The organism is Rothia sp. HMSC066G02 (assembly GCF_001813145.1).
Taxonomy (GTDB): Bacteria; Actinomycetota; Actinomycetes; order Actinomycetales; family Micrococcaceae; genus Rothia.
The window spans coordinates 308,239-357,308 of sequence record NZ_KV811593.1; the positions used below are offsets into that span (position 1 = coordinate 308,239).

Below are 49,070 nucleotides of genomic sequence, written 5' to 3' on the forward strand. Positions count from 1 at the left end.
TGAGGGTGTCGGTGTTGGGGCGACGACCGGTTGCCACGAGCACAGCGTCTGCCGGGATTTCGAGCAGTTCTTCACCGTTCTCGGTAGTGTGCTTAGCTACGACGGTCACACTGCCGTCGGCGTTCTCACGGATTTCGGAGAGGGACGCATCCTTGACGATGTTCCACTGCTTGCTTGCGGCTTCTTCGAAGCGTGCCACGACCTCTTCGTCCACGCCACGTAGCAGGCGGGAGGAGCGGTTCAGCTGGGTTACTTCGGTACCGAATGCGGAGAAAACGTGGGAGAATTCTGCCGCAATCACGCCGCCGCCGATGACGACCATACGGGCGGGCAGCTCGTCCATGCGCATGACGTTGTCATTGGTGTAGACCTTGGAGGAGTCGATACCGGGTACGGGAGGCAGCACGGCGCGTGAACCTGCCGCAACAACAATCTGGCGGCCCTGCAGGCGGGTGCCGTCGGTCAGCTCGACGGTGTGGGAGCCGACGAAGCGCGCGTACTGGTCGTAGAAGTCGACGTTGGGCAGACCGGCACGCCAGTTGCGGCCGCCTTCAACAATCTGGTCAATGCGGGAGGCAAAGATACGGTCACGAATCTGCGCCCAGTGCACGGCGTCTACGTGTGCGTCGACGCCCAGGTGCTTGACCTCGCGGGTCTTCTGCGCGATGGTCGCCGGGTAGACGTACATTTTGGTGGGGATGCAGCCAACGTTCAGGCAGGTGCCGCCGAAGATACCGCCGTCGATGAGGGCGACCTTCTTGTCGTCCCATTCGGGGCCGATGAGGGTGTTGCCGGATCCGGAGCCGATGACGATGAGGTCGTACTGTGCTACGCCGTCAATGCGTTCTACGTTCTCGATGCTCATGTGGTCCTCTCGTTGATGATGTTGAGGCTGGGCTCGTTCCCAGCGTGCCCCTCGATGGCGGGGTTATTTCTGTTACTGCCACTATAACGCGTGGAAGCTTCCGGCTATTCCCACTTCTGGTGTCAATGTTGACGGATATGCGAAAATGCGCCGTCCTAAAGAACACAGCACTGAGAACACAGCGCTGAGAACACAGCGGTTCTTTGAGAAGACGCACTCAAGCGTTGAGAACTATTCGAGCCCGCGGATTAGTGACGCGTATATGTCTGCGCTAAGAGGTCAGCGATTAGATGTCTGCCATAAGCCCAGCCAGCAGACGGGTGAAGTCAATGGCGGGATCAACCGATTCTTCGTCGGGCCAAAAATGAATCGGGTACGCCGCACCCTGGGCGCGTTGCAGCACGGGGCTTTCAGCGAGCACCGGCTCTGCGACAAGATCGCCGAAAAGGGAGCGCATTTCGTCGCGTCGGTAGCGGTGTTCGCTGTCGTTGGGGCGCATCTTGTTGATAACTACTCCCGCACCGTCAATGCTGATGCCGCTTTCCTGCTGAAAGCGCACGATGGCGCGCAGGGTTCGTTCGGTGCCCGCCACGGAGAAAAGGGAAGGCTCTGCGACCGAAAGGATGCGCTCGCTCACTGCCCAGCCCATTGAAGACAGGGTTCCGAGGAACGGCGGGCAGTCAATCAGGATGACGTCGTAGGCGTCCGCAGCCGCCTCCACCATGCGCTTGAATCGGCGGATGAACGGCGCGGCTTCCTGCCGGTCCACGAGGGTGGAACGAGCCGAACCGCGCGCCACCTTCACGCTACCGGTGGTCACGGGGTTATTGGTCAGCAGGGTGGGTTTGCCGACGAGCGAGTTCCAAGAGGAGCTACCGGCTTCCTCCGCGAAGGCACGCTCATTGGAGCTGGCAATCAGGGAGGCAACGTCGGGGATGGTTTCATCCACCGCCAGACCGGTGCTGGCGTCGCCGTGGGGGTCGAGGTCAATAACGAGTGTGGAGAGTCCGCTGTGTAAAGCTGCGGACGCGAGCCCCAAAGTGATGGACGTTTTGCCGACGCCACCTTTGAGGCTGCTGATACTGACGATGCGGGGCATGCAGGTCCCTTTTTTGAGCGAGGTGTAATGCCCCTTTATTTTAGCGAATCTTCGCTTTTCTTCTGGCTCTGACAGGGGTGTATCTTGAGTTTTTTCTCAAGTGAGCATTGAATGTTCCCTCGGGTTTAAAACTTCTGCCCGCGCTCGCCACCGGGTAGGTAGTGAGCGCGGGCAGATTCAAGATGCGTGGTTTAGGCCTGTGCTTTATGCCTGTGCGCGGCGGGCACGGCGGGCGGCGAGTTCGTCGCCTTCGAAGTTTTCGTGCATCTCTTCGCCGGGCTGGCCGTTGAGGTTCATTTCGATTTCGCGCCAGACGCGACCGATAGCGATGCCGAAGACGCCCTGACCTGCCTGAACCAGGTCAATGACCTCGCTCGGGGAGGTGCATTCGTAGACGGTGGTGCCGTCACTCATGAGGGTGATGTTCGCCAGGTCGTCAATGCCGCGGGTACGCAGATGCTCGATGGAGGTACGGATCTGCTGCAGGGACACGCCGGTGTCGAGCAGTCGCTTCACAATCTTGAGCACGAGCACGTCGCGGAAGCTATAGAGGCGCTGGGTACCGGATCCGGAGGCTCCACGCACGGTGGGTACGACCAGGTCGGTGCGTGCCCAGTAGTCGAGCTGGCGGTAGGTGATGCCGGCTGCCTTGCAGGCGATGGCGCCGCGGTAGCCGAGGTTTTCCTCGACGACAGAGACCGGGTCGGTAAAGAGTACGCCCTGTTCACCACGCGGAGGCGGCGCTACGGGGAAGAGGGTGTCGAAGCCATCCAGGGGCTGGTCGAAGCCCTGGGGTGCCTCATGGGTGCCTGCGGCCTCGCCTGCATTTTCGGCTACCTGCTGCTCTAGCACGGTCCCTCCTTTTCGTTAACCCGTTTAATGCGATTCACCGCGCCCTATCAAATGTGGTCGACTTCGTTCCGGTGTAGCCCCGATTTTCGGGGTGAGATTCTAGGGCTAGGCCTTAGAATCTGCATCTATGATTCGCGTGGCTTCCCTCTGCGAGGTTAGCTACGCGGTTTTCAATACTACACATTGGCTCGACTATTCGGTTCGTAGAACACGATTCGATAGTGCGACCGATGCGCGATAGGCGCGGTTGTTCAATCTATTTTAACTGATAGAGGGCTCTACTTAAAATTGAACCCACCGAAGCGAATGATCTTTTCAGATTCATTCGTACCTCTTTAACGCCCTGTGGGGGTGCTCCTCCCCCGCTATTCTCCTCGCTTTTTCTGGGTATCCATCCCACAGGGGAGTTTAAAAAGTAAATGCGTACGGAGCAGTCCGTACGCATTTACAGCTGAGTTGAGTGAACAGCCTTGGCAGGCCGGGAGCCCCCTGGTGAGAAAGCTCTTCGTGTTGGACGAAGGGGTAGAAATTCCGAGCGTGCCAGCGTCGGCTTCGTCCAAGTCTAGAGGCCGCTACCCGTTGGTAAGGGGTAGGGACTATAGAGGGAATCACCGTGGTCAGTGGTGTTTCCCGAGGGAAATCCCCGTTTGGGGTGTGGTAGAACCGCTGAGGGTTTACGAGCGGCAGACTGTCCGGTAGTCTGCGTCTTCGTGCGCCTACTCGTAGGTAGGCATCGCCGATTCGACCAGAGTTGCGTGCAGCTGCAAGCACAACTTGCGGATCTTGTCGGCTCGTTCCTGCGCCTGAGCCTGAGAGGCTGCGTCGCGGCGTGATGCCAGCGGAGCCACCGCAATTTCCACGAGGGAAATTTCGCGGTCTGCCGCTGACTTGAATGCGCGCAGGTGACGAGGCTGAATGCCGTGCTGGGTCAGTTCTGCACTAACGCGGGCAATCAGCACATCGTAATCGGTGTACTCCACATCCGACCCGTCTTCGAGCAGTCCAAAGTCAATCAGCTCGCGAATCAGTTCGGGGGTGGTGTTAGCGTATTCTGCCAGCTCGCGGAGAGTGTAGGTGCGACCTTCCTGCTCGTTCGGGCCAAGGACGGTGTCTAGCACGTCTTCGCTTACGGTGGCAGGCATGGAGTTCAGTACGCGACCGGCTTCCATGTCCTCCAGGTGCTGACGGATTACCTTGAGCGGCATGTAGTGGTCGCGCTGCATGGTGAGGATGTAGCGCAGGCGCTCAATATCCGTCTGGGAGTACTTGCGGTAACCGGTTTCGGTACGGCTGGGGTGCACGAGACCGCGCTCCTCCAGGAAGCGGATCTTGGATGCACTAATTCCGGGGAACTCCAGGTCAAGCTGGCTAAGAACCTGACCAATGGTCCGGCTCTTAACGTCACGCGGGTTACGGTCAGAGCCGCCGTTCTCCACGTCCTCTAGTTGAACCTCAGCGTTAGTGAGGTTCTCATCGATGCGTGAGGTCATCTATGTCTTTCGGGTACTTGTTCAGACGATGTCGATACGAGCCGAAATTTGAGTGAGTGGCTCGTTCCCCCGGTCGGGGGTCTCGCTCCGTGCCGAACATCTTTGCTTAGTGTTGAGAGTGTGATAGATAAGTTTAGTTGTTTATCACGAAATGATAAACCGCAAACCTTCGAGACAATCTTATAGCCTCACAAGGCATTTTGCTATTTAGTTCGCCCTTTTCAGGGGCTTTTTGAACCCAAAAATAGCCACACAATCAAACATTAATCAGTAGAGACAGTACCAATTTTAGCAAAATTCCAATACTTCGAACACATATATCTCATATTGGACTGCTTTACGAGGAAAATTTTATCTTCTCGCGATAGTTGAAGTTTTCATCACATTTAACTTGAAAGAGGCTCCCACTAGGGGTTTAGTCATCCTTCAAGCCCCTTTAGTGAATTCCTACACCTTCAAGACGAACCTTAAATGCGCCCAACTATTTGCGTTTGTGTGCATTTTAAAAGAAAAACGGCGAGACCAATCGGTCTCGCCGTTTCATCAGTACGTACCTCTTAACACGAGGGACGCCAGAGCTATAGAGTCTATCGAGCTAGACTATCGACTTAGAGCTTAGCCAGCTCAGCCTTGTACGCCTCTGCATCCAGCAGGTTAGCCAGGTCATCAGCGTTCTCGGGGCGAATCTCAATGATCCAACCCTCGCCGTAGGGATCGGAGTTGACCAGTGCGGGGTCATCCTCCAGTCCCTCGTTCACTGCGACAATCTCGCCAGCGATGGGAGCAAAGAGATCGGAGACAGACTTGGTGGACTCAATCTCACCGAAGCTATCCTCAGCAGCTACAGAATCGCCGACAGAGGGAAGGTCGACGTAGACGACGTCACCCAGTGCATCCTGAGCGTGGTCGGTAATACCAACACGTACGGTGCCCTCGGCGGTGAGAGCGGAAACCCACTCGTGCTCAGAAGTGTACGAGAGTTCTGCGGGAACGTTGCTCATAGCAGCGGTGTCCTTTCAGTGTGTTCTTGCGTAGCGCGGATCGTCCCGCGCACGGTGTCGTTCCGTATGTGGGATGACGGAACGTCCTACACCAATTATCACATAAGAAGTAACGCGGGGCACGTCCAAACACCCCCGTACCACTTCTAAGACACTATATTTTCCTTATCCTATCTAGCCGCTCAACAATCACCCCTTCCCAAGGCCCTAGAAGCACCCCTATTACTCACCTCCAGCAGACAGCCATTCAGACACACCAAAAGGCTCAGGGCCCCACACCATGAAAGGTGCAGGGCCCTGAGCCTAAAGACTAGAGAGCTAAACTCTCATAGCGTCTTAGCGGGAAGAAATGACGCGCTCGGAGAAGCGGTTCGGGTTACCGAAACGGTGTGCGGTAATCGAAACAGCCTGCTCGCGGAGGAAGGGCAGCATCTCGATACGGCCAGCCTCGGTGACCGGTGCGAAGTACACTGCAACATCCGGGCGACCACCCAGTGCCGAGTAGATGGACTTCACGTCGTTACCGATGTAGCGGATACGGGTGCCTTCCAGCGGAGTACCAGCCAGTGCGCGAACCGGGGTCTTAGCGTTCGAAGCCAGGTACTCGCGGAACTGAGCGTCCGACTTGACTTCGTACTTGATGCCCTTGTTCTCGAGGACGCCACGGACGTCGACCGGCAGGTCCTTACCGACGGACAGAGCAACCGGTGCGTTAGCTGCCAGACCGGCGAGCACAACGCGCAGGGTCTCTGCTGCAGATGCGGACTCGTCTGCACGAACCAGAACCTGGGTGGGTACGTAGCGCAGGATGTTGCGCTCCACGCCCAGCTTCGAGGGATCGTGGCCGAAGCCGAACTCGGTGTCCCAAGCGTGTGCGTCAGAGGAGACACCGCGCTTGATGAATGCGAAGTCCTCGCGCTTGCCCAGCTCGGAGTTCTCGATGGTAGCCAGGGTCTCGCGGACGGTCACGGACTGGGTGACAGCGGTTGCGGTTGCCTGTGCGGGCTCCCAATCGGACAGAGCGATCAGGTAGCTGGGGCCACCAGCCTTGGTACCGGAGCCAACGGTGGACTTCTTCCAACCGCCGAAGGGCTGACGCTGAACGATTGCACCGGTAATTGCACGGTTGACGTACAGGTTACCTGCCTGGACCTTGGAGAGCCACAGCTCGAGCTCGTCAGCATCCAGCGAGTGCAGACCTGCGGTCAGGCCGTAATCGGGTGCGTTCTGCAGCTCGATTGCCTCTTCCAGGGTGTCAGCGGTCATGATGCCCAGGATGGGGCCGAAGTATTCGGTCATGTGGTACTCGGAACCGGGCTTGACGCCTTCGCGAACACCGGGGCTCCACAGGCGACCGGTCTCGTCCAGTTCCTTGGGCTGGATGAGCCAGCGCTCGCCCGGGCCGAGGGTGGTCAGACCGCGCAGCAGCTTCTCTTCCGGCTTCTGAACAACGGGGCCCATCTCGGACTCGATGTCCTGCGGGTGTGCCACGTGCAGGGAGCTGACAGAGTCAATCAGCTGACGACGGAAACGCTCGGACTGTGCAACGGAGCCAACCAGGATGACGGTCGAACCAGCGGAGCACTTCTGACCTGCGTGACCGAATGCCGAGTAGACGACGTCCTTGACGGCGAGGTCGATGTCAGCGTTCGGGGTGACGATGATGGAGTTCTTACCCGAGGTCTCACCGAACAGGGGCAGGTCATCACGCCAGGAGCGGAAGAGCTCAGCGGTCTCGTAACCACCGGTCAGGATCAGGCGGTCAACCTCGGGGTGCGAGATGAGCAGCTTACCTGCAGCGCGGTCAACAACCTTGACGAGCTTCAGAACTTCCTTGGGAACGCCTGCATCCCACATGATCTCTGCGATCAGGGCACCGGTGCGAGCGGTGATGGTTGCGGGCTTGAAGATGACAGCAGAACCTGCAGCCAGACCAGCCAGAACACCACCGGCGGGAATAGCGGTCGGGAAGTTCCACGGGGGAACAACCAGGGTCAGGTCAACAGACTTGGGCTTTGCGCCGTCGATCTTCTCGAGGTCCTCAGCCAGCATTGCGTAGTAGTATGCGAAGTCGATTGCCTCGGAGACCTCGGTGTCGCCCTGCTCCAGGGTCTTGCCAGCCTCAGCTGCCATAACCTCCAGCAGGTCACCGCGGCGCAGTGCGATAGCCTTACCGACCTTGCGCAGAATCTCTGCACGCTCGTGGCCGGAGAGCTTGCCCCATGCCTTACCAGCTTCCTCAGTTTCCTTGATCAGCTTCTCAGCGTCAGCTTCGCTGGTCAGCTCGTTAGCCTTGAGGGTTTCGATGCCCAGCTTGGTGGTCTTGGAACGCTCGAGGATTGCGCGGCCCCACTCGCGGTTACCGGAGAGTGCAGGGTCGGTGTCGGGGGTGTTCTCGAAGCGGCCTGCCGGTACGAAGACGTTGTCCTCGTTCTCGGTCAGACGGTTCTGGGTGCGCTTGGATGCGGGAACCTCGTCGGTGACGGAGTTCAGCGCACGCATGAAGCGGTCCTCTTCGCGCTTGAAGATGGACTCGTCGGTTGCCAGGTCGAAGATACCGGACATGAAGTTCTCGGAGGAAGCGTTCTCCTCGAGACGACGGATCAGGTATGCGATAGCAACGTCGAATTCCTTGGGGTTCACGACGGGCACGTACAGCAGCAGGTGGCCAACGCGACGGCGGATGATCTCTGCCTGCTGCTCAGCCATACCAATCAGCATCTCGAACTCGACGCGGTCCTTCACGCCGCGGTCCTCGGACAGCAGCAGTGCGAAAGCAACGTCGAAGAGGTTGTGACCTGCAATACCGAGGCGAACGTTCTTCACGTGCTCGGGGCGCAGTGCGTAGTCCAGAACGCGCTTGTAGTTGGTGTCAGCAGCCTGCTTGGTGTCCCAGGTGGTCAGCGGCCAGCCGTGCATAACAGCTTCCACGATTTCCATGGAGAGGTTTGCACCCTTAACCAGGCGAACCTTGATGCCTGCGCCGCCAGCAGCAACGCGCTTTGCGGACCACTCCTGCAGGTGCTGCATTGCAGCCAGGGTGTCGGGCAGGTATGCCTGGAGCACGATACCGGCTTCCAGGTCCTTCAGGTGGGGCTGGTCCAGAATCTTGGTGAACACCTCAATGGTGAGGTCCAGGTCCTTGTATTCCTCCATGTCCAGGTTGATGAACTTCTTGGGGGAGGTGGATGCAGCCAGCTCGTACAGCGGGGTCAGGCGGCGAACAGCGGTCTCAACGACCTCGTCGAATGCCCAGTGCTGGTGGGGGCCGGAAACAGCGGACACCTTGATGGAGACGTAGTCAACGTCGTCACGTGCCAGCAGGCGCTTGGTCTCAGCCAGGCGGTGCTCTGCTTCCTTGTCACCCAGAACTGCCTCACCGAGCAGGTTGACGTTCAGGCGGTTACCGGTCTTGGTCAGCTCTGCAATTGCGTCGCCCAGCTTCTCCTCGGAAGCGTCGACGATCAGGTGACCAACCATCTCGCGCAGCACGCGGCGTGCAACGGGAACGGTGGGCCATGCGACCTTGCCAGCCAGCTTGCCACCGAAGCCAACAGCGGACTTCATGTACCAGGGCAGGAAGGAAGGTGCCAGGCCGGAAATGCGGGAGAGGTTGCGGCCGGAGACGTTGTCGTCTTCGGGGCGAATAACGCCATCAACAAAGCCGACGGTGAAGGGAAGACCATTGGGGTCCTTCAGAACACCGGCGAGCTGCTCAGCTGCGAAGGTGGGCTTGATCGACTGGGACTCATTTACCCACTGGCGAACAAGCTGACGAGCTTCCAGAGCCATCTTCTGGTAGTGCTCAGATGCGAAAGGATGGGTCATCCTTGACTCCTAACTATCTTACTGTGTGCGGTACACACCACGTTTGGCGATGTCTCTATTTCACCACAAAAGGGTAATAAATACCTCATTAGAAAAACTGAATGTTTTTTCCAAAATCCATTTAGTTTTTCTAAATGATTGTGCGGTGAGGTTTTCACCCCGCGCCCCCTCCGAACCTCCTGTTCGAAGAGACAAGGTGAAGTTTGTAGCGACATCGCTATCCATCTCTCTCAGGCTAGCACTTTCAGAAAGCAAATACCGAACCGATTTCGTAACAATCGAACACTTCAAAACCAGTCCCAAAAGCATCTTCGGCTCTAAGAATCATCACATTCAGCGCGAAAATACTCGCTACACAAGCCAACATGCCGGCACCCCACTTCAGTCGTCTCAAAAAGAGCCAGCCGGAAGCCCGCGCGGTACCATAGACAAGAGTCCACGATGAGAGACGCACCACGGAAGAACTCAGAGGCACAATCTGCAGAACAACCGGGCGCGCCAGGGAGGAAACACATGTCAATCTACGACATCCGACGCATGCAAATGCTCCTCGAAATCCAAGAACGCGGCACCGTCATCGCTGCCGCAGAAGCGCTCAGCCTCACCCCCTCCGCCGTCTCCCAGCAGATTGCCACCCTCGAAAAAGAAACCGGCACCCCGCTTCTGCAGCGCATCGGCAGGCGCGTACAGCTCACCAGCGCCGGACTCATCATCGTCGACAGCGCCCGCAGCATCCTGCGCGAACTCGACCGCATGCAAACCTCCGTCGCCAACCTCACCGGCGAACCCGCAGGCATGGTCCGCCTCGCAATCTTCCAGTCCGCGGCCTTCGCATTGCTACCGGAAACCCTCAGCTACCTTGCCGAACACGCACCCTCACTCACGCTGCAAGTACTGCAAATCGACCCCGAAACCGGAACCTCACTCACCCGAAGCCGCGAATACGACATGGTGCTCTCCGAAGCCTACCCGCACCACCACATCCCCGAATACCCCGAACTGCATTCCGAGCTGCTCACCGAAGACCCGCTCAGCCTCATCGTGCCCAGCACCTCCACCATCACCTCAATCGAGGAGGCGCACGCACTGCCCTGGGTTCTCGAAATGGAACAGAACACCTCCCGCAGCTGGGCGCTCAACCAGTGCCGCACCGCAGGATTCGAGCCGGTCATCCGTTACAGCGCCAATGACATGATTACGAACTCCAACCTCGTCAAAGCAGGATTCGCCGTCACCATCGTGCCCGGCTTCATCCTCTCCTCCCTCTCCACCACCGAGGGGCTACGCATCGTCGAGCTACCCGGCAAGCCCTGCCGCAAAATCTTTACCGCCGTACGCCGAGAGTCCGCCGCCAACCCCGCCATCGCCATGGTGCGCGAAGCACTGCACCACGCGGTCAAGGTAGCATTCGGCGAACACGACAGGAGCGAAACCGCATAAGAAAAATTAACTGCCAGCCACGCCAGCAGACTAGACAATGCAAAGGTCGGGGCCGTTCCCAGGAACGACTCCGACCTTTCAACATACCTTTTTGAACAGGCGCCTATATATAAGGTATAAAAACACACAACGGAGCCATTCCCCCGCCGCGCCCATCCTTCACAGGAGCCAGCTCCAGGTACCAGCGCAACCGCTAGTTCAGCGAAGCAACCACAGCCGAGCTCTGCACCTCGTAGAACGACGACGACAAACCAGCCGCCGCCATATCCAGCACAGCACTCACATGAACCTGCTTCAATGCAGAACCGGCAACACCCGAAGCCACCTGATAATTCAGCTGAACATCCAAGCGGTGACCGCGAGGAATAGCGGTGCGCAACTCCAGAACGTTCTCGCTGCCAGCACCAGCCTGACCGGTCTGTTCACTACGGCGCACCGCATCAAGATTCAGAGCATCCACAGGAGCCACCAGGGCCGAAGCACCCAGGTTACCCGAAGGCAGCACCGCCTGACCCGAGGCAACACGAAGAGTCACCGCAGGATTCAACAACAAACCAGTCTTCGGGTCCTGCGCGCGAGCACGCACCATCAGGCGAGTACCCACCGGCAGCGTCGAATTGCCCTCATTAATAATGCTCAGGCGAGTCGGCAGATTCCGGAAAGCAACAGTACGCGCCGGCTGACTCTGCAAAGACACAGCCTGCACACCAGAGACCGCCTTCAACTCCAGGCGGATGCACGACTCGTTATAACGCATCGGAACCTGCACCAGCGCAGAACTCGCCGCGCCGCCGTTCTGTCCACCACTGTGCTGTCCACCACCGTGCTGACCGCGCTGTCCACCACGCTGTCCGCCAGGACGCTGGGTCACCGGGGTCACGCGAGCGCGCTTACCGCCCGAACGAGTTGCCGCCTCCGCAGCGCTCACGCCGCCAGCCACCAGGGCAGCCGAAGCCCCAGCAACCTTCAACGCGGTACGGCGAGAAGCGTTCATCAGATTATTCTTAGTCATTTTCTACTCCCCTAAGCCTTCGCGATACGGTACACGCCGCTAATCGTGCCCTGCCACCAGGTGCCGTAACGGTCAATCGTGCCCACCATCTGCAGGGTGTCACCACCGCCAAGCAGCAGGCTCACATGCTGAGGCAGGCGCTGCTCGTGCATCGTCTTACCGGTTTCCATGTCCAGCGCGACTGCCCAGGCGTAGGCGCCATTCGCCAAACCAGCCGGGCCGCGGCGACGCTCACAGGTGTAAATCAGACCGTCAGCGGTGGAATAGCGAGGAACAGCCGAAGAGTACACGTCCTTACGGTCCCAAATCTTACGCAGACCGCGGTCGGTAATATCCCAACGCTCCATGCCGGGAGCAAAAAGCGCATTCGCAGGAACCGACGGACCGGCACCCTCCGGGTACTTCGGGTAAGGGTAGCCGTAGGTGCTTGCACCGACCATCGTGTTACCCACACCGATCATAGAATTCTCAGTGCCAGAGGTACCGGCAGTAAACAGGCCGGCGCTACCGACCTTCGCACCGTTATCGGTGCGGTACACAATGACCGACTCCTGAATATCAGAGTTATCGGTCAGCATCACGTAATCCGAACCGTTCGGGCCAAAGAACGTCGGGGAGGCACCCGAACCCCACGCGAGCTTACCGGGCTTGCGGGCGCTACCGCGGTCGTAGGCATGCCACCACTTGAGGGTGGGCGCACCGGTTGCGGTAGCGTTCAGCATATAAATAGCGTGGGAAGTCACCACGCTCACGCCCTGCGGGCACGCCGAAATCGAGTTATCAATACGCTCACCCGCAATCGACGCCTTATTCAGGCGCATCGAGCGAATCGTGCCGCGAGCAGAATCAATCACCGCAATGTAGCCGTTCTTCGTCGCAACCCAAATGCGACCGGACCAGTCGGGTACCAGACCAACCACAGCGTCATTGGCGCTCTGGGCGAGCATGCGGCTCAGGTCAATACGCTCATCAACTCGGATGCTGCGTCCGTCAGCAGAGTGGGAGAGTCGCAGCAGGCACTGAGAGCCATCCACCAGAACCATGCGGTCCTGCGCGTCAAGGTAAGCGTACACGCCACCGAGCAGTGCGCCCTTCGGGATGTCCAAGTGGGAGAGCTCGCGGCCGGTATGCGGGTCAAGGATAGAGAGCTTCGGGGTGATGAACTCGCCGTGGGCGAAGACCTGGGTGCAGAGCACCTGAATGAAGCCGTCGCGTCCGGCAAGGATTGTCGGGCAGGCGCCGCCGAGCTTCGTGCCGGTAATCTTCCAATTGCCTGCGCCGGGACCGGCAAGAGGAGTAGCATCGGAAGACTGGGCATCACCGTGCATGGTGGTAATGCCGGGTGCGCCCAGGTGCGGATTCACCTGGGCGTTATAGGTGGGGGTCATGGTTGGTTCTTTCTAACGGTGAGTGGCGCACGCCTTCAATGGAGTGCACAAATATGCGCTTTCACATGCGCAAACGTTTCACATTGTAGGGTCAGAAAGCAGTTTTTGACGACACTAAAGGGCACCTTGAAACATTGTTCAGGCGACACTTGAGAGCTTCACCAGGAAACCCCTCAGCACTACCCTTTCAGATCAAGGTGCCCCTTTAACCCATCACCACGGACCTTCATACTCACGGGCCCTCATGCCCGCGGCGATTATTTTTAGCTATTTCTCCATGAGCGCCTTTGCCAGAGCATCATCAAGAACCAAGTCAGTAATCGCACCCGTACGCAACGCACCACGCAAAGCACGCACACGGTGAGTACCGGACGCGACGCAAATACGGCGCGGAATACGAGCCAGCTCCTTCGGAGTCGGACCGGATGCACGCTTATTCAGCTCCAAATCAGCCCAGGAGCCGTCCTCACGCAGAAGAATCGTACACATATCCCCCACAACGCCCAGCTCACGCAGCTGACGCTGCTCCTGCGCCTCAAAATAGCCACCCGAATACACGTGAGAAGGGATAGGTCCACCAAAAGCACCCACGCCAAAAATAGCGAGGTCAACATTCTGCTGGGCATGCAGATTCTTCTGCACGCTACGCTCACGCCACATGGCGGTCTTGGTGTCCGCATAGTCAAAGAACGCGGGAACCGGAAAATGGATAGTCTGCGCATCATAGGCATTCACCAACTGCCCCAGCAAGGAACCCAAGTACGGAATACCCGAATGGTGCGCATTACCGGCGCCGTTCATCTGCACGACAGTCACGCCTTTCAGAGGACGACGCGGCAGATGACGAGAAATCTCAGTCATCGTTGAACCCCACGCCACACCCAGGCTCGTTCCATTATCAATCAGGGAATCAAGGAGAGCCGCCGCGGTACGGGATACCTGACTCATACGGGCAATGGGGGTAGCATCCGAACGGACATTCACGAGAGTAACGCGCACCTTATAGCGCTCACCGATGCGGCGCTCAAGCTCGCTGCGGGCACGGAAGGAATCATCTAGACGGATCTGCACCATGCCGCTTTCACGAGCACTTTTAAGCAGACGTGACACAGTGGCTCGAGAGACCCCCAGACGGGCCGCGATAGCGTCCATCGTCATGTTGTGAATGTAGTAAAGCTGCGCTGCCTCGTAGGTATGGTTAGCGCGTTCGTTCATCTGCCACAGACCCCCAGTGAAAATCCGTTCATACTGCTTGGTTATTATTTCACCATTGGGTTTTACTAAATGCAAGATGAAACCCCCACGCCGCACAAGCGGCAATACAGGAAAGAGCAGTACATGAGCTCCCAGCACATTGCACAGCAGTCTCAGCTGACCGCCGAGTCCCGCGCCAAGGCGCTCAAGAGCATGGTCAACGAAGAACTCGACATCTTGGTCGTCGGCGGCGGCATCACCGGTGCAGGCATTGCCCTCGACGCAGCAACCCGCGGTCTGCGCACCGGTATCGTCGAAGCAGGCGACTGGGCTGCAGGCACCAGCGCATGGTCCTCCAAGCTTGTTCACGGCGGCCTGCGCTACCTCTACAACCTCGACTTCAAGCTCGTGACCGAAGCACTGACCGAGCGCGGCCTGCTGCTGAACAAGATCGCACCCCACCTGGTGCACGCACAGCCCTTCCTGTGGCCCCTGAAGATGCCCGTCATCGAGCGCGCATACTCCGCAATCGGCATCGGCATGTACGACACCCTCGCATTCCTCGGTTCCCGCGGCAACAAGGGCGTCCCCTCCCAGCGTCACTTCACCAAGACCGGCACCAAGGCCGTCTTCCCCGACATCAAGGACTCCGCATTCAGCGGCGCAATCCAGTTCTACGATGCACGCGTTGACGACGCACGCCTCGTCATCGACGTCGTCCGCACCGCTGCAGGCTACGGCGCACTGGCTGCATCCCGCACCCAGGTTGTCGGCTTCACCAAGGATGCATCCGGCCGCGTCATCGGCGCAGAGCTGGCAGACTTGGAGACCGGCGAGCGCCTGAACGTACGCGCAAAGCACATCATCAACGCAACCGGTGTGTGGACCGAAGAGTCCGAGTCCCTGGCTAACCCCGATGCAGGCCTGGAGGTTCTCGCATCCAAGGGTATCCACATCGTGGTTCCTCGCGACCGCATCAACGCAACCAGCGGTATCTTCACCAAGACCGAAAAGTCTGTTCTCTTCATCATCCCCTGGCAGCGTTACTGGATCATCGGTACCACCGACACCCCCTACACCGAGGACCGCGAGCGCCCCGTCGCAACCAGCAAGGACATCGACTACGTCCTGATGCAGGCGAACAAGCTGATCGCTAACCCGCTGACCCGCGAAGACATCATCGGCACCTACACCGGCCTGCGCCCGCTGCTGCAGCCCAAGGTAAAGGACGGCGCAGCATCCACCAAGGTTTCCCGCGAGCACACCGTGACCGAGGTTGCACCCGGCATGAGCGCAATCGCAGGCGGCAAGCTCACCACCTACCGTGTCATGGCTGCCGACGCTGTCGACTTCGCGCTGGGCGAGCAGGCTAAGCAGAACCCCTCCGTGACCGCCAACATCGGCCTGGTCGGTGCAGACGGCTACCACGCAATCGCTGCTAACCGTGCACGCTACGCAGAGCGTTACGGCTGGGATGAGGACCGTATCACCCACCTGCTCGAGCGTTACGGCGCGCAGATTGAGGACCTCGGCGCTCTCATCGACGCTGACCCGTCCCTCGGTGCTCCCCTGGCTAAGGCACCCCAGTTCCTGCGTGCAGACGTCGTCTTCGCTGTCCGCTACGAAGGTGCACTGCACCTGGAGGACGTTCTGGTCCGCCGCGTACGCCTCGACCTCGAGCAGCGCGACCGCGGCCTGGCAGCAGCAGACGAAATCCTCGACATCATGCGTGCCGAGCTCGGCTGGGACGACAAGAAGGTCAAGGAAGAGCGCGACCTCTACGCCGCACGCGTGCAGGCTATCCGCGAGGCGGAGTCCACCTCCACCGACGCTGAGGCATCGGCAAAGATTGAGGCTGTCACCCCCGTGGCACCTCGTGTGAAGCTCTAATCCTTAAAGATTCCACACATACCTTTCGTAACCGATTATTTGGTACGAACCGACCGTTCACCCCTCACCGAGCATGGGTTATCTCATATTTTCGGTGAGGGGTGGACGAGAGGTTAAATAACCGTTTACGATAATCCCATGCATAAGAAGCAGCGAGCTAAATACAGGGTTAACCCACTGGTACGATCTGCTTCTCAACCAGAAACATCTATCAAATTTTCGTAGCAACCGCTACACATTTCAGCACAGCGTTGTGCCCCGATCCGCCCGTGCGGTGAGGACGCACGGGAACACGCAAGCAAAGGTTCGCTTGCCTTCCAGACGCTTCGTCTTCAAGGAGCATCAATGTCTCTTCTTGCTTCCGCAGGAACTGTACTTGCAGCCGGCTCTTCCGCTCTCGTGGATGCATCCGGCGCCCCCACCACCCTCGGAATCTTCGCTTCCGAGTTCTTCGGTACCTTCATCCTGATTCTGCTCGGTGCCGGCGTATGCGCCGCAGTGACCCTCAAGAAGTCCTACGCTAAGGACGCAGGCTGGGGTGTTATCACCTTCGGATGGGGTCTGGCAGTGTTCACCGCCGTGTACCTCTCCTTCCATTCCGGTGCACACCTGAACCCCGCAGTGACCGTCGGCCTGGCAACCGCAGGCCGCGACCTGGCAACCGGTGTTCCCGCAACCGCAGGCAACATCGCCCTGTACATCATCGCTCAGATGCTCGGCGCAATGGCCGGCGCAACCGGAGCGTACCTCACCTACAAGAAGCACTTCGATGAGGACCCGGGCGACCGCCTCGGCATCTTCGCAACCGGCCCCGCCATCAAGTCCTACGGCTGGAACTTGCTCACCGAGATTATCGGCACCTTCGTCCTGATTGGCTGGATCATCGCATCCGGTAAGACCCCCAGCGAGCTCGGCCCCCTGGCTGTTGCCCTGGTCGTTGTATCCATCAGTATGAACCTCGGTGGCGCAACCGGTTCCGCTATCAACCCCGCACGTGACCTCGGCCCCCGTATCGCCTACACCTTCCTGCCCATCCCCGGTAAGACCGGCTCCAACTGGTCTTACGCATGGGTTCCGGTTGTTGGCCCAATCATCGGCGCTATCCTCGCAGGCCTGATCGTTCCGGCAGTTCTGCCCCTCTAAACCTCTCTAATACCCCCGTTCTTTTGTTCTAAGGAAAAATCAATGACGACTTCTCTGCACTCCGCAACCCTCAACGTCGAACGCAAGTACATCCTCTCCATCGACCAGGGCACCACCAGCTCCCGCGCGATCCTGTTCAACAAGGCGGGCGAGAACGTGGCTCAGGGCCAGCTCGAGCACGAGCAGATCTTCCCCAAGGCCGGCTGGGTCGAGCACAACGCAACCGAGATTTGGCAGAACGTCCGTAAGGTCGTAGCAATGGCTATGGCAAACGGCGAAGTCAACCACCACGAAATCGCTGCAGTCGGCATCACCAACCAGCGTGAAACCACCGTCGTGTGGGACAAGAACACCGGTGAGCCCGTCTACAACGCAATCGTCTGGCAGGACACCCGCACCCAGGAAATCGTTGAAGAGCTCGCAGGCGAAGAGGGCGTTGGCAAGTACCACGACATCGTCGGCCTGAACCTCTCTACCTACTTCTCCGGCCCCAAGATCAAGTGGATCCTGGACAACGTTGAAGGCGCACGCGAGCGCGCAGAACGCGGCGACCTGCTCTTCGGCAACACCGACACCTGGCTGGTCTGGAACCTGACCGGTGGTGTTGACGGCGGCGTTCACGTCACCGACGTAACCAACGCATCCCGTACCCTGCTGATGAACATCCGCACCCTCGAATGGGATCCGCAGATCGCTGCAGACATGGGCATCCCCATGAGCATGCTGCCCGAAATCAAGTCCTCCTCCGAGGTGTACGGCTTCGGCCGCGCAACCGGTCTGCTCGCAGGCACCCCCATCGCGGGTATCCTGGGCGACCAGCAGGCTGCAACCTTCGGTCAGGCTTGCTTCGAGAAGGGCATGGCGAAGAACACCTACGGTACCGGTAACTTCATGCTCATGAACACCGGCAACGAGCCCGTCTTCTCCAACAACGGTCTGCTGACCACCGTCGCATACAAGATTGGCGACGCTGCTCCCGTCTATGCTCTGGAAGGCTCGGTCGCAATGAGCGGCTCCCTAATCCAGTGGCTGCGCGACAACCTGCGCATGATTGAGCACGCTGCAGAGTCTGAGGAACTGGCTACCTCCGTCAAGGACTCCGGTGGCTGCTACGTTGTTCCCGCATTCTCCGGCCTGTTCGCACCGCACTGGCGTTCCGACGCTCGCGGCGTCATCGTTGGTCTGACCCGCTACGTGAACCGTGCACACATCGTGCGTGCGGCACTGGAAGCAACCGCATTCCAGACCCGCGAGGTTCTGGACGCAATGAACGCTGACTCCGGTGTTGAGCTCTCCGAGTTGCGCGTGGACGGCGGCATGACCGCTAACGAGTTCCTCATGCAGTTCCAGGCTGACATCCTCGGCGTTCCCGTAATCCGCCCGAAGGTTGTTGAGACCACCGCTCTGGGCGCAGCATACGCTGCAGGTATCGCTGTTGGTTTCTGGAGCGGCAAGCAGGACGTTGTGGACAACTGGGCTGAGGACAAGCGCTGGCTGCCCTCCATGGAGCCCGCAGAGGTTGACCGCCAGTACCGCCTGTGGAAGAAGGCTGTCTCCCGCACCCTCGAGTGGGTTGACGAGGACGTTCCGACCGCCTAATCGCAGCACCCGTTGCCTGACGGCACGGCCCGCGTACTAGCGAAGCCCCGGTTGCTTCTCCCCCGCTATGGGGTTGAAGCAGCCGGGGCTTTTCGCTGTTTTATGACGCTCAATTCAGCGTTTATTGCGGCGTAATTTCTACAAAAATTAGTGCTAGGGTACCGTTGGTTTTTGTAAATTTGGTATCTTCCGCCGATCACCTGGCGCGGTGTTGTTCGTGAGGTGTCAGTACCGCACAGGACGCGTACGCGACATATTCATGCGCTGTCCTGACAGGAATTGACGGTTCGCGCTGATACTTTATTTACGTTCCCGTCCGCCACGGTGCTTCACGTACTGCGGCGGACGGACTTTTATCTCTTGTTACTGGGTTCTCTGCATTAACGATGAGTGGGGTTCGCTTTTCGTGTTGCAGTTCTCGCTGTAAAAATCACTGGTTTTATGCCCCTTGTTGAGATACCCGTTTACATGTTGTGTGGGGTTGGTCTAACAGCGTTTGTTTGCCTTTGATGTCCACTTCAAGCGCCGTATCATAGATATATAGGCTTATTGATTCTATTCTGGTCGCCGAAGATGGCGGTTGGTTATGCATCTGGCACCTTCCGGTGGTCGTGAGAACGGAGAGAGGCTCCGTTGGAAGGAGGGAGCGGGTTTCCCGCACCGATTATGGTTGATGTCCGTCGCCGCAAGCTTGCAATTATTGCTATGAACGTTTCGGTTCTTGCAGCTGCTCTCTCCTGGCTGTTGGTGCTCTTCTCTGTCATGTATTCTCCCGCAGCTGTACCGTGGGCTCTGGGCGTTGCTATCGTACTGACTGTGATTGGCGCCTACGCACTGTACCGCTACTACTCCAAGTACTCGCACGTGCTCCCGAACGAGGACCCGGATACGCACGATGTGCTCGGTCACGACCTGCACTCGACTCACCTGCCGCATCTGCACCACACGGAGGGCAACGCTGATGGAGTAGCCGCTAAGTAGCGAGCTTCTTATCCCCTAGACAGCATAAATGTGCCGCCTCACCAATACCGGTGAGGCGGCACATTTACGTTATGGTCAGGGGCAGAGGCCGGCCCTGCACTCAAGATTATTTCTCAGCGGTCGGGTCAGTACTTTGACGCGCTTCAGCTTCGGCTCTGGCTAGTTCTGCCTTTTTATTCTCCTGGACTATCAGAGCGTTATATTTCCAGCCGGGGATTCGTTCAACAAGCCACCCAACCCAGAGGAGCGCAGCGGTAATGAGAGCGACCGGAATCAGGTAAATGAGGAAGCTCGGGTTGCGGGTGTGGTCTGAGGTGCTCCCCGCGCTGAGTTCCCACAGCGCAATGATTGGTACCGCCATTATGGGCATCACTATAAAAAGGATGAGGGCATAGTAAATGCCCATCATGCTACCGGGCCTACCTCTATTTATACGAGCTTGGGTAACGGCTCTGTCCAGGCGTTTGTATTCCTCCAGAGTTTCGCCGTCTAGAAGCGAAGCGTCAGGGATTTTGGCCATGACGTACTGTACGGCTTCAAAATCTGAGGGCGAGCAAATAAAGATATGCCCCTGGGACATAACGGTGTATTCTTTCGCGATGTTGAGGCACGCCTGCGCGTAACGGTTATTGAGCTCTCGACTCTCCGGGTTTTCCTTGAGTTCCCGGCGGAGGTCTTTCAGGTCTTCCATGTTTCTCCTTGCAATTTCAGTCGTCGTTGAACCCAACGTTGGGGTACGAGAAACACAGGTCATCCCCCACCCGGTGCGGGGTGGAGAAGCCGGAGTATTGAATTGCGGTGTATCGGTGTGTACTTCACAGAATGCCAGCTCTTGGGGCTCAGACAAAATTGACCGGGCATCCTGAGATGTTTCAACGGCGGTGCATACATCTCATATATAGCGGTCAGTTATAGACAAAACCCGCTACGGGTACGGTACGGAGGTGCCCCTCCCCTATGATGGTTGAAAGGGATATTTACCTCTAATACCATCTGCAATACACGCCTACGAGCCAACGAGGAAGAGCATGACCAAAGCGACCGATTCGCCGCAGCCGCCGGAAGCGCTCGCGCGCTGGTACACTCGCTATTCGAGCCCCGTCGGCGTGCTCTACCTTGCCGCCCGTGCGGATGCGATTGTGGGCATCTGGTACGAGGATCAGGCGCATTTTCCGCTCCCCCATGAGCTCGGTGAACTAATCGAGAATCCCGTCACCTACCTACGGGAGCACGGCGCTGCAGAAGGTGAAGAGCCAGCCGATGAGTATGCTGCGGCGCAGCTGCTGTCCCGCGCTGAGGTGGAGCTCTCCGAGTACTTTGAGCGCAAGCGCACTTCTTTTACGTTGCCCCTAGATCCTGAGGGCACCGATTTTCAGCTGATTGTATGGGAGCATCTGAAGACTGTTCCTGCCGGGTACACCACCACTTACGGTGAGATTTCGCGTGCGGTTGGTCCCGGTGCTCCGGCGCAGGCGGTGGGTCAGGCGGTCGGCCGCAATAAGGTTTCTATTATGATTCCGTGTCACCGCGTTATTGGTGCTGATGGTAGTTTGACTGGCTACGCTGGCGGGGTTGAACGTAAGCAGTTCCTTCTCAATCTGGAGGAGCCGGAAGAGGTGCGGGAGGCGCGGCTCTTCTAGCGATGTCACCCGGCGGTGATTGAGACTTGTCAGAGGGCGGAGCGTGCGTCGGATGCGGGCTCCGCCCTTTGTCGTACCTATTTTCGGTTTCGTTGCTCTGCATCACGACACATAATCGAATATACTTGCGATTTACTCACGCTAGAGCTACTGTTTAAGTAGAACATGCTTCCGAAATACTCGGATGAGCTCAGCACTCTCAGAGAGGAGAAACCGTGACCTCGCAACCTACTATTCCCGCCGACCCCCTCGAAAACGCCCCGAGCTACCCCACGTGGGTGACCGATGAGCTTCTGCGCGACTACTACGACACCGAATGGGGCATGCCCGTCACCGATGAACGAGGACTCTTCGAAGCCCTGAGCCTCGAGGCTTTTCAGGTGGGGCTCTCGTGGCGCACGATTCTTGCCCGCCGAGAGGCATTCCGCCGCGTTTTCGAGGGTTTCGACCCCGAACGCGTGGCTGCGTTCACCGACCATGATGTTGCGCGGCTCCTCCAGAATGAAGACATTATCCGTAACGAGAGGAAGATTCGCGCGGTCATCTCCAATGCACGGCTGACCCTGCGGATGCGCGAGCTTGCCGCAACGCCCCGTGACGCCTCCACGGAGGATATTCGTCTTCCCCTTATCGCGCCCTCTTCTACCCCGGCCAAAGAGGATAGCAGCGAGGCGGCAGACACTCGCCGCCGTCGGGTTCGCACCCTGAGCTTCGAGGATCTGGAACGGATGCGCGAGCGCACCCTATCCGACGGCACGCATGTACCGGGTGGGCTGCCGGCGTGGCTGTGGTCCTTTGCGCCGAGCGAGACTATCGCACCGCTCACCCAGAACGATATTCCCACCGATACCCCTGAGTCCGCGCTTCTTGCCAAATCTTTTAAAACTCTAGGAGGCGTGTTCTTGGGTCCGGTGACCGCTTATGCGCTCATGTGCGCGGTCGGTATGGTGGATGCGCACCTGGTGGACTCGCATCGGCGAGGCTGTTCGGGGCTCTTTGCCTAACTCGCTTGGCGTGCTCGCCTCCAAGGGCGTAGAAAAGCCGCGTGTTACTTCGTTAAAGTAAGCACGCGGCTTCTATACGTTGAGAGGTTCCGCTCTGAATTAGATCGTCACAGGATTAGATCGTTACAAAGAGGAAAATCAGGGACAGCAGCGGCGGGGTCAGCTGGATTAGCGCGGGCTTGCGCTTTGCCGGGGAGGTGAGGAACAGGTAGATACCTGCGATTGCCATAGAGCCCAGGCCTGCGAACATGAGTGCCACGCCGACCTGCGGGGAGCCGAACCAGAAGGCAAGTAGACCGGTTGCGGCAATCCAGGCGAGCATCAGGTTGTACAGGCCCTGGTTTGCTGCCATCTCCTTGGTGGATTCGGCGAATTCTTCGGTCATGCCGAAGGTTTCGCGGCCCTTGGGCTTAGTCCAGAGGAAGGATTCGATGATCCAGATGTACACGTGAATAGCGATTGCTACGAAGGCAAAAACGGTGGTGACCGTTGCGAGTGCCTGCATTATTTCTCCTTAAGCAGTAGGTGTTCTATGAGGCACCTGCCCGTTCTTTATTCTGGAGCACAACCTGTGGTGATGTTCAGAATCATGCGGGAGCAAGCACAAGAAGTAATTCTACGCTTCTTCCGGGCTTATCGGAACTTCCCTGAATATGCGTAGAACCCCTCGATTCGTCGTCTGCAGAGAAAATTGCAGGGTTCTCATCGAGGGGTTTCTTACGCGGGGTTACGCCGAATCCGGTATTGGCCTTTAGCCCATCATGAGTGAGAGAGCAAAGGACCAGACGCAGACCAGGCCCAGCAGAATAGCGCTGTACTTAATGGACATGGAGGTAATCTTCGATTCCTCGCCGGCACTGTTCACAGCCGCCGCCGCAATCGCGATGGACTGCGGGGAGACGATCTTGCCCATCACGCCACCGGCGGTGTTTGCGGCCACGAGCAGGGTCGGGTCAACAGCAATCTGGGCTGCGGTGGTGGACTGCAGACCCGCGAAGAGCACGTTAGCGTTCGTCACGGAGCCGGTCACGAACACGCCAATCCAACCGATAATCGGGGACAGCAACGGGAAGACCGGGCCGGCTGCCGCGAGCGCGAGCGCAATGGAGGTGGTCATACCGGCATAGTTCATGACGTTTGCGACGGACATGACCAGGCAGATCATGAGGATCGGCATCTTCAGCTGGTTCCAGGTACCGCCGAGTTCTTCAAAGGCTTCGCCCCAGCTGATCTTCGAGGTCAGGATGGTGATGAGTGCCGCCACCAGAATTGCGGTGCCGGATGCGCCCAGGGTGTTCCAGGAGAACATCGCGGTCACGGTCTTGCCGGCACCGGTGGTGATGGCTTCGTGAATGCCGGGGATGGGGAACGCCAGGGTTGCGGCGCCGAGCAGGCCGTTGGTTGCGAAGATCGGCTTCAGTGCGGTGGACCAGAGCAGGATGGTTGCGGAGAGGAAGATGAAGGGGCTCCACGCCTTAACGATCTCAGCGCCGGTGTGCTTGACGCCCTGCTGCGCCTGAACTTCTTCGAGGCTGGGAGCGGTAGGTTCACGGTAAATGTGCTTGGGCTGCCAGGAACGCATGACGAGTGCCAGCGCTACCAGGGACAGCAGCGGCGGGATGATGTCGACCAGTTCGGGCGAGCCGAGCAGTATCAGGATAGCTGCCTGACCGCCGGAGAAGATCACGCCGGTCATGAGCGCTACGAGACCGACTTCGCGGATGCCGCGCATACCGTCCTGGATTGCGATCATCAGCACCGGCACGATTGCCACGAAAATCTGCAGTACCGGTACCATGCCTGCGGACAGGTGTGCGGTGTCCAGGCCGCCGACCTTAGCTGCGGTGGTCACGGGGATACCGATAGCACCGTATGCGCCGGACGCGGCGTTGGCTACCAGCGCCAGCATGGATGCCTTGAGGGGGTTGAAACCCAGAGATACCAGCAGTGCAGCAGAGATAGCGATCGGGATGCCGAAGCCTGCCGCGCCTTCGATGAAGCCGCCGAAGCAGAAGGCAATCAGCAGCACCTGGATGCGCTGGTCGTTTGAGATGGAGGAGACGGAGGAGCGCACGATATCGAAGTTACCGGCGCGCACGGCGATGCGGTAAAGCCACACAGCCATCAGCACAATCCAGCCGATGGGCCACATGCCCGAGAGGAAGCCGGAGAGGATGGAGCCGGCACCTGCGGTGATGGGCAGGCCGAAGACGGCGCAGCCGATGATGAGGGTGGTGCCGAGGGTCAGCAGTGCTGACTTGAGGCCACTGAGTTTCAGGACGGTCAGGCCCAGCAGGAAGAGGATGATGGGTACTGCTGCGACCAGTACGGAGAGCACCGGTGAGTTCAGCGGGTCGTAGGTTTGCTGCCACATAGGGCGGGTGTTCCTTTCGGTCTGTGCGTTTGTTGCGGTTGCTTCTTCCGATACGGCTCCTGTGCTGTATGGAAGCGCTAGGCCGCATAAAACCGATGGGTTCCTCCGCTATGTGGCGGAGTGACCCATCGGTGAAGCGTTATGGTCATCAGTTCCCAGGGGTTGAAGTTGTTCCCTGGTTTTAACTGAAAGAAAGCGGGATTATTCCCGCTAACTAGGTGCTCATGACTTTATCTGTCTAAGCTATCAGGTCTCCCTCATGAGTTCAGGATAGGATAACCTTAAGTGTGCACAAACGATATTTATGTGCATATTTACACTCCCCGGTATTCGCCCCTAACCGCCCCCCCTCGAGCCATCAGCTAGGCATCCCACCACATGCCCCCTAACAAGCCCAGATAACGTAAAAGCCCCCTCCTACAAAAGAAGGGGGCTTTTGCTAAACCGTGTCGCGGGTACCTCACCTTTCAGAGAAGGTAGGTTACACGCATCAGGTACTCACGCTATTTACAGGCCGACCAGGGACAGGACGTAAACCCAAACACAGGTGATAGCCAGCAGTGCTGCACTGTACTTGATCGCCATGGAGGTAATCTTGGATTCCTCGCCGGAGCTGTTCACTGCAGCAGCTGCAATTGCGATGGACTGCGGGGAAACAATCTTCGCCATCACACCACCGGCGGTGTTAGATGCAACCAGCAGGGTCTGGCTGACGCCAATCTGCTGTGCGGTGGTAGCCTGCAGGCCAGCGAAGAGGATGTTGTTGTTCACCACGGAGCCGGTCACGAACACGCCAATCCAACCGATGATCGGGGACAGCAGCGGGAAGATTGCGCCCACAGCGGCAACAGCCAGCGCGATAGAGGTAATCATACCTGCGTAGTTCATGACGTTAGCAACGGACATGACCAGGCAGATCATGAGGATCGGGGTCTGCAGCTGCTTCCAGGTGCCGCCGAGCTCCTCGATAGCCTCACCCCAGCTGATGGAGGAGGTCAGGATGGTGATGATGGTAGCCACCAGAATTGCGGTACCGGATGCGCCCACAATGTTCCAGGTGTAGGTCACGTCGATAGGCTTGGGGGTTGCAACAATCGGTGCCGCCTGCGAGATGCTCTGGTGCAGCCAGGGCAGGGGGAAGGAGATGTTGGTGAAGCCGAGCGCGCCCTTAGCAGCGAAGAGGGGCTTCAGAACGGTGGACCAGAGCAGAATCACGACGGACAGGTAGACGAAGGGGCTCCAAGCCTTGAGGATTTCGCCACCGGTGTGCTTGACGCTCTGCTGCGCCTGGACTTCTTCCAGGGAGGGAGCGGTGGGCTCGCGGAAGATGTGCTTGGGCTGCCACTTCTGCATGACCAGTGCCAGAGCGACCAGTGCCAGCAGCGGCGGGATGATGTCAACGAGCTCGGGGTTACCCAGGGTTGCGAGCAGAACGGACTGGCCGCCGGAGTAGATAACGCCAACCATGAGAGCTACCAGACCGACCTCGCGGATACCGCGGATGCCATCCTGAATAGCAACGAGCAGTACGGGGATGAGCGCTGCCATGATCTGGATAACCAGGACCATTTCGATGGACAGTGCGTGCAAGTCCACGCCACCGCGGGTTGCAGCGGTGGTCACGGGGATGCCGATAGCGCCGTATGCGCCGGAGCTCACGTTAGCAATCAGTGCGAACATTGCGGCCTTGAGCGGGTTGAAGCCCAGGGACACGAGCAACGCAGCACAGATAGCGATCGGGATACCGAAGCCTGCAGCACCTTCGAGGAAGCCACCGAAGCAGAATGCAATCAGCAGCATCTGGATGCGCTGGTCGGTAGAGATGGAGGAGATGGAGGAACGAACGATTTCGAAGCCGCCGGAACGCACGGAAATGCGGTAGAGCCACACTGCCATGAGAACGATCCAGCCGATGGGCCACATGCCCGAGAGGAAACCGTAGAGGATGGAGCCGGCACCTGCAGTGACGGGCATACCGAAGATAGCGCAACCGATGAGGAGAGCTAGAACGAGGGAGATAACGGCAGATTTAATACCGCTGAGCTTCAGGACGGTGAGGCCCAGAAGGAAGAAAATAATCGGGACTGCTGCTACAAGTGCGGAGAGCGCGCTCGAGTTCAGCGGGTCGTAGACTTGCTGCCACATGGTTTATTGCGTTCCTTTCCACGCCCACGGGGGCGGGATCGAGTTGTGCCGTAAAACCTTCCCAGCGACGCTTGTGGCGGCGTGTGTGCCGTGTGTTGCAGGTGCGTGCACCTAGCTGTTTTATGCGTTATGGGCGCTATCCTCTGGGGATATATGCCTTCACTTGGGTTCGTGTTGGTTTTGCGGCTATGAAATTCAGTGTGTATGAAGTCGTGTTTTAGTCACAGAAACCTAAATATTCCTTGATTTGTCAAGGGAAATTCAGTGCCAAAGCTAAAATTTCTGACCGCTAAAACGCGATTCCTTGTGTACCCAATGTACCACCCATCACCCACAAAATCGGGCATATTCCAACATTTAGATTCAAGCTCATAATTGCAACCTAACCTAAAGCCCACCCCGGATTGAGGGCTTACCCAACCTCCCTCCCCCGCTATTACAAGGGAACAAGGGCCCACCAAAGCCAACCAGAGCACGCAGCGCCGCGGGAACAATCAAACCGACACACCCCAGCTCCGCACCATCAATCCCCGCAAACCCCTAAACGGCATACAAAAAAGCTCCGGAAGGAAAACCTTCCGGAGCTTTATCTGTCGGGTTGACAGGATTTGAACCTGCGACCCCTTGACCCCCAGTCAAGTGCGCTACCAAGCTGCGCCACAACCCGATTCGTTATTCACGATATTGTTTTCAAGGTTTCCCCTGAACACTCGAATAACTATACCGGGCTTTTAACCCCCGCGCAAGCCAGAATCCCTATTTTTAGAAAAAATCTTAAAAATCTTTTCCTCACGGATTTTTCGTGCAGATTTTCCGCACAGAATCCAGCGCGCGGGAGCCAAGCCTAGCACAAGCCTAGCAAGGGAGCCAGCCCAGCAACACGGCACCAAGCAGGTACGTACCGCTACTAGCGGCGGCCGCTCTTGCCCTTCTTAGCCTTCGCGCTCTGACGCTCACCCAGGGAACGGCGCTCACGCACACGCATCGAAATCTCAATCGGAGTACCCGTGAAATCAAAAGTCTCACGCAGACGACGCATAATGAAGCGACGGTAACCCGGGTCCAAGAAGCCGGTAGTAAAGAGCACGAACTTCGGCGGACGCGAAGACACCTGAGTACCGAAGAGAATACGCGGCTGCTTACCACCACGCAGCGGGTGCGGATGCGCGGCCACAATCTCGCCCAGGAACGCGTTCAGGCGACCGGTCGGAATACGCGAATCCCACGACTCCAGCGAGTGCTCCAGGGCGGGCACCAGCTTGTCCTTGTGCCAGCCGGTCTTCGCCGAAATGTTCACGCGAGGAGCCCACTGCACGTGCGCCAGGTCGCGCTCGATCTCGCGCTCAAGCATGTAGCGGCGGTCCTCATCGAGGGTATCCCATTTATTGAATGCCAGGACCATCGCACGACCCGAATCAATCACGGTCTGCACGATACGCACGTCCTGCTCAGAGATCGGCTCGGAAACATCCAGCAGCACCACGGCAACCTCAGAACGCTCCAGAGCAGTCTGAGTACGCAGCGAAGAGTAGAACTCCGCACCCTTAGCCATGTGCTGACGACGGCGAATACCCGCGGTATCCACGAAACGCCAGGGGTAGCCGCCCAGCTCAATAATCTCGTCAATCGGGTCACGAGTCGTACCAGCCAGGTCGTTCACCACGGCACGCTCAGAACCAGCCAGCTTATTCAGCAGCGACGACTTACCCACGTTCGGGCGACCCACCAGAGCCACACGACGCGGGCCACCCAGCGCCTCCGGCTGAGCAAACTGCGAGTGCTCCGGCATGACCTCAAGGATCTCGTCCAGAGCATCCGCCAGGCCACGACCGTGCAGACCCGACACCGGGAACGGCTGACCCATACCCAGCGACCAGAGGTTATAAATCTCCGGCTCCAGGTGAGCGTCGTCAATCTTGTTAGCAATCAGAATGATCGGCTTCTTCACGCGGCGTAGCATACGCACGATCTGCTCGTCCGAAGCGGTCACACCCACGCGGGCATCCACCACCAGGACCACAACATCGGCCTGCTCCACAGCGATCTCAGCCTGCTCAGCAACCTGAGCATCAATACCGCGAGCGTCAGACTCCCAACCACCGGTATCAACCAGGGTGAAGCTCTTACCCAGCCACTCAGCCTTATAGGACACGCGGTCACGAGTCACACCCGGCTTATCCTCAACCACCGCTTCACGGCGGCCCAGAATACGGTTAATGATGGTCGACTTACCCACGTTCGGGCGGCCAACAATCGCCACTACCGGATCAGCGAGCTGCTCTTCCTCTTCCTCAATGTCGAAACCCCAAGCACCCAGCAGGGCGCGGTCCTCTTCATCCAGGTCGTAGTCCTCAAGACCCTCAAGAAGAGCCTGAGCACGCTGATCAGCGGTCTCATCATCAATCTCAGCGAGGCGCTCGATAACGTCGTCCTCGCCACCGCCCAGGTACTTATCTTCGTAATCGTCGCGGATAGCGTCCTCAGCCATGCGCATTCCTTTCTCTACCCGCCCCACGCCCAACCCGAGGGTCAGCACGCGAGCGCGGCTCAACGTCTTATCGGGAGCGGATGCACCACTCCCCCAGCGTTTCGGCGGGGCCTAGCCCGCGCGCTTCGCCTTCAACTGGTCATTCACAGCGTTAATCACTGCAGAGACCGTCGCATTAAAATCAAGATCCGAGCTGTCCACCAGGGTCACGCCCTCGGCAGCTTTCATAAAGTTATTGACCTTCGAATCCTTCGCATCACGCTCAGCGATCTGCTTGCTCAAGTCACCCGAAGCGCCCGACTTCTCGGAGTTCTCCAGGCCGCGGCGCGCCATGCGCACCTCTTCAGAAGCAGTCAGCAGGATGCGCGCATCAGCGTCCGGAGCGACCACGGTAGTGATGTCGCGACCCTCAGCGACCATGCCGTTAATAGCGTGGTTAATCATCCAACGCTGCAGGCCAATCAGGTGCTCACGAACCGCCGGAACCGAAGCCACAGCAGACACCGCCGAAGAAATGCGCTCGCTACGAATCTCCTCACGGATATCGGTCGAGCCCATCAGAATCTCTTCTTCCTTAATGTTCGTACCGAACACCAGGGGCATCTCCTCGACAGCCTTCACGATCGCCTCAGCGTCGTTCAGGTCAATGCCAAGTTCCAGCACACGGTAGGTTGCGGCACGGTACATTGCACCGGTATCCAGGTACGCCAGGCCAAAGTGGCGTGCAACTTCCTTAGACACAGACGACTTACCGGAACCGGAGGGACCGTCAATAGCAATCGTCAGTTTAGGGTTCTCGTGCATCAGCACTCCTTAAAATTCGTCTCAAACTTTATGCCGGAAAATACAGCTTTAACTCTACTTCACAACACGCCAACCGCGAGCCGACAAATCGCGGACCAGCGCCTCATGAATAGACGGATTGACCGAGATTTCAGCCATACCCACCGGGGCACCCGTCGAGTGCTCCAGACGCAAATCCTCAAGGTTCGCACCCAACTCACCAATCTCGGCAAGCAAACGAGCCAGCGTGCCGGGGGTGTCGTCCACCAGCACCGTCATCTTTGCGAACGCGGCGGGGGCAGTACCGTGCTTACCCGGAATACGGCTCACGCCCGCGTTGCCTTCGCTCATCAGCTGCGCCAAATCCAGGCGAGCGCCGGAAGCCGTCGGGTTCTCCAGCGTCGCGATGAGGCGGTTCAGGTCATCACGCACACCGTAGAGAGTCTGCACAATCGGGTCAGCGTTCGCCGCAAAAATCTGCACCCACAGCGTCGGGTCTGAAGCCGCGATACGCACCGTATCGCGCAAACCCTGACCCGCCAGGGACAGCGCATACAGCGGAGTGTCCTGCAGACGCGAAGCCAACAGCGAGCTCATCGCCTGCGGCACATGAGAAATCAGGGCAACCGTCTGATCATGCTCCTCAACGCCCAGAGAAGTCACAATCGCGCCCAGCTCCACCGCCACAGAACGCACCAGACGCACACACTCGGGGCGAACCGAATTGTGCTCGCAGATGATCCACGGACGCGCCTGGAACAGCTCACCGCGAGCAGCCACCGGGCCAGACTTCTCACGTCCAGCCATCGGATGCGAACCCACGTAACGGGACGCATCCGCACCCGAGGCAAGCACATCAGCCAGCGGCTGCACCTTCACCGAGGCAACATCCGTCACCACGGCGCCGGGGTAGCCCGCCTCCGGTCGAGGCGCATAGGTGTTCAACGCGCGAGCGCACACGGCACCGGCACTATCCGGAGGCGCAGCCACCACCACCAGCTGCGGGGCGAAGGCGGTGCGCTCCTCCTCCGACAGAGTGGAGAAACTTGTACCGGCACCGATATCCTGCGCCACAGCCTCGGCGGTGGGTGAAATATCTTGGACGTACACGTCCTCGCATCCTGCCGCACGCAACCCCAAACCAATAGAGGCACCCAGCAGACCCGAGCCGATAATGAGCACCGGCCCGGTCAGCGTTGAGTCCATGGGCAGCTCAGATGCAGAAAGCTCAGCGGGCGAGCTCATGACAACTCCTTAGCGTTATTACATGTCCACCGAAGCGAGCAGGTGACCGATCTCAACCTTGGAGAGGTTACGGACGGTACCCTGCTTCTGCGAACCGATACGGATCGGGCCCATCTCAACGCGGACCAGGCGCTCAACCGGGTAGCCGACAGCGTCGAAGAGACGGCGCACGATGCGGTTCTTACCGGAGTGGATGGTCACCTCAACGAGCACGTGGCCGGGGGTGGAGTCCACCAGCTTGAACTCGTCAACGCGGGTCACGCCGTCTTCCAGGCGAATGCCCTTCTTCATGGCTGCGCCGACGCCGGGCTCCATCGGGCCGGGAACCTGCACCAGGTAGGTCTTGGGCACCTCGTAGGAGGGGTGGGTGAGGCGGTTCGCCAGTTCCCCGTCGTTGGTCAGCAGCAGCAGACCCTCGGTTTCGACGTCCAGGCGGCCCACGTGGAATACGCGCTCGCTCATGGAGGAACGCAGGAAGTCGGAGATGCAGGGGCGACCTTCGGGGTCTTCCATGGTGGAGACCACGCCGGCGGGCTTGTTGAATGCCATGTAGACGAGCTTGTCGTTGGTCTGAACGGTCATGCCGTCCACTTGCACGGTGACCTTGGAGGGGTCCACGCGCACGCCCAGCTCGGTCACGACTTCACCGTTGACGGTGACGCGGCCTTCGGTAATCATTTCTTCGCAGACGCGGCGGGATGCCACACCGGCCTGAGCCAGCAGCTTCTGCAGGCGCACGCCGTCGTGGTCGTAGAACTCGTAGTGGTCTACCGGGGCGTTGCGGGGGCGGCGGGGGCGGTGCGGGCCAGCGTAGTTGCTGACGCGGTATTCGCCGCGCTCGTTTGCGAAGGCTTCGCCGGAGCGGTAGGGGCGGCCCGGTGCGCGGCGTTCGCGCTTGGGCAGTTCGGTGCCGCGGCCTCGGCCGGAACCTGCGCGGCCTGCGCCGAACTTCTTCTCGCCAAACTTCTTGTCACCGAACTTCTTCTCGCCGAAGCCCTTTGCGCCGCCCTTGCCTGCGCCACTCTTCGGTGCGCCGGGACGACCGCCGCGTGCGGATGCGCCCTTAGCGCCGGGCTTACCGCCCTGACCGGGACGAGCAGCGCCGGGACGGCCACCGCGGGAGTTCTGGGGGCGACCGGATGCAGAGCGGCCGCCGCGGGAGGAGTTTCCATATGCCATGGTGTTCTTCTCTTTTCTGTCGTATAGTGCGAACGTTTCAGGCTTTTCCCGAACGTTCCTTCGTCTTATTGATTCGTTGTCTTAGTCGTTGCCCTCGGCAAGCACTGCGGCTTCCGTGTCATCGGGCAGGAAGGGCGCGAGCGCCGGCAGTTCCTCCAGGGAGTTCAACCCGAGCTTCGCCAGCAGCAGCTCCGTGGTTTCGTAGAGGGTCGCGCCGCTTCCGGCTTCACGACCAACCTCACGAATCAGCTGCCGTTGCAACAGCTGGCGGATTGCCGCGTCCGCGTTTACGCCTCGAATGGAGGCTACCCTCGCCCTGGTCACCGGCTGCTGGTAAGCAATCACGGCGAGCGTCTCGTAGGCGGGCTTGCTGAGGGTCGCGCTCTTGGAGCGGGTCACGAAGCGTGCCACCCAGGGGGCGAAGTCGTCGCGGGCGTAGAGCTTCCAGCCTCCTGCGATGTTCCGCAGCTGGAATCCGCGCGGTTCGGGCGCCACCCGGTTTTCGTCTTCTCCGTAGCCGCTTTCTTCGCCGTTGTACTCGCGGTACAACTGGTCGAGCGCGTGCTCAACAGCTCGTTCGCTGACGATGAGCGCGGCGGAGAGTTCACACACGCTCACGGGCGCTTCGGCAACGGCTAGGATTGCTTCGATGGCGCTTTTGACGCCGCCGGGGATTGCCTCGACCTTGGAGAATTCGGCTTCGGCATCGACCGCCACACTGGGTGCGGTGGAGGGGCCTCCCGCCGGAATCTTTGCCGATTTCGCTACCGGTTTCGTTACCGATTCCTTCGACTCGCGGGATGCAGTTTCCTGCGATTCCCCAGAGCTGTCGGAAATGTCGGAACCATCGGAGTCCTCTACCGTTTCAGCGGCTTCAGCCTCCTCCGCATCTTCGGTAACCTCAGCGTCTTCGGTCACCTCATCCAGAGGAGCTGCCGCTACCTCGTACTCAGCCGGCTCAGCGTCCGCCTCAGCAGGCTTTGAGATTTCCGCCTCTACCGGCACCGAGTCTGTCTGTTCCGAATCCTCGTCTGCGTTCGGATCCCAGTAGCCCATGTTCACGATGGCAAGGTCGTCGGGGGTGAATTCACGGTCAAAGCGTGAGCCGTGATTACTCATAATCCTCCTTTACCGGTTCCGTGTTAGCTTCAGATTCGTTCGCTTCGGATGACTCAAGTGCTCCACTGGTTTCGTGCGCATCCTGTGTGCCTGCGGTGTCTGCAGTTTCTTCGCGGATTACGAATTGTGCGGCGCTCGCGCTCGCACGTACCCGAACAGATCCGAGCGGTGCGTCCTGTTCTACGTGCAGGGCGCCTTCTTTGTAGAGCTCGAGCAGGGCGAGAAAACGAACCACCGCGATTTCTAATTCGCCGGATCCTTGAACCAGTTCGGCGAAGCTCAGTTCCCGCGCCGCGGTATCGAGCAGGCTGTGCAGAATGTAGTGTTCTTCAGCCGCGATGGTGGTGAGCGGAACGTGCAGGTGCTCGTTGAGTTCTTCAACGATTTCTTCGGGTTCCGGTTCGGGTTCTTTGGGGGTTCGGCTCAGTGCTGCTGCGGCGATGCGGGCGAACTCTTCAGCGCCTCCGGTGAAAACCAGCTCGGGAAGCGCCTGGGCGAATCGTTCTTCGAGGGCTACCGCACGGGGAAAACGCTGTGATTCTTGCGCCCAGCGTTCAGCAAAAATATCGGCAACTTCACGGTACGCGCGGTATTGCAGCAGACGGGCGAAGAGCAGGTCGCGTGCCTCCAGCAGTGCAACGTCCTCTTCGAGGGGTTCACGATGCTGCGGGAGCAGGCGTGCGGTTTTGAGTTCCAGCAGGGTTGCGGCGGTGACCAGAAATTCGCTGGCTTCGTCGAGTGCACGTTCGGTGCCTTCAGCGTAGAGGGCGTGCAGGTATGCGAGGAACTCGTCGGTGACCTCTGCGAGCGCCACCTCGGTAATGTCGAGTTTGCGGCGCGAAATCAGGGTGAGTAGAAGATCAAAGGGACCCTCAAAATTACTGAGGGTGAGGGTGAAACCGCGTTCCGGGTTCTGCAGGCCGCGGCCCTCAGTCCGGGCGTTTGCGGCGGTGTCTGCGTTCGGTGTCGGTACCCTCACGGCAGCGACGTTCGTGGTCATAAACGACCTATTCTCCTTAGGTTTATTCTCCCCGGCTTTGTTGGTGCCGTCTCAGATGCGGCTTCTGCTTCGCCTACTTTTTCGGCGTAAGCAGTGTGCGGGGTCTTTAGAATCCACACAATTATACGCCCTCTGCCGGTGTGACTCAAGGGTGAGAGTCACCTCAGCAGAGGGCGTATAAGGTGTGGGGGCTTTAGCGTGCGCCGCCCTTGTAGATCAGTTCGCGTGCCACCTGGCGGTATGCTTCCGCACCGGGGTGGCTGGAGGCGTAGCTGAGAATCGGCTCAGCGGACACCGATGCGTCCGGGAACTTCACGGTGCGCTTGATGACGGTGTCGAAGACTTTGTCGCCGAATGCGTCCACGATGCGCGCCAGAACTTCCTTGGAGTGGATGGTGCGCGCATCGAACATGGTAGCCAGCACGCCAACAATCTCGAGGTTCGGGTTCAGGCGGTCCTGAACCTTCTCGATGGAGTCGACCAGCAGTGCGACGGCGCGCAGTGCGAAGAACTCACAAATCAGCGGAATGATGACGCCTTCGGAGGCGGTCAGTGCGTTGACGGTCAGCAGGCCCAGGGAGGGCTGGCAGTCGATGAGGATGACGTCGTATTCGTCGCGGACCTTGCGCAGTGCCGAGGCGAGAACCTGCTCGCGAGCCACTTCGTTGACCAGCTGAACTTCAGCTGCGGAGAGGTCAATATTAGCGGGCAGCAGGTCGATGTTCTCCACGCCGGTGGGCAGGATGACGTCCTTAATGTCGACCTTGCGGTCCATCATGACGTTGTAGACGGTCAGGTCCAGTTCGTGCGGGTTCGCGCCGAAACCGGCGGAGAGAGCACCCTGCGGGTCAAAGTCGACCAGCAGCACCTTACGGCCGCATTCTGCCAGTGCCGCGCCCAGGTTAATGGTGGAGGTGGTCTTACCCACGCCGCCCTTCTGATTCACCATAGAGATAATGCGGGCGGGACCGTGGTTGCTCAGCGGAGCCGGGTCGGGGTATACGCGCAGGGGTCGACCGGTGGGGCCGAGTTCTTGAGCCTGAGCTTCAGTCAATGGTTCACCTTCATCAATGAATTCGAAGTTTTAAAGTTTAAGCGTTGTCTATAAGGTTACCTCAAGAGCGGCTGTTCCGCGGATTGACGGGGTTTTATCCCCTCTCGTGAGCACGCGGATGCGCCATGCGGTACACCTCCATGAGCCCCTCGGGCGTGACCTTCGTGTACACCTGCGTGGTCGCGATGGAGGCGTGCCCGAGCAGTTCCTGCACCACACGAATATCGGCTCCGCCCTGCAACAGGTGCGTTGCGAAACTGTGGCGCATGGAGTGCGGCGAGAAGTCGGAGCTGAGCCCGGCGGCTTCGGCGGCTTCTTTGAGGATGAGCCAGGCGCCTTGGCGTCCGAGTCTGCCGCCTCGTCCGTTGACGAAGAGCGCGGCGGTGCCTTTACCGTGAGCTACGAGGGAGGGGCGGGCACGCACCAGGTAGTCTTGGATTGCTTTTTGGGCGTAGCTTCCGATGGGTACGAGTCGTTCTTTATTTCCCTTACCGAAGAGTCGAACGTAGCCGGGCAGGGTGATCTGGTTGCCGTCTTCATCGGTGAGAGTCCCTTCGAAGTGCACGTCGTCGATATCGGCATTGAGCATTTCGCTCACGCGTGCGCCGGTGGCGTAGAGGAATTCGAGGATGGCTCGGTTGCGTAGCCCGGTTGCGGTTTCGCGGTCGGGTACGGCGAGTAGCCGCTGGATGTCTTCTACGCTGACTGCTTTGGGTAGGCGTTTAACGTTCTTGGGCGGGGTGACCGGTGCCGCCGGGTCGGTGGGCACAATGAGCGCGGAGACCCAGAAGGCGTGTGCTCCGCGGACTGCCGCCATGGTGCGGGCGATGGAGTTCGGACCCAAGGGCAGGGGCAGGTTCGGTGCCCCTTCAGCGGTTGGCGCTTCTTTTTCTGGCACCCCAGCTGTCTCCGGCTGCCCGGCACGCCCGTTTCCAGCGCGCCCGTTTCCAGTACCTCGCCCCGACTCAGAGGCAATCATCAGCGCCAGCGATTCCGCGGCTTCTTCCTGCGCTTCCTGAGCTTCCTGCGCGTTCTGGTTGTTCTTCTCCCCCGCTTCGAATCCGGCAACGAATCCAGCAAGGGGCACGGTAGGGGCGGCGAGTTCCCGCATGAAGGAACGCACCTGCGCGGTGGTGATGCGTTCGGGGTCGATGACGCCGAGGGTCGCCATGTAGGCGCTGTATCGTCGCAAGTCGCGCGCGTAGGAGGCGATGGTGTGTTCGCTGCTTCCTCGTTCCACGCGCAGGTGGATGAGGTACTGGTCAATGGCTCTCTGGAGCGGGGTCTGCGCCTCCTGATGGGAAAAACCCAGGGCAGAAGAACCGGCAGAAGAGGGCACACCAAGCAGACCCGCGCCGCGGGATGTCTTACTCACCGTGCTTTTTGCCTGCTTCACGCTATCTCCTCTGCCAGTTCTGTTGATATTTGGGCCTCTTGATGCTTGGGTCTGTTGATATTTAGGTTTGCCGTAGGCGAGGCTACTCCCCCTACGTTCCGTTCTTAGTGGTTGCGGAAGTTCTCCGGCTTTTCGCGGCGCTGTCCCATGTAGGGGTGGAACTCCCAGCCGCCCTCGGCGGGGCGCAGGCCTTCAAAGTTGTTCTGTGCGGCCGCGTAGGTGGCGAGTACCGCCTGGATAGCGAGCGCGTTGTGAACCTTTCCGCCCAGTACCAGCTGTGCTGCCTCGGCGAGGGGCACCCAGCGGTAGGTCATTTCTGCTTCTTCGTCGGTGCGTTCGCTGCGTTCTTCGGCGGGCAGTTCCGAGAGGTTACGTGCCAGGTAGACGCGGCCTGCTTCGCTGGTTGCGCCGGGGCTGCTGAAGTAGTCGCTCAGTGCGTTCCAGGTTTCTGCCTGCAGGTCTGCCTCTTCGGCGAGTTCGCGCTGCGCGGCGACCAGGGGGTCTTCACCGTCGATGTCGAGCAGTCCGGCGGGTACTTCCCAGAGATTCATGCGCACCGGGTGGCGGTACTGGTTAAGCATCAGCAGTTCGTTGTTGTCGTTGAGGACCGCCACGGCGACGGCGCCGGGCATTTCCACGACGTCGCGGGTCAGCACGGTGTTTTCGTTGAGTTCGTACTCTTCAACGGTCGTTTCAATCACGTAGCCGCTGTATTTCACGGTGCGGGTGCGGATGGTGCGTTCGGAGGGTGCATCAATAATCTGCTGGTTGTTGCTCATTCTTTCATTGTAGGCGGCTTCTTAGCCCCGCTACGTTTGGCGCGTCAGGTACGGGCACGGAATAAGGCATGTTCAGGTTTAAACGAAAGCATCCCACCCTCCCCTGCGCGGGGTGAGCGGGATGCTGAACGTTTGTGCCTAGATGTTAGGCGCCGCGGCGCTCCAGAGCAGCCTTAATCAGGCCGGAGAAGAGCGGGTGCGGGCGGGTCGGACGCGAGCGGTACTCGGGGTGTGCCTGAGTTGCCACGTAGTAGGGGTGTGCCTCTGCGGGCAGTTCCACGTACTCGACCAGCGAGGAGTCCGGGGAGGTACCGGAGATACGCAGGCCTGCTTCTTCAAGCTGCTCGCGGTACTCGTTGTTCACCTCGTAGCGGTGGCGGTGACGCTCTGCAACCTCGGTCGCGCCGTATGCCTTAGCAACCTGAGAGCCGGGAACAAGGTTTGCCTCGTACAGGCCCAGGCGCATGGTGCCGCCCAGGTCGCCTGCACCTTCGACGAACTGCTTCTGCTCTTCGATGGTTGCGATGACCGGTACGGAGGTTTCCGGATCGAACTCGGTGGAGGATGCTTCGGTCAGACCCAGTACGTTGCGTGCGTACTCGATGACCATGGACTGCAGGCCGAGGCAGATGCCCAGGGTCGGGAGCTTGTGCTCGCGTGCGTACTTGAGGGCACCGATCTTGCCGTCCAGGCCGCGGATGCCGAAGCCGCCGGGCACGAGGATTGCGTCCATGTTGCGCAGCTGGTGGTCTGCATCTTCGTCGGTTGCGCACAGGTCGGCTGCAACCCACTTGATGTTGACCTTCACGTTGTTTGCGAAGCCGCCGGCGCGCAGAGCCTCGGAGACAGACAGGTATGCGTCGGGCAGGTCGATGTACTTACCGACCAGGCCAACGTTGACCTCTGCTGCGGGGCGGTGCACTGCGTCGAGCAGGCGGTCCCACTGGGTGAAGTCCGGTGCGGGAGCCTCAATGCCGAAGTAGTCGAGGATGTAGTCGTCGAGCTTCTGGCTGTGCAGGGTCTTGGGGATGTCGTAGATGCTGGGTGCGTCGGCGCAGGAGATGACTGCGTCGCTGTCCACGTCGCATGCGTTACCAATCTTGGTACGGTGCGATACGGGGACCTCACGCTCACATCGCAGGATCAGACCGTCAGGCTGGATGCCCAGGCCGCGCAGTGCTGCGACGGAGTGCTGGGTCGGCTTGGTCTTGAGCTCGCCGGAGGGGCCGATGAAGGGCACCAGGGAGACGTGCAGGAAGAAGACGTTCTTGCGGCCCACATCGCGGCGTACCTGGCGTGCTGCCTCCATGAAGGGCAGCGACTCGATATCGCCGACGGTACCACCGATTTCGGTGATGATGATGTCGGGTGCGTTGTCAATTTCCGCTGCGTGACGCATGCGGGCCTTGATTTCGTCGGTAATGTGAGGGATGACCTGGACGGTGTCGCCGAGGTATTCGCCGCGGCGTTCCTTTGCGATGACGGAGGAGTAGACCTGGCCGGTGGTCACGTTAGCAGACTGGTCGAGGTTTTCGTCCAGGAAGCGCTCGTAGTGTCCGATGTCGAGGTCGGTTTCAGCACCGTCATCGGTGACAAAGACTTCACCGTGCTGGAAGGGGTTCATCGTACCGGGGTCGACGTTCAGGTAGGGGTCGAACTTCTGCATGGTCACAGAGAGGCCACGTGCGCGAAGAAGCTGACCGAGGGAAGAGGCCGACAGGCCCTTACCGAGAGAAGATGCAACGCCGCCGGTCACGAAAATCTGGCGGGTTACCTTGTCGTTAGAGGACGCGTTCAGAGCGTTATTTTTTTCATTCACCACGGAATTCAAGCCTACCATTTTCTTGTCTGCTATCCAAGCAGAGGGTTTTGCCGCGAGAGGATTCTCTCAGGCGGCTTTCCCTCCCCTATTTGTCCTTATCACCACTGTAAACGGAGCTGGGGATTTATTATTCCCGCCGCGCCGTGTAGAAGCAGGTGTAGGAGCATTCACAGAGTATCTCACATCCTCTGGGCTCCATGCGCCGCTATTGGTCACCGGCACGGGCTGTACCGACAACTTTCCGAGGCACGCTCGCGCACTTCTGCCCCTTTGATGGTCTTTAGTGCGAAAGATGCCGCCTTTCGGCGCTTTTGCCAGCACTTTCTTCATGCTTTTCCCTGCCGGTTTGCCGCCGGTTTCAGCGCCCCTGCGGCACTTCTCGACCGGCGGCAAGCAGCTCTCGGGCGTGCTCTCGCGCCGATTCTGATTGATCGTGTCCGGAAAGCATTCGCGCCAGTTCCACCACGCGTTCCTCTTCGGAAAGTACCTTGACCTTTGAGAGGGACGCGTCATCGTTTTTCAGCACGAGGATGTGCTGGTCCGCGAAGGCTGCGACCTGCGGCAGGTGGGTGACCACCAGAACCTGCACGTGTCGGGCGAGCATGGCGAGGCGGCGACCGATTTCGATAGCGGCCTTACCGCCCACGCCGGAGTCCACCTCGTCGAAGATGAAGGTGGGTACGGGGTCCACTTCGGCAAGCACTACCTCCAGGGCGAGCATCACTCGGGAGAGCTCGCCGCCGGAGGCGCCCTTACCGAGCGGGCGCGGCACGGCGGTTCGATGCGGCGCCAGCATGAAGGTCACGGTGTCTCGGCCGTGCACCGAGAACTTTTCGGCTTCGGCAACTTCCACGACCAGGGAGGCGTTCGGCATGGCAAGAGCAGTGAGCTCTTCGCTGACGGCGTCCGCCAGTTTCTGCGCGGCGGCACGGCGCAGGGCGGTCAGCTCTTCTGCCTGGGCGCCAAGCACCTTGCGTAGCTGTACCAGCTCGGTTTCCAGGGTTTCCTGTCGCTGCGGGTCATCCACCAGGGTCTCGAGGCGTGCGCGTGATTCTTCGGCCCATTCGAGAACCTCGGCGATGTCGGCACCGTACTTGCGGGTGAGGGTCGCCAGCTGGGCGCGGCGAGTCTGCACCTGCGCCAGACGTTCAGGGCCTTCAACATCCAGGGAGGCCATGTAGGAGGAAAGATCCGAGGAGATATCGGTGGCAAGAATCAACAGTTCGTTGACGCGCGCGGCGAGGGAGGCAAGTTCTTCGTCAGCGTCTGCCTGCGCCTGTAGCGCGGAGCGGCTTGCATCGAGCAGGCTCATGACGCTCTGCTCGTCGCCGGTGGAGTATTCGCTACCGCTGAGCGCTGCGGAGGCGGTTGCCGACGCAATGCGTAGCGCTTCAACGTTCATGAGCTTCACCATTTCGGCTTTGAGCTCTTCTTCTTCCCCAGCCTGCGGGTTGACGGCACTGATTTCTTCGAGGGCGCCCTGCAGGGTCTGCGCTTCGAGAGCTCGTGCGCGAGAGTTTTCGCGCACTTCCTTCAGCTCTGCGGCGGCGGCACGGTATCGCTCGTAGTTTTCGCGGTACTTCTCAAGCAGGTTGGCGAGCTCTTCACCGGCGTACAGGTCGAGGGACTGGCGCTGCTCCGCCGCTGATTTGAGGCGCAGCTGATCGGACTGACCGTGCACTGCAACAAGAGTCTGACCAATCTGAGACAGGGTTCCGATGGGTGCGGAGCAACCGCCGACGTGGGCGCGGGAGCGTCCCGAGGCGTTGACGGTGCGTGCCAGAAGCAGCTCGGAGGTCTGTTCGTCGATGTCTTCGGCGGTGCCGCCGGCTTCTTCGGCAAGCTCGAGGGCGCGGTGCCCGTGGGGCAGGCGAATCACTGCTTCGGCAAGGGCGCTCTTGGCGCCATTGCGCACGCTGGAGGCGTCGGATCGGGCGCCCAGGAGCATACCGAGGGCGGTGACGACCATGGTTTTACCTGCGCCGGTTTCACCGGTCAGCACGGAGAATCCGGGTTCGAGGGGGAGCCTCGCATCGGTGATGATGCCGAGGTCTCGAATATGGATTTCCTCAATCACGAACGTTCATTCCTTTTCTTTAGTGCTTCTCGGTGTCCTGCGGGCCACGCCAGCCACGGATCGGAAGCTCAAATTTACGCACCAGTCGCTCAGAGAAGGGAGCCGGGTGGATACGGGCGAGCAGCACCGACTTTTCGGAGCGTCGCACCTCAATACGGGAGCCGGGGTCCAGCTCTACGGTTCGGCGGCCATCGCACCAGAGCACGCCGGAGGCACCGTTTCCGGGCATCATTTCTACCGCCAGGGTGGAGGTCGGCGCTGCTACCAGCGGGCGCGCGAAGAGCGCGTGAGCCGAGAGCGGCACCATGAGAATTGCTTCAACTTCGGGCCAGACGACCGGGCCGCCGCCGGAGAAAGCGTAGGCGGTCGAGCCGGTGGGGGTTCCCATGACCACGCCGTCGCAGCCGAAGCTGCTGAGCGGGCGGCAGTCCACCTCAATAATGACTTCAATCATTTTTTCGCGGTTGCCCTTTTCGACGCTAGCTTCGTTCAGCGCCCAGTCGCTGTGCACGCGCTTGCCGTCGTTCCAGACTTCCACGTCGATTGCCATGCGTTCTTCAACGGTGTATTCGTTGTTGACGATGCAGCGAACGGTTTCGGTCAGGTCGCTCTCTTCGGATTCGGCGAGGAAGCCGACGTGCCCCAGGTTCACACCGATGAGCGGAACACTGGTTCGGCGCACCATTTCTGCGGCGCGAAGAATCGAACCGTCACCACCGAGCACCACGCCGAGTTCAATATCGATGAGCGCCACGGATTCGTGGACGACCTGCACGGGGACGGGCTCGTCCCAGTTTTCACTCAGGGTCTCCAGATCGGAGCGAGTCATGACGGGTGCGAGTCCCGCTTCGTAGAGCTGGGTGCATGCCTGTCGGGCGGCATCTCGTGCTTCTTTGCGCCCCACGTGGGCGAAGACGAGAATCTTACGGTGACGTTGTTCCACCGAGTCTTCGGAACCATGACGCGCACCTGCGGTAGCTACCTGCGCGGTTGCTTCCTGCGGTGCGTGGCTTTCGTGTTCTGCCATAACGACTCTCTCCCATCGGGTGTTGAGATGGTGTATCTACACCTATCATACCGAATATGTTCTCGAAGATTTTCTAAATAGCTATATTTTTAGAAAATTATTTCGAATAATGTACAGCTGGGGTATCTCTAAAATACCTGTAAAAATACCTGCGAATAGCGCGGCAGCCTGAGAAAGCCCCGCCCTCAACGCGTCCTGCGTTACCGAGCGGTTTTTCTCAGACTGCCTTAGCACTATTTATTTTCGGCACTATATTTACTTTCGACACCGTTGAATAGGGAGTTGTAAAAAAGTTCCCTTAGCCTGCACAGCAAGATAATTTCGAAACATCTTTGTCAAAAGTTAGGACAGCCAGCTTCAATCCTTCTGCCATTGTTAGATATGGACACATCGTTTCTCTCAGATCTCCAACAGTTAAACCGAATTTCACAGCTAATGTTGCTGCATAAATTACGTCTCCTGCGTTTTCTGCCACTACATGCGCCCCTAACACTTTCAATGTTTTCGCGTCTGCCACTAATTTGAAAACACCTGTTGTTTCCCGATTAACGAGCGCTCTTGGAACAGCATCCAACGGCAATACCGATGTTTTCACTTCATATCCTTTTTCTTTTGCCTGTTGCTCCGTTAAACCAACCGTTGCAATCGATGGAGAAGTAAACGTAACGCCTGGAACCACTTCTAAATTGACCTTTTGATTTAGTCCTCCGATTGCATTACGAGCAGCAAGTCCACCTTCATAAGCAGCTACATAAACAAATTGGGGACCGAGAGTGACATCTCCAGCTGAATAAATTCGGGAATTGGTCGTTTTAAGATAATCATCAATGACAATTTCACCACGGGAACCAACTTCAACGCCTGCTGCATGTAAGTTTAATGATTCTGTATTTGGTTTTCTTCCAGTGGCAACAAGTAACTGATCTGATTCAATGACTTCTCTACTGCCATTTACTGTTACGTAAACCCTTTTTATCTCTCCACTTTGTTCAACACGCTCAAAAGTTGCCCCTTTGACAAGGTTTATACCCTGTTCAATTAACGCTTTTTCAACTGACTCTGAAATCTCAGGATCATACTCCTTTAAAAGTCGCTCACTTCTTTGCATAAGCGTTATTTCTGAACCTAAATGATGAAATAGTTGTCCAAGCTCCATTCCAATGTATCCTGAACCAATTACAGTTAATCGTTTTGGTATTTTCTTTAACTCAAGAAGTGTTGTACTAGTTAAATAGTCCATTTTTCAAGTCCTGAAATTTGGGGCAACGAAGGCGATGCACCTGTTGCAATTAAAAAGCGTTTTGCAGATAACTTTGTCCCATTGACCTCAACCGTACTAGCATCAACGAATTTTGCTTCACCTTTAATTAAATCAAAATTATATTCATCAATTAAATCCATATATTTTTGATTCCGAAGTTCGCTCACCAATTTATCCTTTTGCGTGATTAAACTAGCTAAATCCACTTCTCCAGCGGATGTTTGTAAACCTATAAACGGATTGTCTTTTGATAAATGATTGATTTCCCCTGCCCTAAGAAGAGTTTTTGACGGAACACAGCCAATATTCACACAGGTTCCCCCAACCATTCCACGCTCAATCATTCCAACTTTTGCACCGTATTCTATAGCTTTAATTGCCGAAGAAAAGGCAGCAGCACCAGAACCAATAATAAGAAGGTCATAATTGTCTTCATTAATTAACGCCACGTTTTCTAGTGATGATACTTCTTCAATTTCTCCGGCTTGGTAATTTGCTTCATCAATCGCCTTTATTGCACTTTCAACCTCAATATCATCGGGCAGTTCAAATACTGCTTCACCACGACGATAACTAGACTCAATATTTTTAGCACCTATCTTTTCAAGTGCTGATTCTACGTGTTTTTCACAACCCGTACAAGTCATTCCTGAAATGTTTACCTTAAATTTATTCATAAAAAAGCTCCTTTCGTTTGTTAATGTTTCTACTATAACATAGTTTCAACTCGTTTTAAATCCTCTATTTGTTTTTGCACTTCCTTTTGTTTTTAGAAACAAATTCGAACATATCTTAACAACGAACTTCATCTTTATCTACAACACCAAGTAATTTATAAATCTCGCTTAAAGAGAAACCAAGTTCCTGTATTCGTTTAATAAACCCAACACGCTTAACGTCATCATATGAATATATCCGATAACCAGCTTCCGTTCGGTGAGGTTCTTGTAATAAATTTTTTCGCTCGTAATATCTGATCGTTTCTTTATTAACTCCACATTTATCTGCAAACTCACTAATGCGATAAATCATCTTATTTCACCCCCTGAATATTATAAACCATGTACCATAGTACACGGTCAAGTAAATTGGACTATTTTATTTTTTTCCCAAAGTATCACTCGTATGTGATTGATACTTTTATATAATACTATTGATTATCCTAACATCCCACCAGAAAATCCGATTTAAACACCAGTTGTTTTTAAACTATTAAGAAAGTAATTCCACTATATATTCCGAAGACCTTTATTTTTTGCACCATAGGAAGTACTCTACGTTGCCGTCCTGTCCGGGGAGCGGGCTGGGTTCCATACCCATCACACGCAATCCGTGGCTGACCGCAGATGCCTGAACTTTTTCTACTGCTTCACGGCGGGCGGATTCTTCGTGCACCACTCCCCCACGTCCGATGCGGTGCTTGCCGACCTCGAACTGCGGCTTGACCATGAGCACCAGGTCGCCGCCGGTTTCGGTGGCGTTCGCTAGCGCCTCCATAACCAGGGTCAGCGAGATGAACGAGAGGTCAGAAACCGTCAGTTCGACCTGCCCGCCAATATCTTCGGGCTTCATGTAGCGGACGTTGAGTCCTTCGTACACGCCAACTCGCGGTTCTTCACGTAGCGCGTCTACAAGCTGTCCGTGTCCCACGTCCACGGCAGCCACATGGGCGGCGCCTCGGCGAAGCAGTACGTCGGTAAAGCCTCCGGTGGATGCTCCCGCGTCCAGGCAACGTTTGCCTTCCACCTCGATATCGGGGAATGCATCGAGGGCACCGGCGAGCTTGTGACCTGCGCGGCTGACGTATTCAGTCAGCTCGCTCTGGCGCACGTAGAGGGTGTCCTCCGGGCCCACGATCATAGATGCCTTGCGCGCGGCCTTGCCGTTGACCTGCACGTCCCCGGCGGCAATAAGCTTTGCGGCGAGGGTTCGGGAGCTCACGAATCCGGCTTCGACCAGGTATTTATCGAGGCGCACGTGTCCTTATCTTCTTTCTGTCGTTGTCTGGCGACGGGTTATCTAGTGCAGGTGAACCCTCAGAGCTTTGCTGTCTGAGGGTTCACCGCCGCGAGCTAGGAGAGGTTTTCGAGGTCCTTTTCCAGTTGCTCGCTCATCGTTTCGAGGCGCTTGACGCGCTCTACAGGGTCCATGGCGAGGGTCACCGCGAGTTGGCGCTCGAATTCTGCGTCAAGCTCAGCGGTTTCCTCCGCTTTGTTGTTAGTGTCCTGGTCCTTAGGCACCGGGATTCCCCTGAATGTTGGGGCGTGCTGCCTGCTCGGGGTTTGCTGCCCACCATGCTGCGCAGGCTACGCGCCATGCTTCGGCTTCACTCTCGCTGCCTGCGAATGCTTCGGCGTCTTCAACCTCGGGGCCGGTCAGGCTCAGGTTTTCACCGCGGACTCGTGCCTGCCAGGTGGGGCCGGTTGCGGTGACTTCGTAGCCTTCGTAGAGCACCTCAATTTCGGGGTAGGGTGCGAAGAAGTCCTCGAGGGTGCGCAGAATATAGGTCGGACGCTGATTCGGTACTGCCTCGATGACGTCCTGGTAGGTCTGTACGCCGGTGAGGACGAGGGCACCGTCCATCTTTGCGTTGTTGGCACCGAGAATGTCGGTGTCCAGGCGGTCGCCCACAATGACGGGGCGGCTGGAGTTCACGGCCTTTGCTGCAGTGTGGAAGATGGGCGCTTCGGGCTTGCCCGCAACGAGCGGGGTACGGCGTGAGGCGGTTGCTACGGCAGCAACGAGAGTTCCGTTGCCGGGCGCCTGACCGCGCTCCTTGGGGATGGTCTGGTCGGTGTTGGTTGCGATCCACAGCACATCGGGGTTTGCGAGGGTGTAGGCGGCTTCTGCGAGGTCTTCCCAACCCATCTTCGGGTTGAAGCCCTGGATGAGGGCTACGGGGCCTTCTTCTTCCTTGCGTACGGTTTCGAGGCCTACCGCACGAACGCAGTCGGCGAGTGCTTCGGTGCCGGTGATGAGTACTTTGGAGCCTGCGGGTACGTGCTGTGCGAGCAGTGCGGCGCCTGCCTGTGCGGAGCTGACGACTCGTTCTGCTCGGGTGTGCACGCCCAGTTCGCGCAGGTGCTCTGCTACGGATTCTACGGAGCGCGATGCGTTGTTGGTGACGAAGATGACCGGTACATTGAGTTCTTCTTCGGCACGGTTGAGCGCTTCGGGTGCGCCTTCGATGGCGAAGGGACCCGCGTAGACCACGCCGTCCAGATCGGAGAGGAGGGCATCGTAGCGGGATAGGAGTGCGTTCGTGGTCATAGAGTGTTCCTCTCGGGGGCTCTGGCGGTTGTCGCTATTAATCGTACCTGTTAGACACTCATACGTAGGTGCCTTCCGGTGATTATGTGCGAAACCGCTGGACGCTCTCCCCTGCTTGGGTGTGGCGTCCAGCGGTTTCACGCTGACACTTAGGTCACGTATTTAGAATTCTTAGATTCTCTGCAGTCTTATTCTGCGGAGGTTTCTTCTGCTTCTTCAGACTTAGGCGCATCAGACTTAGGCGCTTCGGTCTTCTCGTCCTCAGCTACTTCTTCCTGAGCTTCGTTTGCTTCCTCTTCAGCGGAAGCATCCGCGGTCCCTTCAGCGTCTTCTGCGGTTTCAGTGAGTTCTACGGACTTCTCTTCCTGTTCGAAGAGGCCTGCTTCACCGAACATGTCGAAGATTTCGGGTTCTGCGAAGTTGCCCTGGCCCAGTGCTGCTTCTGCCATGAATGCGAGGCGTGCCCAGCGTTCTGCTTCCTGGTTACGGCCTGCGTTAGCCAGCGCGTCGGAGTATGCGCTGAACAGACGGGGGCTGTACTCGAAGGCACGCTTGGGGTTCAGCTGAGGAATCTGCAGCGCTACGACAGCTTCAGACTTCTTGCCCTGATCACTGAGGATGCCGGATTCAACGATGGCGAGCTCTACGCGCACGTTGGCGGGCAGTTCTTCCTTCTTGAATTCTGCAATCATTTCCATTGCCTTGGGCAGACGGCCGAGTGCACGTTCGCAGTCCACCAGCAGTGCCAGGTGATCTACGGAGCCGCTAATACGGCGGTGGGTGCGCAGTTCGCGCAGTGCCAGTTCGAAGTCTTCTGCAACGTATGCGGCGACGCCAACGGCTTCACGTACTGCGGCAATACGGCCTGCACTGCGGGATGCTGCAACGGCGTGTTCCAGCGCGAATTCGGGGTCGATGTCGAGGTAGCGACCAGCCATGGCGAGGTGCTTTGCGACGGTTTCTGCGTTGCGAGGTTCCAGGGCGCGCAGCTGACGGAAGGTCGCGCCGTCCAGCTCGCGACCGGTGATGTCGTCATCAATTTCCGGTGCCTTGGGCTTTGCGGGGCGGTAGCCTGCACGACCACCGATGCTGCGTACTTCTTCACGAGGTGCTTCAGCCTCGGGACCGTTGGAGCGAGGTGCCTTGGAACGGGAGTCGGAGCGACGGCCGTCGAACTTCTTGCCTCCGCGGTCGTTACGCTTGAAACCGCCCTTGCCGCCAAAGTTCTTGCCGCCCTTCTTGGAGCGGAAGTCCTTTCCTCCGCTGTTCTTGCGGTGCTGGCGGGGGCCGGAGCCGTTAGACTCGTGACGGGGGGTCTCAGACATGAATCTCCTTGGGAGGTATCCGCCAGTGTGGGCGGGTAGGGTATGCAGTCGATTCGGGCGAACCGCTGCCTGAGGCATCAACTCTATGAGGGGTGCTTTAGATACACCCGCTAATGCCTAAACATAAGCCATACCATTCTAGTATAGAGAGCACCTTCCGTGCACCCGTACTGATGGGATGTTAAAGACAAATGGGGAGGCCTAACGACCTCCCCAAACAAAAATAGCCCCGGCGAAGCCGGGGCTATTGAATAATAAAGCGGCAATAACCTACTCTCCCACACCCACAAAAGTGCAGTA

General features: G+C 58.3%; 36 protein-coding genes, 1 tRNA gene and 2 pseudogenes (1 of these 39 running past the window's edge). 7 read left to right on the plus strand and 32 right to left on the minus strand.

The window, feature by feature from the left end; genetic code table 11:
- From HMPREF2894_RS05665 to HMPREF2894_RS05690, 6 genes are all read right to left on the minus strand, one after another.
- Positions 1 to 865: the 5' portion of a mycothione reductase gene (locus HMPREF2894_RS05665; protein WP_049340759.1), read on the minus strand. The gene continues 593 nt to the left of window position 1, outside the view; only the first 865 of its 1,458 coding nucleotides appear in the window; its start codon is at positions 863 to 865; its stop codon lies off the left edge, out of view.
- Positions 866 to 1,151: 286 nt separating this feature from the next.
- Positions 1,152 to 1,964 carry a ParA family protein gene (locus tag HMPREF2894_RS05670; protein ID WP_049340760.1) on the minus strand — a complete coding sequence of 271 codons (813 nt, stop codon included), beginning with the start codon at positions 1,962 to 1,964 and terminating at the stop codon, positions 1,152 to 1,154.
- A 204-nt stretch (positions 1,965 to 2,168) separates the two neighbouring features.
- On the minus strand, positions 2,169 to 2,816 hold the full coding sequence (locus HMPREF2894_RS05675; protein WP_070592920.1) for a MerR family transcriptional regulator: 648 nt from the start codon (positions 2,814 to 2,816) through the stop codon (positions 2,169 to 2,171).
- Positions 2,817 to 3,532: 716 nt separating this feature from the next.
- A complete protein-coding gene (locus tag HMPREF2894_RS05680) occupies positions 3,533 to 4,306 on the minus strand; it encodes a transcriptional regulator FtsR (protein ID WP_049337539.1) in 774 nt (257 codons plus the stop codon).
- Between the two features lie 608 nt (positions 4,307 to 4,914).
- Entirely contained in the window at positions 4,915 to 5,307 is a 393-nt protein-coding gene (gene gcvH, locus HMPREF2894_RS05685; RefSeq protein WP_005507722.1) for a glycine cleavage system protein GcvH, read from the minus strand.
- 336 nt (positions 5,308 to 5,643) lie between these two features.
- Positions 5,644 to 9,135, minus strand: a complete 3,492-nt coding sequence (locus HMPREF2894_RS05690) for a bifunctional proline dehydrogenase/L-glutamate gamma-semialdehyde dehydrogenase (RefSeq protein WP_070678182.1) — start codon at positions 9,133 to 9,135, stop codon at positions 5,644 to 5,646.
- A gap of 513 nt (positions 9,136 to 9,648) precedes the next feature.
- On the opposite strand from HMPREF2894_RS05690, the gene HMPREF2894_RS05695 reads away from it, so the two are divergent.
- On the plus strand, positions 9,649 to 10,575 hold the full coding sequence (locus HMPREF2894_RS05695; RefSeq protein ID WP_070678184.1) for a LysR family transcriptional regulator: 927 nt from the start codon (positions 9,649 to 9,651) through the stop codon (positions 10,573 to 10,575).
- A 193-nt stretch (positions 10,576 to 10,768) separates the two neighbouring features.
- Here the strand turns inward: HMPREF2894_RS05695 and HMPREF2894_RS05700 are convergent, their stop codons facing one another.
- From HMPREF2894_RS05700 to HMPREF2894_RS05710, 3 genes are all read right to left on the minus strand, one after another.
- Entirely contained in the window at positions 10,769 to 11,587 is an 819-nt protein-coding gene (locus HMPREF2894_RS05700) for a transcriptional initiation protein Tat (protein WP_070678186.1), read from the minus strand.
- 11 nt (positions 11,588 to 11,598) lie between these two features.
- Entirely contained in the window at positions 11,599 to 12,975 is a 1,377-nt protein-coding gene (locus HMPREF2894_RS05705; RefSeq protein WP_049340770.1) for a hypothetical protein, read from the minus strand.
- Between the two features lie 267 nt (positions 12,976 to 13,242).
- Positions 13,243 to 14,190: a sugar-binding transcriptional regulator gene (locus HMPREF2894_RS05710; RefSeq protein WP_049350373.1), complete on the minus strand. Its 948-nt coding sequence runs from the start codon at positions 14,188 to 14,190 to the stop codon at positions 13,243 to 13,245.
- Between the two features lie 123 nt (positions 14,191 to 14,313).
- Here HMPREF2894_RS05710 and HMPREF2894_RS05715 point away from each other — a divergent pair, with 123 nt between their 5' ends.
- The 4 genes from HMPREF2894_RS05715 to HMPREF2894_RS05730 all read left to right on the plus strand — a co-directional run bounded on the left by HMPREF2894_RS05715 (position 14,314) and on the right by HMPREF2894_RS05730 (position 19,782).
- Positions 14,314 to 16,059, plus strand: a complete 1,746-nt coding sequence (locus tag HMPREF2894_RS05715; protein ID WP_049356207.1) for a glycerol-3-phosphate dehydrogenase/oxidase — start codon at positions 14,314 to 14,316, stop codon at positions 16,057 to 16,059.
- 345 nt (positions 16,060 to 16,404) lie between these two features.
- The gene (locus HMPREF2894_RS05720) at positions 16,405 to 17,202 is read left to right on the plus strand and encodes an MIP/aquaporin family protein (RefSeq protein WP_070678188.1); all 798 of its coding nucleotides are present in this window, start codon (positions 16,405 to 16,407) and stop codon (positions 17,200 to 17,202) included.
- 42 nt (positions 17,203 to 17,244) lie between these two features.
- Positions 17,245 to 18,801: a glycerol kinase GlpK gene (glpK, locus tag HMPREF2894_RS05725; protein ID WP_070604565.1), complete on the plus strand. Its 1,557-nt coding sequence runs from the start codon at positions 17,245 to 17,247 to the stop codon at positions 18,799 to 18,801.
- A 666-nt stretch (positions 18,802 to 19,467) separates the two neighbouring features.
- Complete coding sequence (locus HMPREF2894_RS05730; protein ID WP_246827024.1) at positions 19,468 to 19,782, plus strand: N-acyl-D-glutamate deacylase; 315 nt, start codon at positions 19,468 to 19,470, stop codon at positions 19,780 to 19,782.
- Between the two features lie 106 nt (positions 19,783 to 19,888).
- Here the strand turns inward: HMPREF2894_RS05730 and HMPREF2894_RS05735 are convergent, their stop codons facing one another.
- On the minus strand, positions 19,889 to 20,473 hold the full coding sequence (locus HMPREF2894_RS05735; protein WP_049340782.1) for a hypothetical protein: 585 nt from the start codon (positions 20,471 to 20,473) through the stop codon (positions 19,889 to 19,891).
- A gap of 337 nt (positions 20,474 to 20,810) precedes the next feature.
- On the opposite strand from HMPREF2894_RS05735, the gene HMPREF2894_RS05740 reads away from it, so the two are divergent.
- Together HMPREF2894_RS05740 and HMPREF2894_RS05745 are read left to right on the plus strand one after the other, a co-directional pair.
- Positions 20,811 to 21,422, plus strand: a complete 612-nt coding sequence (locus HMPREF2894_RS05740; protein ID WP_070678191.1) for a methylated-DNA--[protein]-cysteine S-methyltransferase — start codon at positions 20,811 to 20,813, stop codon at positions 21,420 to 21,422.
- A gap of 215 nt (positions 21,423 to 21,637) precedes the next feature.
- Positions 21,638 to 22,426 (plus strand): DNA-3-methyladenine glycosylase I, encoded by a 789-nt coding sequence (locus tag HMPREF2894_RS05745; protein WP_049337518.1) that lies wholly within the window; start codon positions 21,638 to 21,640, stop codon positions 22,424 to 22,426.
- Between the two features lie 115 nt (positions 22,427 to 22,541).
- Here the strand turns inward: HMPREF2894_RS05745 and HMPREF2894_RS05750 are convergent, their stop codons facing one another.
- From HMPREF2894_RS05750 to HMPREF2894_RS05845, 22 genes and pseudogenes are all read right to left on the minus strand, one after another.
- Positions 22,542 to 22,931: a DUF1304 domain-containing protein gene (locus tag HMPREF2894_RS05750; protein ID WP_049337517.1), complete on the minus strand. Its 390-nt coding sequence runs from the start codon at positions 22,929 to 22,931 to the stop codon at positions 22,542 to 22,544.
- 246 nt (positions 22,932 to 23,177) lie between these two features.
- Positions 23,178 to 24,800, minus strand: coding sequence for an L-lactate permease (locus HMPREF2894_RS05755; protein ID WP_070678193.1), 1,623 nt, complete (start codon positions 24,798 to 24,800; stop codon positions 23,178 to 23,180).
- A gap of 507 nt (positions 24,801 to 25,307) precedes the next feature.
- Positions 25,308 to 26,945 carry an L-lactate permease gene (locus HMPREF2894_RS05760; protein WP_070678195.1) on the minus strand — a complete coding sequence of 546 codons (1,638 nt, stop codon included), beginning with the start codon at positions 26,943 to 26,945 and terminating at the stop codon, positions 25,308 to 25,310.
- Between the two features lie 593 nt (positions 26,946 to 27,538).
- A tRNA-Pro gene (locus HMPREF2894_RS05765) sits at positions 27,539 to 27,612 on the minus strand.
- Positions 27,613 to 27,852: 240 nt separating this feature from the next.
- Complete coding sequence (gene der / locus HMPREF2894_RS05770; protein ID WP_049340798.1) at positions 27,853 to 29,433, minus strand: ribosome biogenesis GTPase Der; 1,581 nt, start codon at positions 29,431 to 29,433, stop codon at positions 27,853 to 27,855.
- A gap of 111 nt (positions 29,434 to 29,544) precedes the next feature.
- The gene (gene cmk, locus HMPREF2894_RS09150; RefSeq protein ID WP_049340800.1) at positions 29,545 to 30,237 is read right to left on the minus strand and encodes a (d)CMP kinase; all 693 of its coding nucleotides are present in this window, start codon (positions 30,235 to 30,237) and stop codon (positions 29,545 to 29,547) included.
- Between the two features lie 54 nt (positions 30,238 to 30,291).
- Positions 30,292 to 31,461 (minus strand): prephenate dehydrogenase, encoded by a 1,170-nt coding sequence (locus HMPREF2894_RS05780; RefSeq protein ID WP_049337512.1) that lies wholly within the window; start codon positions 31,459 to 31,461, stop codon positions 30,292 to 30,294.
- 18 nt (positions 31,462 to 31,479) lie between these two features.
- Positions 31,480 to 32,640, minus strand: a complete 1,161-nt coding sequence (locus HMPREF2894_RS05785) for a pseudouridine synthase (protein WP_005507699.1) — start codon at positions 32,638 to 32,640, stop codon at positions 31,480 to 31,482.
- An 81-nt stretch (positions 32,641 to 32,721) separates the two neighbouring features.
- Positions 32,722 to 33,759: an SMC-Scp complex subunit ScpB gene (gene scpB / locus HMPREF2894_RS05790; RefSeq protein WP_070678197.1), complete on the minus strand. Its 1,038-nt coding sequence runs from the start codon at positions 33,757 to 33,759 to the stop codon at positions 32,722 to 32,724.
- Positions 33,752 to 34,759, minus strand: a complete 1,008-nt coding sequence (locus HMPREF2894_RS05795; RefSeq protein ID WP_049350384.1) for a segregation and condensation protein A — start codon at positions 34,757 to 34,759, stop codon at positions 33,752 to 33,754. The genes scpB and HMPREF2894_RS05795 overlap by 8 nt, the downstream gene beginning before the upstream one ends.
- Positions 34,760 to 34,952: 193 nt before the next feature.
- Positions 34,953 to 35,813 carry a ParA family protein gene (locus HMPREF2894_RS05800; RefSeq protein WP_049350385.1) on the minus strand — a complete coding sequence of 287 codons (861 nt, stop codon included), beginning with the start codon at positions 35,811 to 35,813 and terminating at the stop codon, positions 34,953 to 34,955.
- Positions 35,814 to 35,907: 94 nt separating this feature from the next.
- Entirely contained in the window at positions 35,908 to 37,209 is a 1,302-nt protein-coding gene (locus tag HMPREF2894_RS05805) for a tyrosine recombinase (protein WP_070678199.1), read from the minus strand.
- A gap of 104 nt (positions 37,210 to 37,313) precedes the next feature.
- Complete coding sequence (locus HMPREF2894_RS05810) at positions 37,314 to 37,988, minus strand: NUDIX domain-containing protein (RefSeq protein WP_049353031.1); 675 nt, start codon at positions 37,986 to 37,988, stop codon at positions 37,314 to 37,316.
- A 145-nt stretch (positions 37,989 to 38,133) separates the two neighbouring features.
- Positions 38,134 to 39,828 carry a CTP synthase gene (locus HMPREF2894_RS05815; RefSeq protein ID WP_049350388.1) on the minus strand — a complete coding sequence of 565 codons (1,695 nt, stop codon included), beginning with the start codon at positions 39,826 to 39,828 and terminating at the stop codon, positions 38,134 to 38,136.
- 340 nt (positions 39,829 to 40,168) lie between these two features.
- Positions 40,169 to 41,887: a DNA repair protein RecN gene (recN, locus tag HMPREF2894_RS05820; protein ID WP_005506652.1), complete on the minus strand. Its 1,719-nt coding sequence runs from the start codon at positions 41,885 to 41,887 to the stop codon at positions 40,169 to 40,171.
- A 19-nt stretch (positions 41,888 to 41,906) separates the two neighbouring features.
- The gene (locus tag HMPREF2894_RS05825) at positions 41,907 to 42,914 is read right to left on the minus strand and encodes an NAD kinase (protein WP_141752166.1); all 1,008 of its coding nucleotides are present in this window, start codon (positions 42,912 to 42,914) and stop codon (positions 41,907 to 41,909) included.
- A gap of 298 nt (positions 42,915 to 43,212) precedes the next feature.
- Positions 43,213 to 44,852 (minus strand): annotated as a pseudogene (merA, locus tag HMPREF2894_RS08935) (mercury(II) reductase).
- A gap of 35 nt (positions 44,853 to 44,887) precedes the next feature.
- A pseudogene (gene merR / locus HMPREF2894_RS08940) lies at positions 44,888 to 45,207 on the minus strand (Hg(II)-responsive transcriptional regulator); the annotation flags it as partial.
- A 216-nt stretch (positions 45,208 to 45,423) separates the two neighbouring features.
- Positions 45,424 to 46,152, minus strand: a complete 729-nt coding sequence (locus HMPREF2894_RS05830) for a TlyA family RNA methyltransferase (RefSeq protein WP_049353033.1) — start codon at positions 46,150 to 46,152, stop codon at positions 45,424 to 45,426.
- Between the two features lie 95 nt (positions 46,153 to 46,247).
- Positions 46,248 to 46,415: a hypothetical protein gene (locus HMPREF2894_RS05835; protein WP_049353034.1), complete on the minus strand. Its 168-nt coding sequence runs from the start codon at positions 46,413 to 46,415 to the stop codon at positions 46,248 to 46,250.
- On the minus strand, positions 46,408 to 47,445 hold the full coding sequence (locus HMPREF2894_RS05840; RefSeq protein WP_049353035.1) for an HAD-IIA family hydrolase: 1,038 nt from the start codon (positions 47,443 to 47,445) through the stop codon (positions 46,408 to 46,410). The genes HMPREF2894_RS05835 and HMPREF2894_RS05840 overlap by 8 nt, the downstream gene beginning before the upstream one ends.
- A 188-nt stretch (positions 47,446 to 47,633) precedes the next feature.
- Positions 47,634 to 48,770, minus strand: coding sequence for a tetratricopeptide repeat protein (locus HMPREF2894_RS05845; RefSeq protein WP_049353036.1), 1,137 nt, complete (start codon positions 48,768 to 48,770; stop codon positions 47,634 to 47,636).
- Positions 48,771 to 49,070: the final 300 nt, after the last annotated feature.

What these genes read in the sequence shown, in the direction of transcription:
- HMPREF2894_RS05740 (WP_070678191.1), top strand. Translation starts at nt 20,811, where the DNA reads ATGACCAAAGCGACCGATTCGCCGCAGCCGCCGGAAGCGCTCGCGCGC.
- HMPREF2894_RS05785 (WP_005507699.1), bottom strand. Translation starts at nt 32,640, where the DNA reads ATGGCATATGGAAACTCCTCCCGCGGCGGCCGCTCTGCATCCGGTCGC.
- scpB (WP_070678197.1), bottom strand. Translation starts at nt 33,759, where the DNA reads ATGAGTAATCACGGCTCACGCTTTGACCGTGAATTCACCCCCGACGAC.
- HMPREF2894_RS05715 (WP_049356207.1), top strand. Translation starts at nt 14,314, where the DNA reads ATGAGCTCCCAGCACATTGCACAGCAGTCTCAGCTGACCGCCGAGTCC.
- HMPREF2894_RS05825 (WP_141752166.1), bottom strand. Translation starts at nt 42,914, where the DNA reads ATGGCAGAACACGAAAGCCACGCACCGCAGGAAGCAACCGCGCAGGTA.
- gcvH (WP_005507722.1), bottom strand. Translation starts at nt 5,307, where the DNA reads ATGAGCAACGTTCCCGCAGAACTCTCGTACACTTCTGAGCACGAGTGG.
- HMPREF2894_RS05780 (WP_049337512.1), bottom strand. Translation starts at nt 31,461, where the DNA reads ATGAGCTCGCCCGCTGAGCTTTCTGCATCTGAGCTGCCCATGGACTCA.
- HMPREF2894_RS05735 (WP_049340782.1), bottom strand. Translation starts at nt 20,473, where the DNA reads ATGGAAGACCTGAAAGACCTCCGCCGGGAACTCAAGGAAAACCCGGAG.
- HMPREF2894_RS05755 (WP_070678193.1), bottom strand. Translation starts at nt 24,800, where the DNA reads ATGTGGCAGCAAACCTACGACCCGCTGAACTCACCGGTGCTCTCCGTA.
- HMPREF2894_RS05720 (WP_070678188.1), top strand. Translation starts at nt 16,405, where the DNA reads ATGTCTCTTCTTGCTTCCGCAGGAACTGTACTTGCAGCCGGCTCTTCC.
- HMPREF2894_RS05840 (WP_049353035.1), bottom strand. Translation starts at nt 47,445, where the DNA reads ATGACCACGAACGCACTCCTATCCCGCTACGATGCCCTCCTCTCCGAT.
- HMPREF2894_RS05730 (WP_246827024.1), top strand. Translation starts at nt 19,468, where the DNA reads ATGGTTGATGTCCGTCGCCGCAAGCTTGCAATTATTGCTATGAACGTT.
- HMPREF2894_RS05760 (WP_070678195.1), bottom strand. Translation starts at nt 26,945, where the DNA reads ATGTGGCAGCAAGTCTACGACCCGCTGAACTCGAGCGCGCTCTCCGCA.
- HMPREF2894_RS05700 (WP_070678186.1), bottom strand. Translation starts at nt 11,587, where the DNA reads ATGACTAAGAATAATCTGATGAACGCTTCTCGCCGTACCGCGTTGAAG.
- HMPREF2894_RS05750 (WP_049337517.1), bottom strand. Translation starts at nt 22,931, where the DNA reads ATGCAGGCACTCGCAACGGTCACCACCGTTTTTGCCTTCGTAGCAATC.
- glpK (WP_070604565.1), top strand. Translation starts at nt 17,245, where the DNA reads ATGACGACTTCTCTGCACTCCGCAACCCTCAACGTCGAACGCAAGTAC.
- HMPREF2894_RS05710 (WP_049350373.1), bottom strand. Translation starts at nt 14,190, where the DNA reads ATGAACGAACGCGCTAACCATACCTACGAGGCAGCGCAGCTTTACTAC.
- HMPREF2894_RS05690 (WP_070678182.1), bottom strand. Translation starts at nt 9,135, where the DNA reads ATGACCCATCCTTTCGCATCTGAGCACTACCAGAAGATGGCTCTGGAA.
- HMPREF2894_RS05795 (WP_049350384.1), bottom strand. Translation starts at nt 34,759, where the DNA reads ATGACCACGAACGTCGCTGCCGTGAGGGTACCGACACCGAACGCAGAC.
- HMPREF2894_RS05670 (WP_049340760.1), bottom strand. Translation starts at nt 1,964, where the DNA reads ATGCCCCGCATCGTCAGTATCAGCAGCCTCAAAGGTGGCGTCGGCAAA.
- HMPREF2894_RS05815 (WP_049350388.1), bottom strand. Translation starts at nt 39,828, where the DNA reads ATGGTAGGCTTGAATTCCGTGGTGAATGAAAAAAATAACGCTCTGAAC.
- cmk (WP_049340800.1), bottom strand. Translation starts at nt 30,237, where the DNA reads ATGCACGAGAACCCTAAACTGACGATTGCTATTGACGGTCCCTCCGGT.
- HMPREF2894_RS05705 (WP_049340770.1), bottom strand. Translation starts at nt 12,975, where the DNA reads ATGACCCCCACCTATAACGCCCAGGTGAATCCGCACCTGGGCGCACCC.
- der (WP_049340798.1), bottom strand. Translation starts at nt 29,433, where the DNA reads ATGGCTGAGGACGCTATCCGCGACGATTACGAAGATAAGTACCTGGGC.
- HMPREF2894_RS05695 (WP_070678184.1), top strand. Translation starts at nt 9,649, where the DNA reads ATGTCAATCTACGACATCCGACGCATGCAAATGCTCCTCGAAATCCAA.
- HMPREF2894_RS05680 (WP_049337539.1), bottom strand. Translation starts at nt 4,306, where the DNA reads ATGACCTCACGCATCGATGAGAACCTCACTAACGCTGAGGTTCAACTA.
- HMPREF2894_RS05810 (WP_049353031.1), bottom strand. Translation starts at nt 37,988, where the DNA reads ATGAGCAACAACCAGCAGATTATTGATGCACCCTCCGAACGCACCATC.
- HMPREF2894_RS05845 (WP_049353036.1), bottom strand. Translation starts at nt 48,770, where the DNA reads ATGTCTGAGACCCCCCGTCACGAGTCTAACGGCTCCGGCCCCCGCCAG.